The following is a 53,930-nucleotide window of genomic DNA, read 5'->3' on the forward strand; positions in this document are numbered from 1 at the left end:
ACGTCACCGGCCAGACCGCCTTCGACGACAAGACCTCGGGCAACAGCTTCGGCGCCCAGATCGAATGGTGGTTCTGATCCGAGCCTGATCCACTCGCGAGGGGCCGCCGCGTGCGGCCCCTTTTCTCTTGAAGTTCTTCAAGCCAACGATGACTGCTTCCGCTTCCTCCTTCATCGGCATCGACTGGGGTACCACGCACCGCCGCGCCAGCCTGCTGGGCGCGAATGGTGAGCAGCTCGCGCAGCAGCATGACGCGCAGGGCGCGCTGGCCAGCGCCGGCCGCTTTGGTGCCGCGCTGGATGAGTTGCTGGCCGCATGGCCCGACCTGGCCGTCGACACCCCCGTCGTCATGGCAGGCATGGTTGGCTCGGCGCTGGGCTGGCAGGAAGTGCCTTACCTGGACGCAGCCGAGCCGCTGCGTGAACTGCCCGCGCATGCGGTGCCGGTGCAGGGCGCCGCAGCAGGCCGCGACTGGCGCCTGGTGCCCGGCCTGCGCTGGCGCGGCGAGCGCGGCCAGGTTGACGTGATGCGCGGCGAAGAAACCCAGCTGCTGGGCGCCCTGCAACTGCTGGGGCCCGAGGCCGATGATGGCTGCTACGTGCTGCCCGGCACGCACAGCAAATGGGTGCAGCTGCAAGGCGGCCGCATCCGGTCGCTGCGCACCTGCATGAGCGGCGAGCTGTTTGCGCTGCTGCGCCAGCAAGGCACCTTGTCGGCCGCGATGCAGGCCGCTCCGGCCGATGCCGAGCCCGATCCACAAGCATTCGCCGCCGGCGTGGCCGATGCGGCGGAAGGCGTGCTCAGCCACACGCTGTTCGGCGCCCGCGCCCGCGTGGTCACCGGCGCGATGCCGGCCGCCGCCGCCGCGGCCTATGTCAGCGGCCTGTTGATCGGCGCCGAGTGGCACGACCAGGCCCGCCTGGGCGCGCTTTCCGGCGGCCCGGTGCGCGTGATCGGCGAGCCCGCGCTGGCGGTGCTGCACGAACGCGCCGCCACCCAGCTCGGCCACAGCGTCGAGTCACTTTCGGCCAAGGCCGTGCAACTCGCCGCCTGGCAAGCCTTCCAAGCCCATTCCGATTGAAGCCACGAGGACGCCCGTCATGAGCACCCCGACCAGCACCCCGACAAGCACTGCTGCGGCCTGGCCGCCCACGCCACCGCTGGTGGCCATCCTGCGCGGCCTGCAGCCTGAACGCGCCACCGCCGTTGGCCAGGTGCTGTTCGACGCCGGCTTCCGCGCCCTCGAAGTGCCGCTGAACCGCCCCGGTGCGCTGGAAGCCATCTCGCTGCTGCAGGCCATGAAGCCGGCCGGCACCTGCGTCGGCGCGGGCACCGTGACCACGGTGGCCCAGGTCGAAGCCGTGGCCGCCACCGGCGCCCGGCTGATGGTCTCGCCGCACTTCGACGCCGCAGTCGTGACCCGCGCCGTGGAACTGGGCTGCTACAGCGTGCCCGGCATCTTCACGGCCAGCGAGGCCTATGCCGCACTGCGCGCCGGTGCCCACGCACTGAAGATCTTCCCCGCTGAAGCCATGCCCCCCGCCGGCCTGCAGGCCATCGCCAGCATCCTGCCGCCCGGCACCGCACTCTGGCCAGTGGGCGGCATCACCCCCGAAAGCCTGGCCGGCTGGCGCAAGGCCGGCGCCACCGGTTTTGGCATCGGCGGCGCGCTGTTCAAGCCTGACACGTCGCTGGAGGCGATTGCCGCGTCGGCCAAGGCCTTCATCGAGGCCTGGGGCCGCTGAGCTCGGGCAGGGCGGTCAACACGGCGTGCAGGATCTCCTGCGAGCGCCGCTGGCCATAGCCGCGCCCGTAGGCGCTGGAGGCCACCGTCACCACCAGCGCCTGCTCAGGCAGCACGTAGACCTTGTTGCCGCCATTGCCCGAGGCGAACCACACCGGCAGCCGCCGCTCGCCCACAGGCATGGCCTTGAAGTACCAGAAGTAACCGTAGCCGTCGGCATACGGGTCGACCGTCGAGATGGCAACGCGCGGCTGCAGCATCTGCGCGATGGCGGCCTCGGTGACGACGCGCCGACCCTGGTACTCGCCCTTGTTGCGCACCAGCTCACCCAGCGCCGCCATGCCGCGGGCGGTCAGCCACAGGTTGCCCTGGCCCTTGGTGTGGCCCGCAACGTCGGCATCCCAGCGCCACTGCCGAATGCCCAGCGGCTCGAACAGGTTCAACCGCGCGAAGTCCCGCAAGGGCTGGCTGCCCGCCTGTTCGACGACCAGCCCTGCGACATACGCCGTCAAGGAGTTGTAGCGATAGACCGTGCCCGGCGGGTCCGCGCGCGGCACGCCCAGCGCGAAGGCCAGCGGATCGGCCGCATCGTCCAGCTTGTCCTCCTGGCCGGGCGAGGCCGGGTCCTCGTCAAAGGCCGCCAGGCCCGAGCGCATCGTCAGCACATCGCTCAGCGCCACGTCGCCAATCGCACTGCCCTTGGCCGCCGGCCAGTAGGCCTGTACCGGATCGGCCAGGCTGCGGATCTTCCCTTGGTCCACCGCCATCGTCACCAGCAGCGAGGTCACGCTCTTGCCGGCCGAGCGTACGTCATGCAGCGTCTCCGCCGTCTCGCCGTTGAAGTAGCGCTCGGCGACGATGCGGCCCTGGTGCATCACGACCACGCTGCGCAAATCGTGATGCGCTTCGTCGTCCCAGCGCTGAAGCACTTCGGTCAGCTGCTGCCCATCCTGCGACGCTGGCGCAACGCTGCCGCATCCCACCAAGCTGGGCGTCACCGACACCGTCGCAGCCACCATGATCCATCTTTTCCAGCGCATCGGTCACCTGTGTGTGCAAGCCTGAAAGCGGGTGCCATCTGGCCACCTGAACAGGCATCATCGCGTCTTTAGATGACGCCACCGCGCATACCCCTGGCAATGCAAAGTCGAATGGTATATATTTTATATATATCAAAGGAGTCGCCGATGCCTGTTTCCGCACCCAATCTGCTGCTCAAGTTCCGCGCCCGCGACACACAATTCGGCGTGACGCGGGAGACCGTCAAGTCCATGGCTGAGCACTTTGACCTCTCCGAGACGGAGGTCGTTCACATGGCGCTCTCCAGGCTTGCCAAAGAGGAGTTACCGGGTTACGAGCCTGACGACGGCCCGCTCAAGGCATCCGAGCTCAAGGCAGTACGCAAACTGGCCCAGGCCGCCTTGCCCACGGGCAAGATCGTGAACAAGCAGTCGCTGTTCTGACGTGGCGAATTGGCCGGCGCCCGTACCGGGCGATATCGTTTGGTGCCGATTTCCAGAGCTGCCGCGGCGCTCGCCGGGACCGAAGCCAAGGCCCGCGCTCGTCTGCGACGTTGAGGAACGCGAGGACGGCGTTGCTGTGACCGTGGCCTACGGCACGTCGCAGCAGGTCAATCGCCTGCATGCCGGCGAGTTTTCAATCACGAAGCTGAGCAACCCAGCCGCCTATGGCGCAGCAGGGTTGAGTTTCGACACGAAGTTCAACGTCGGTCAGACCGTCCAGTTGCCATGGGCAGAAGAATTCTTTGCTGTGCCACCCAGGGCGCCGATGGGTCAGAATCCGAAGCTCGGCAGCTTGCACGCGTCGATGTACCGCGCGGCGCAAGCCGCACACCGGGCGGCACAGGGCAAGGACTGATTCCACGAAGGCCGGATACCGCCTGCCGCCCGCCTCAAACCGGCCGCCACACCGACGACTCCGCAATGCTGACCTTGCGCGGCAGCACCTGAGCCTGCGTGAACGCGTCGGCGATGCGTTGTTGTTCGGCGAGGGATTCGGCGTCAACGGGCTGGACCTTGTAGCTGCGGCGAAGGTTGGCCGCCTTTACCGTGGCGGCGTTCCCCGCGCCCGAGATGCGCACCCTCACCAGCGCACGGCTCACGCTGGAACCGCAGACCGCCACTCACGCCGAGGCCATGTTCCTGGTCGCGTAGCCGTTGCGCTGAACCAGTGACAACAGGCAAAACGCACGTTGCACTCATGGCGGTTATTGCACTTATTTCACTTGATGGCATAGTGCTCATTGGATGTGGCGACCGCCGCGGCCTTGGAGAGCACCATGAGCACAAGCGAGAAAATTCTTGAGGCGCCCGTGTTGGGCGAAGCGGAACAGAAGATGGCCGCGGCGGCGCAGCGTTGCCTGATGGCCTCGCTGGACCATTCGCGCGCCGCAGCGATCACGGTTTCAGACGAAGCCGGCGTGGAAGCGAAGATCGAAGTCCCGCCGGGCGTGCTTCGGCTGCTGGCGAATGTGCTGGGGATGATGAGCGAAGGGCATTCCGTCAGCCTGGTGCCTGAAAACCGCGAGCTGTCCACCATCGAGGCGGCGGCATTCCTCAATGTCTCTCGTCCGTTCCTGGTGAAGGAGCTGGAGCAGGGCAAGATGCCGTTTCGCAAGGTGGGCTCCCACCGCAGGATCGAGTTTCGAGCCTTGATGGCCTATCGCGATGCCATGCGCAGCCAGCGCGAAGCGGCGCTGCAGCGCATGGCCGACGCGGAGCGCGAAATGGGGCTGGACTACTGAATGGCGGGCTTGCTGCGATACACCGCACTGCTTGACGCCTGCGTGCTGTTTCCGCTGGGGGTGTGTGATGCGCTGATGTCGGTGGGAAAGACCGAGTTGTTCGCGCCGAAATGGACCGCCCGCATCGACGACGAGTGGACGCGCAGCCTGGCAGCGCAATACAGCCGGCCAGTCGAAGACTTTCATGCCCGTCGCGAGGACATGCACCTGGCCTATCCTGATTGGGAAGTGCCAGAAGCGGCATGGTCGCCGATGGTGGCGGCCTTGGCATTGCCGGACGAAAACGACCGCCATGTGCTTGCCGCTGCGATTGCAGGACATGCCGACTGCATCGTCACGATGAACCTCAAGGACTTTCCGGCTAGCGCGCTGGGTGCCCACGGCATCGAGGCGGTGCATCCGGACGAATTCCTGATCCACCAGTTCGAACTGGACCAGGTACGGGTGCTCACGGCCTTCAAGCAAATGCGCATGCGCCGACGCAACCCCGCATTCACACCGCAGATGTTTGCGGACGCCATGGAGCGCAATCAACTGCTGGCGGTGGCCAGGCTGCTGCGCGATGCCGCAGACCTGATCTGACGGTTCTGGTTCAGCCAGGCTGGTGGGTACCGCCGGCCAGCTACCTCAAACCGGCCGCCACACCGGCGACTCCGCCATGCTGACCTTGCGCGGCAGCACCTGTGCCTGCGTGAACGCATCGGCGATGCGTTGTTGTTCGGCCAGGGATTCGGCGTCCACCGGCTGGACCTTGTAGCTGCGGCGGAGGTTGGCGGCCTCTACCGTGGCGGCGTCTAGGCCGATCAGCGGGCCCTGCCATTCGGCGGCTGGCTTGGGGTTCTGCTTGATCCAGTCGCCGGCGCGCTGCAGCTCGCGGTAAACGGCGGCGAGCACGTCGGGACGGCGCTGGGCGAAGGGCGTGGCGGCGAGGTAGAAGCGGCGGTAGCTGGAGAGCCTGGTGCCGTCGACCAGCACCTTGGCGCCGGACTGGCGCTGCACTGCGGCGAGGAACGGGTCCCACACGACCCAGGCGGCGACGCTGCCGTTTTCGAACGCGGCGCGGCCGTCGGCCGGGCTGAGGTAGGCCGGCGCTATGTCCTTGAACGTCAGGCCGGCCTGGGACAGGGCTTCGAGCAGCAGGAAGTGCGCGCCGGCGCCCTTGGCAAACGCCACCTTCTGGCCCTTCAACTGCGCCACGCTGGTCAGCGGTGAATCCTTCTTCACGACGATGGCCTGCGCGGTGGGCGAGGGCGTTTCGATCGCGTAGTAGGTCAGCTTCGCGCCGGCGGCCAGCGCGAACGGCGGCACCGCATCGGCCACATCCGCACTGAGGTCGATGGCGCCGACGTTCAGCGCTTCCAGCAGCGGCAGACCGGAGCTGAACTCGTGCCACGAGACCTGCACGTTCTGCGCGGCCAGCGCCTGCTCCAGCGTGTTGCGCGACTTCAGGAAGATCGTCAGCGTGGACGACTTCTGGTAGCCGATGCGCAGCTTCTCGGGCTCGGCTGCCCGCGCGGGCAATGCCGCCAGCGGCAGTGCCGCAAGCCCGGCGGCCTGCAGCAGTTGGCGACGGGACAGGGCAGGGAAATCGTGGGACATGGCACCTCGGCAACAGCAGGGAACAACAAACAGCGCGCCAGCCTATGTGCGCGCAGGCGGCGGCCGAACGAACCAATCGTCAGATCGATATGCCGCCACCGAGCGGACAGGGTGCAGCCACGAGGGAAGCGAGCCGGTGACCGCGCCGAAACGCATATCCAAGCGTCGCATCATCATTTCCAATCGGCATGATCATTCGTTAACTTCATGCACTGTTTAAAAGACCTGCAGGGAGAGCCCGTGAACCCAGTCGAACCCAAGCCCGGCCTTGTCACGCTGCCGCGCCGGCGCCTCATCAGCGGCGGCGCTGCAATGGCAACGGCCGCTTCGCTGGGGCTGCTGAGCCGCCGCGCCTGGAGCGCGCCGCGCAAGCTGACCTTCGCCTGGAATGCCAACGCCTTCTGCCTCTCGCCGGTGCTGGTGGCGCTGGAGCGCGGCTACTTCGAGCGCAACGGTCTGCAGGTGGAGCTGGTCAACTACACCGGCTCGACCGACCAGCTGCTGGAGTCGCTGGCCACCGGCAAGGCAGACGCCGCGGTCGGCATGATCCACCGCTGGCTGAAGCCGCTGGAGGCCGGTTTCGACGTGAAGATCGTCGGCAGCTCGCACGGCGGCTGCGTGCGCTTGATCGGCGCGAAGACCGCTGGCGTCACCGACCTGAAGAAGCTCAAGGGCAAGACCATCGGCGTGAGCGACCTGGCCAGCCCCGGCAAGAACTTCTTCGCCATCTTGCTGGCCAAGAACGGCATTGACGCCGAGCGCGACGTGAACTGGCGCCAGTACCCGGCCGACCTGCTGGGCGTGGCGGTGGACAAGGGCGAGATCCAGGCCATTGCCGACGGCGACCCCAACCTCTACCTGCTGGAAAAACGCACGCCCGGCATCTACACCGAGCTGGCCACCAACCTTTCTGGCGAATACGCCGACAAGACCTGCTGCATCATCGGCGCCCGCGGCGAGCTGGTGCGCAAGGAGAAGCCGGTGGTGGCCGGCCTGGTGCGGGCCATCGTGCAGGCCTCGGACTTCGTGGCCGACAACCCGAACGAGACCGCCGAGATCTTCCACAAGCACGCGCCCAACGTTGCCACCGAAGACTTGCGCAAGCTGCTGGGCACGCTGACGCACCGTCACCATCCGGTGGCGCAGGACCTGCAAAAGGAAATCGAGTTCTACGCCAACGATTTCCGCTCGGTGGGCGTGCTCAAGCAGAGCACCGACCCGGCGCGCTTCGCGCAGCACGTCTACTACAACGCACTGAGCTGAGCGCCATGGCACTGCTGCGCATGTTGGATCAGTTCTATGGCCTGCCGGGGCCTTCAGGCACTTCTTCGACGGCTGCTTCAGCCACACCCGCGAAGCCGGCCTCCCTGCCGGCCACCGAGCCGGCGCTGCCGGCAGCCGGACGCTGGCGCGTGGGCCTGCTCGCTGCGCTGGCCTGGGGCGGCCTGGCGGCGCTCACGCTGCTGTGGCCCAACCAGGTCAGCGGCTTTTCGGACTGGGCCTACACCCGCGAGTTCGGCTTCGTGGCCGCTGCGGTGGGCCTGCTGTTGCTGGCTGCCGTGGGCCTGAATCCGGCGAGGGCCAGCCGCTGGCGCGTGGCCGGGCCGTGGCTGGTCGCGTTGCCCTTGCTGCTGGGCCTGTGGCAGGTGTTGACGGCCAAGCTGGCCGTGCTGCCCACGCCGTTTTTCGCGCCGCCGCAAAGCCTGGCCGAGGTCTACATCGACGACTGGAAGCGCCTGGGCGAAAGCACCTGGCACTCTGCCCTGCTGCTGGTGCAGGGCGTGAGCATTGGCGCGGTGGTGGGCTTCCTGGTCGGCGTGTCCATCGGCTGGTCACGCCAGGTGGGCTACTGGGTGCACCCGGTGATCCGCTTTGTCGGGCCCATTCCGGCTTCGGCGCTGCTGCCGCTGGCATTTTTCTTCTTCCCGTCCAGCCACGCCGCGGCCGTGTTCCTGATCGCGCTGGCCACCGGTTTCCCGGTCGCGGTGCTGACCTGGTCGGGTGTGGCCAGCGTCAACAAGCAGTATTACGACGTTGCCCGCACGCTGGGTGCATCCGAATGGTTCCTGGTGCTGCGCGTGGCCATCCCGGCTGCGCTGCCGCAGGTCTTCGTCGGCCTGTTCATGGGTCTGGGCGCGTCGTTTTCCATCCTGGTCACGGCCGAGATGATGGGCGTGAAAGCCGGGCTGGGCTGGTACCTCAGTTGGGCCCAGGGCTGGGCGGCCTACACCAACATGTACGCCGCGCTGATCGTCATGGCGCTGCTGTGCTCCGGCCTCATCACGCTGCTGTTTGCGGTGCGGGACCGGGCGCTCTCCTGGCAGAAAGGCACCGTCAAATGGTGAACGCCGTGATCGACATTGCCCCCGTGGCCAACACATCGCCCGCGCGCGGCGCCCGCATCGGCATCGAGGGCGTCAGCCACCGCTTTCCTGGCCACGGCGGCAAGCCGGCGTTGCCGGTGCTGGACGGCATCGACCTCAGCGTGGCGCCTGGCGAGTTCGTCGCGCTGCTGGGCCCCAGCGGCTGCGGCAAGTCCACGCTGCTGCGCCTGGTCGCCGGGCTGGAGCCTGCGAGCATCGGCCGCTTGACCCAGGACGGCCAGCCCATCACGCGGCCGGACCCGTCGCGCATCGTCGTCTTCCAGGACCCCACGCTCTACCCCTGGCGCACCGTGTGGGACAACGTGGCGCTGGGCCTGCAGGCGCGCGGCGTGCTGCGCGCGCAGCGTGGCCGCGTGGACCAGGCGCTGGCGCTGGTGGGCCTGAGCGAGTTCGCAGGCGCGCACCCGCATGCGCTCTCGGGCGGCATGGCGCAGCGCGTGGCGCTGGCCCGCGCGCTGGTCAACGACCCCAGCCTGCTGGTGCTGGACGAACCGCTGGGCAAGCTGGATTCACTGACCCGGCTGACCATGCAGGGCGAGCTCTCCGAGCTGTGGCAACGCCAGCGCTTCTCGGTGCTGCTGGTCACGCACGACGTGGAAGAGGCGCTGTTCCTCGCGCAGCGCGTGGTGGTGCTGAGCCAGCGGCCGGCGCGGCAGGTGGCCGAGATCGCGGTGGACCTGCCGTACCCGCGCCACCGCGGCGACGCGCGCCTGGCCGCGCTGCGCCACCAGGCCCTCCGCGCACTGGGGCTGGACGCGACCTGGTGAGCCCTGGCAGCAGTGACTGGCTGCCCGCCTGGCTCGCGCTGCTGGAACAGGCGCAGCAAGCGCTGCTCGCGGCACTGCACACGCTGGGCCTGGCCGCCGAGCTGAACGGCCAGCCGGCCTGGCCTTTTGCGCAGCGGCTGGCGCTGGAAGTGCTGGCCATCGACCGCGGGCTGGCGCGTTCGCTGCTGCTCGCCGTGCTGGTACTGGCGCTCACCCTGTTGCCGGCCTTGGCGGGCTTGCTGTGGCGCCGCGCCCGGCGGCCCTTGTGGGCTGGCGCGCTGCTGGGCTTGGCAGCGGGCCTGGCGCTGTGGCCCTGGGGCCAGGCCTGGCTGCTGTGGGCGCCCGCCGTGCCCAGCAGCTTCCAGCAATCGCCCGGTGGCTTCAGTGCCGCCGCCATCGTGCAAGGCGCGCAGCTCTACCAACAGCGCTGCGTGGCCTGCCATGGCGCCAGTGGCAGCGGCGACGGCCCGCTGGCCGCGCAGCAGCCACTGTGGCCGCCCAACCTGAACCGCGGCCTGCTGGCGCGGCGGCGAGAGGGCGAGCTGTGGTGGCAGGTCCAGCACGGCATGCAGGACACCCAAGGCCGCCATACCATGCCCGGCTTTGCCTCCTCCGTGTCGCCTGGCGAAACCTGGCAACTGCTGGCCTACCTGCAGGCCCAGGCGGCCGGCCAAACGCTGCGCGAGGAGGGGCGCTGGCGGCTGCCGGTGGCCCTGCCCGAGATGGCGGTGCGCTGTGACAACGGCCCCACACGGCCGCTGCGCAGCTGGACCGGCCAACGCCTGCGCCTGGTGGCTGCAGGCCCGTCCCTGCGCGAAGACCCGCGCTTCATCACCATTGCCGTGCCGGCACCCGGCCAGCCCGCCAATGGGGCCAACTCGGCAGCCTGCCAGGCCCAGGACCCGGAGGCCTGGGCCGCGCTGGCCCGCATTGCCGGCGTGCCGCCCACCGAGCTGGCCGGCACCCAGTTCATCGCCGACCGTCAGGGCTGGCTGCGGGCGCGCAGCCAGCCGGGCGCAGCCGGCTGGCGGGCAGACGACCTCGTCTGCCGCGCCGAGGCTGATGGCGCCTCAAACCGCGGTGCGCCGGCCGACGCATTGGACCAACTCATCGCCCGCATGGACGCCGAGCCGGTCCGGGCCGTGGTGCCCGGCACGCCGCACCTGCCGTGATCGCTCACCGGGAAACACAGGGCCGCCCCAAACGTTCTCATCCCCGCCGGGGCTGTGCGCATGGCGATGAACTCGGCCGTGTCTTCTTTATGCAGCCGGCCGGGCTTCTCTCGCCTGTTGGCCTCCGATGAATGTCTGCTGCTCGCGGCGATGGACTCACGCTGTCGACCCGTTGCTGTCCTCCGACTCGCAAACTTCGGCGCCAGAAAGCAGTCGCTCGCCGTTGAAACTGAGCTGCGGACCGAGGCCTTCGAGGGCTGTCGGCTCGAACTATTGGCTACGCGGTTGCCTCATATGCGTGAGAGCAGGCGTCTTGCTTCTTCTCGTTCCGCCTCGCACAGCGAATCGTCAGCAAGAACAAGGCAGAGATAGCTCTTGGCGGTCTCCGACTCCTTCGGACTTACGACATACAGTTTCGCAAGTTCCAGGGCTGCGCTATTGTCGCCGGCACTTAAAGCCTTCTCGAAGCACCCTCTAGCCTCAAGAAGGTCTCCTTTCATTCGATATGTGATTCCGAGATTGAATTGCGCCATCGTGCTGCCAGCCTCGTAGGCTTTGGTTTCCCATTCGATGGCCTTGTCGTAGTCACAACAGTCAATTCCCTTCCCCAAGGTGTAAAGCAGCGCCAATCGAGTCATGCAAGAGGCATCTCCAGACTTGGCTCCGGCAGTGAACTCTTCGAACGCTTGCTCAAAGGAGCCTTGCTCTTCGAGTGCATCGCCTCGTTCGAAATGGGAATCAGCGGGTAAGTCCATGAGACACCAAACTTTGTAATCGGGCGACAAGACTGCTGCGTAGCCGACCCTGAAGTCGTCGGCCGCTCAGCGCCATCGCGATGCAGCCAGGTCCAGGATGAAGGATCGTGTGTTGATCGTCGAGATCTCGTCATCGCCCACTTGCGACAGCACCTCACCGCCAGTCACGACAATCTCGCCATTTCCAACCAGAACGGCACGGTGCCCATGAATCCAGCCCGGGCGCTCGCTCGCGACCGAAATGCGTTCAATGCGCCAGTCGTGAGTGCTCAGCGCGAACACCGGCGTCGTTCCATAGGCGCGGTCGCCCTGATAGCCCAACGAGCCGATCACGATGATGCGATCGCCCACGAGAGTCGCCGTATGGAAGTCAGTCGGTGGGAATAGAGATTCCGGATAGCCGAAGATCTCCAGGCGGCCATCGAGATGGTGGACGAAAATGTCGTTGTAGATGCAAAAGTCGGGATCGTAGCCATCCTCATGCTCGCCAGCGATTTGCACGACGCGGCCGTCCGGCAGCATTGTGAGTGACTGTCCCATCCGGTTTGCACACCAAACGGGCCTGGCGCTGTCAAATGTGTCCACGCCAAAGTGATTGGCGGCTTGGTAGCCAGTCAGCCCCGAGCGCACCATCGCGAGCCAGAAAGGCACTTGCATAGGCTGCGCATTGCACTGACCGAAACGACGCGTGCGATCGCGCTCGAAGTCGACCAAGCCCAGTCCTTCGAACGGATTGCTTGGGGTTCCAGCCGTTGCCTCCAGGAACAGGCGTTGCTGTTCGTGGCGCAAGGCGGAGGGATCGGCTCCAGCCTCCAGCAAGCGGATCGCCATCGCGCGAGATTCAACGCAGCCGAGCGCAGGAAAGCCGACCTGCTCGTGATTCGGATCGGCACCGACGGATAGCAACAGCTCCACCATCGCGTGGTCGTCCGCTTCCACCGCGTCGAGGAGCGAGGTGCTGCCGCCCTTGTCGGTCGCATCCACCTTCGCGCCTCGCTCGAGCAGCCAACGGACGACGTCCGTGCGCCCGGACATCACCGCATGAAAAATCGGAGGACGACCAACGTGATCGGTTGCCTGGCGTTCTGCTCCTGCCTCAAGGAGCGTTTCGGCTACGTCGAGTCGTCCCAATGCAAGTGCAAGCACATATGGCGTTCGCGACCACCGATCCCTTTCCTCCAGCTCATTCGGATAGAGCGACGCACGGGCTCCAACATCCTGAAGCGTGCCAAATGCAACTTCCCGGCACAGCGTTGTCCAAGCCAGCAGGCCCCCGGGTGCTCCGATCTCCAGCAAGGCACGAACTGCGTCAAAACGGCATTGCCGCGACAGGACGCTCAGGGCCGACTCGCCGTGCGAAGACTGGCCATCGAGACGCACACCGTGCGCAGCCAGCAAACGAAGGAGGTCTGGCATCTCGTCGTCGCGAGTCGCGCCCCATCCGAACGCCACTGTCTGCATCGCATCGTAGCCATGCTCGTCACGAAAGCTAGCCACGTCGGCGCCCGCACCTATCGCAGCTTGGATCTCGGCAAGCGTGCCGGCGCGAAGAAGTTCTCGCAGGGAAGAGCCTGCAATGGAAGGAGTCGGCAGATTCGACATTGCCTGGACGTCAGTGCTGATGCTCTTGAGCATACCGTTCGGAGACGTTCGACCAGGCTCACCGGAAGCGAACGCTCGACAACGTCAGCTCCTAAACAACTGCCGCCTCACGATGCCAAGCGTGATCGTCACGCTCTCGGCCCGATGCAGGAGTCAGCGCGAAGCATGGATGAGCGTCTACAGGTAGCACTCTGGATCATCCGCCACGCGCTCGAGCAGCAGTCCCTGTGTGCCGTCCTCATGGATGCGCCGCCAACCTCCTGGCACTGCGATGAACTTGGCCTTCGGCGGCTTGGCCATGAACTCCGGGACGAGGCCAATCCCGCACAGGTCGCAATACAGCCCTTGAATAAATTGCGCGGAAGCTCCCGATTCGGCGAACTCGGGCTTCAAGTCGGTCACAGAGAGGTCACCCGCGCACGAGCAACCGACTCGCCGCGCATCGCCTGCGCGAGCGGGATCGGGAGGATCGATCAGCACGAGCTTGGGCTTGACGCGATGCACCGATTTGCAGCGGGGACATGCCTCGACGGGATCGTTCCACGGTGCCATGGTTCAGGGAGTCGCCAGTGATGTTTCGAAAGCTCTCTACCGCGACCGCGCCGCTATCGGCCTACTAGAGCCGACCCTCTGCTGCGTGCTCGGCCAGTTTGAATTTGCCTACTCTCGTGCCGCACCAGAATTCCTGCTGAGCGACGAAGCTCACGATGGTGCTCGCGATCTTCATCCCGCCGTTTGCTGATGGTTCGATCGGATTGGCGAAGTCTGTCGGCAGGGTACAGACTGCTCTTAGATCAATGACGTCAAGACTGCGCGCCAGCGCAGCTTGCGAAATGACATCGTTGAAGACTGCGAGAGCGATTTGGGCGCGTCGATTGAAGTCTGCATCTGGAAAGTTGCCGCTGTAGACAGTGCAGACCGTCAAGGGAAGGTCAAGCCGAAGGCACGCATCCAGCGCGGAAGAATATTCCGCTTCGAATTGGTCCCTGATGTCGGCCATCAGCCGAAATGCCTCCGCTGTTGACGAGACCGGAGTGTCGAGAACTTCGGCGACCAAAAGCGCGTTGTTGCCGCCTACGCTGAGCACCAGGTGCGTAGCGTCCGACGGAACCGACGCCACTTGAGACTCAATATCGTTGGCAGTCGAACCGTCAATGGCGCGCAGGGAGGCGCGCCAGCCTGAGGGCAATTTGCTCCCGAGCTGCGTGGCAACGTCAGGGGCACCCTGCGTGTATGAGATGTTGTCGAAGACTGAGTCGCCGAGCAGAACGATGTGGGACATGGCGTCCTCGCGCGTTTTGAGGCACACATTGTCAATCTTCCGGCGACTGGCATTTCGAAAGCCGCCGTTCGCGACCAGCCGCTTCTGGCGTCGATCGAGTCGGTGAACTGCCGGGTCCGGTCATCAGGGCCCTTTCAACCGGCTGCCGGCAGCACCTTGAAGCCATGCGTGCCATCGCTCGCCAGCTGCGCCACCAGGCCGAACTCCCAGTCCAGGTAACCCTGCATCGCTTCGCGCGGGTTGTCGGTGCCTTCGTAGGGGCGGCGATAGCGGTCGGTGCGCGGGCTGGCCAGGCGCTGGGCGCCAGTTTCGGCCGGCTGGCCGGCGGTGAACCAGGCGGTGTTGCCGCCTTCGAGCACCAGCACCGGCGTGTCGGTCTCGCGCGCCAGGTCGGCCGCCGCAAAGCGTGCCAGCTCGCTGCTGCCGCAGGTCAGCACGATGCGGCTGGGTGGCTGCGGCAGCGCCGCGGCGATCTGCGGCAGCACGGCCGGCAGCTCGGCGCGCAGCGCCCACCAGGCGCCAGGAATGTGGCGCTGCACATGGCGCGCACTCGCCGTGAGGTCGATCACCACGGTGCGGCCTTCGGGCAGCGCCTCGGCCAGTTCGGCCACGCTGATGCTGGGCACCGCGGGCGAAGGTGTCTTCGGTGGCCAGGCGCTGCGGTGTTCGAAGCGAGCCCGGGCGACATCGGCCACGTAGGCCACGTCCCAGCCCATCTGGGCCAGCCAGTGCGCGGTCATCGGCGCGCGCACGCCGTCGTCGTCCACCAGCACGATGCGCGCGCCGCGCACCGGCGCGAACACGTCGGTCTCCTGCACCAGTTGGCCGCCCGGTGCGCTGCCGAAGCCGGGCAGGTGGCCGGCGGCGAATTCCTCGGGCGAGCGCACGTCGTAGCGGTAGACGGTGCGGCCCAGCGGGTCCGGCGCCAGCAGCGCAGCTTCGTCCAGCCGCTGCACGCCTGCGCGTGCGGCCAGTGCCTGTGCGGCCTCGCGGGCCGCGGCGCGGTTGCTGCGGTCCACCGGGCCGGCCTGCTTGGCTTCGCCGTGCGCCAGCTCGAAGCCGGCCAGGGTCCAGCCGATGGTGCCGTTGCGCAGGGCCGCCACCGGGTTGGGAATGCCGGCGTTGATCAGCGACTGGGTGCCGATCAGGCTGCGCGTGCGGCCGGCGCAGTTGACGATGACCTGCGTCGTTGGATCGGGCGCCAGCGTGCGCACCCGCAGCGCCAGTTCGGCGCCCGGCACGCTGATGCCGCTGGGAATGCTCATGGTCTGGTATTCATCGAAGCGGCGCGCGTCCAGCACCACCATGTTGGCGCCGCGGTCCAGCAAGGCCTTCACTTCTTCGGCCGCCAGCGAAGGCGTGTGCCGCTCGTGCTCCACCAGTTCGCCAAAGGACTTGCTGGGCACGTTCACGTCGCGGAACAGCTCGCCGCCGCTGCGCCGCCAGCCGTCCAGCCCGTCGGCCAGCAGCGAGACCTGGGTGTAGCCCAGGCCTTTGAGCTTCTCCGCCACCGGCAAGGCCAGGCTGCCGCCCTGGTCGTCATAAAGCACCACGGGCACCTCGCGGCGCGGCAGCCGCCACGGCGCATCCATCTCCACGCGAGACAGGCTCAGCTGCGCGGCAAACAGCGGGTGCGCCTGGGCGAACGGGTCTTCCTCGCGCACGTCGATCAACGCGATCTCGCGGCCGGCGCGCAGCGCTTCGCGCACGGCTTCGGGAGAGGTCAGGGGCAGGGCGTGGTCAGCGGGCATGCGGGGCTTTCGGGGCAGTTTTTGGATGGGATTCGGAAAGCATCAGTGTTCTTTGGACACGTCCCAGAGATTGGGCAGCCAGCCGTTGGAGTAGCCAGACACAAAGGGCTTGCGGCCGCCCTCGGCGGGGTAGACCGAGCGCCGCACCGAGCCGATGTTGGCGCCATAGACGTGGATGCTGATGGAGGTGCGGTCCGCGTGCAGGTTGCGCACGCGGTGCACGTCGCCCAGCGTGGGCGACACGGCCTCGACCTGGCCTGGGCTGAGCCGCACCGGCTCGCCGCTGGGGCGGGCGGTGCCAGCGTCGTCCAGCACGTAGCCTTGCGACTCCTCATCGCCGCGCAGCATGCCGATCAGGCCCCACACCGTGTGGTCATGCACCGGTGTGGCCTGGCCCGGGCCCCAGACGAAGCTGACGATGGAGAAGCGGTCCAGCGGGTCGGCGTAGAGCAGGAACTGGCGGTAGCGCACCGGGTCCGGCTCGGCCAGCTCGGGCGGCAGCCAGTTGTCGTGGCTGACCAGCCCGGCCAGCAGCGGCCTGGCCTCGGCCAGCATTGCAGGCTCGGGCAGGCGGCGCTCGGCCAGCCGCGTCAATGCGGCGATGAATTCGCGCAGCGGGCGCGGGTTCGGCAGCTCGGTGGAAGTCATTTTCAACGCTCCGTCTCGTTATGATGCAACGCCTCTTTCATGCTGATGCCACATGAAGTTAGAAGACCTCGAAGCCTTTGTTGCCGTGGTTCGCATGCAGTCGATCAGCGCGGCGGCCGAGTCGCTTCAGCTGACGCAACCCACCATCACCCGCCGGGTGCAGAACCTGGAAGAGGCGCTGGGCGTGGCACTGCTGGACCGCAACGTCAAGCCGCCGCGCGTCAATGCGATGGGCCGCGAGGTGCATGCGCAGTGCCGCGCCGTGTTGCGCGAAGTCACGGCGCTGCGCGCGCTGGTGGCGCTGGACACGCGGCCTTCCGGCAGCCTGCGCCTGGGGCTCACGCAGGGCCTGGGTGACCTGGTGCTGCCGGTCGCGTTGGCGCGGCTGCGCGAGGCCACGCCCGAGCTCACGGTGCAGGTTTCCGTCGGCTGGGCCGGGCAGATCGTGCAGCGCCTGGTGCATGCCGAGCTCGACGGTGCGGTGGTGCTGCTGCCCGAAGGCCACGCGCTGCCGCGGGATGTGCAGGGCGAGCCGCTGGGCGAGGCGGTGCGGCTGGTCGTCGTGGGCCCGCGTGGTGTGGCGCGCAAGTCCAGGCTGCGGCTGGCTGACGTGGCGCCGCAAGGCTGGGTGCTGAACCCTGACGGCTGCGGTTTTCGCGCCGGCCTGCAGCGCGCACTGGCCGCGCAGGGCGTGCCCATGGACATCCGGCTGGAAACCTTCGGCCGCGAGCTGCAGCTGCAAATGGTGGCCGAAGGCCTGGGGCTGGGCCTGGTGCCCGAGCCCTTGCTCACGGCCAGCGCCTGGCGCGAGCAGCTGGACGTGCTGCCGCTTTCCGACTTCCAGCCGCGCGTGGCGCTGTGGCTGCTGCACGCGCGGCTGCTGGGCAAGTTCGAGGCGCCGCTGCGGCGCTTCGCGGCCGACGTGGTCGAGGTGATGGGGCTGGGCACCAAGCCGGCGGTGCGCCGCCGGGCCTGAAACCAGGTTGCCGATCCGGTACTGCGGGGTCGGCATGGTTCAGCTGGCGGCCTGCAGCGCCGCGCGGCCAGCGGCGATGCAGGCGCTGTCTTCCTGCGGCGTGTGGATGCGGCCGCAGAGCACGTCGCGGTGGTAGCGCTCCAGCGGGTTGGCGCGCGCCATGCCGTGGTTGCCGCTGAGCTTCAGCGCGCGTTCCACCACCTCGATGGCGTTGCGCGTCACGGCGGTCTTCAGCAGCCCACTGTCGGCCGGCGACCAGGGGTGGCCGGCGTCGCCGTCGCGTGCGGCGGCGTCCAGCTGCAGCCGGTTGGCCTGCAGCAGCAGCTCGATCTCGCCCAGCGCCTCCTGCGCCCGTGGCAGCGTGGCCAGCGGCGCGCCCAGGCTGGCGGGGGCGCGGGTGCGCAGGAAGTGGATCAGCCAGTCGCGCGCGTTGAGCGCAATCGCGTCGTACAGCGCGCCCAGCAGCACGTGCATCCAGTGCTGCTGCTCGGCGTCCGGTGCGCGTGACCAGTCGGCCGGCTCGCGCAATTCGAGCGCATGCGAGGCGGGGATCAGCACCTGTTCCAGCAGCACGTCGTGGCTGCCGCTGGCGCGCTGGCCCAGGCTGTCCCAGGTCTTGACGATGCGCACGCCGGGTGCCTGGCGCGGCACCAGGAAGGCACCGGTGCGCACGGGGGTCTCGTCGCTGCGGCCCCAGACCACCAGCCAGCTCAGGCCTTCCACGCCGGTGCTGTAGAGCTTGTGGCCGGACACGCGCCAGCCTTCGGCGCAGCGCTGCGCCACCGTGGCCGGCAGCCCGCCGCGCGCGGGCGTGCCCAGCTCGGGCTCCACGCGCAGCGCGTTCAGCAGCGCGCCGTCGTGCACCACGCTGTGCAGCACCTGCTGGCGCAGCGCCTCGGGCCAGCCGTTGCCGGGGCGGGACAGCGCGCGCGTCTGCAGGTACTGCATGGTCAGCACCAGCGCGGTGGCCGGGTCGCCGCGCGAGACGGCGGCAATCACCTCGCGTGCCCGCTGCAGCCCGGCGCCGGCGCCGCCATCGGCCTCGGCCACGGTCAGCGCGAGCAGGCCGTGGCGCTGCAGCAGCGCGAAGTTGGCATGTGGGAAGCTGGCTTCGGCGTCGTGCACGGCACTGGTCGCGGCCAGCGTGGCGCTGAGCGCCTGCAGGTCGACCTCGGTGGCCCGGCTGGCGAGGGTTGCCGCCTTGGCGTGGGAGTCGGGCGCGAATTGGGCCGGTTCGGCGAGCAAGGTCATGGCGACTGCAGGGAAAACGAGTGACGCTGGCTGCGCAGGCTAGAGGCCTGCGCGAGGCGGGTCAAGCATGCGATATGAGCATGTTCATTCGAAATCATCATTTGATGTGCGCATGATCTAGGGCTAGCGTCCGGGTCCTGTCCAGACCCTTCTTCAGGAGACGCCATGTCGCTCGAGATCATCGGCATGATCAGCACGCAGCACCAGTCGGAGACGCACGCCCCGAGAGGCCCGGTGATTGACCGCGATTACACCCGCCGTTTCGCCCAGGCCCATGAGTCTGCCGGCTTCGACCGGGTGCTGGTGGCGCAGCACTCCACCGGCCCGGACGCCAGCCAGGTCATTGCCTACGCCGCGTCGGTCACCGACAAGCTGCAATTCCTGCTGGCGCACCGGCCCGGCTTCATCGGCCCTGCCTTCGCGGCCCGCCAGCTGGCCACGCTGGAAAACTTCACCGGCGGCCGGCTCGCGGTGCACGTGATCTCCGGCGGCTCGGATGCCGAGCAGCGCCGCGATGGCGACTTCCTCGACCACGACAGCCGCTACGCCCGCACCGATGAATACCTGCAGGTGCTGCGCCAGACCTGGACCTCGGACAAGCCCTTCAACCACGAAGGCGCGCTTTACCGCTACGAAGATGCGTTCTCCGAAATCAAGCCGCTGCAGCAGCCGCACATCCCGATCTTCTTCGGCGGCGCCAGCGAAGCCGCGCTGCGCGTGGCCGGCAAGCACGCGGACGCCTACGCGCTCTGGGGCGAGCCGCTGGCCGAGTCCGGCGAGCTGATCCGCCGGGTGCGCGGCGAGGCGGCGCGGCATGGCCGCAAGGTGCGCTTCTCGGTTTCGTTCCGCCCCATCATTGCCGACACCGAAGCCAAGGCCTGGGCCCGCGCCGACGCCATCCTGGCCGAGACCCGCCGCTTGCGCGCGGCCAGCGGCGCCGGCCAGGGTACGCCGCTGCAGAGCGAAGGCGCACGCCGGCTGCTCAGCGCGGCCGAGCGCGGCGACGTGGTCGACGAGCGGCTGTGGACGGCCATCGCCCGCGAGTCCGGCGGCCGCTCGAACTCGACCTCGCTGGTGGGCACGCCCGAGCAGGTCGCACAGGCGCTGGCGCGCTACATCGACCTGGGCGTGGGCACGCTGCTGATCCGCGGCTTCGACCCGCTGGAAGACGCACTCGACTACGGCCGCGAGCTGATCCCGCGTCTGCGAGAGCTGGCCGCGGAGCGCGAGGCGCGGGGGCAGGATTTGCACAAGGAGGCGGCATGAGTGCGCCCGCCCGGCCGCCCGAAGGGCGCGCTCGCGTCCCTCTCGGAGGGACCCGCGAAGCGGAGGGTGCTCCAGTGAGCCCCGCCCGGCCGCCCGAGGGGGCTCATCCCCGCTTGGCGGGGCCGACCGTAGGTCGTGGGGTGCGCCAATGAGCGCCGTACTGAACGAAGCGCCGGGGCTGCAGGTCGACTTTGACCCGCTCGAAGGCCTGGCCGTCAACACGCCGCCGCGCCAGCACTTCTGGTGGGATGAATCCGCCGTGCCCGCGCGCAACGTGGCGCAGGAGCGCCGCCACCGCCAGGAGAAGCTGGCCATCACCTTCCGGCTGTTCGCGCGCCAGGGTTTCGACGTCGGCCTGGCCGGCCACGTGACCGCCCGCGACCCTGCGCTGCCGGACCACTTCTGGGTCAACCCGTTTGGCCTGCACTTCAGCCGCATCCGCGTGTCGGACCTGCTGCTGGTCAATTCGCGAGGCGAGATCGTCGTCGGCCGCGGGCCGCTGAACCAGGCTGCCTTTGCGATCCATGCCGCGATCCACGAGGCGCACCCGCAGGTCATCGCCGCGGCCCACACCCATTCGCTGCACGGCAAGGCCTGGTCCACGCTGGGCCGGCTGCTGGACCCGCTGACGCAGGACGCCTGCGTGTTCTACAACGACCACGCGCTGTTCGACGACTTCACAGGCGTGGTGTTCGAAGAGGACGAGGGCCGGCGCATTGCCCAGGCCATCGGCACCCGCAAGGCGCTGATCCTGAAGAACCACGGCATCCTCACGGCGGGCCCCACGGTCGAGGCGGTGGCCTGGTGGTACATCGCACTCGAAAACGCCGCCCGCACCCAGTTGCTGGCCGAAGCCGCCGGCACGCCGCAGCTGATCTCGCCGGAGGTCGCCGAGCACACGCATGCGCAGATCGGCCGTGCCACCGGCGCCCGCCGCGCGTTCGACAGCCTGGCTGCCGTGCTGGTCGAGGACGAGCCGGAGGTGCTGACGTGAACGGTGACATTGGGCGCCGTGCTTTGCTGCAGGCGACGGGCGCCGGCGCCGCACTGCTGGCGGCGCCGGCCTTCGTGCGCGCCGCCGGCAAGCCGGTGCTGAAGGCGGGCGACCAGAAGGGCGGCCTGCGCGCGCTGCTGGAATGCGCCGACGAGCTGAAGAACCTGCCGTACGAGATCCAGTGGGCCGAGTTCCCGGCCGCCGCACCGCTGGCCGAAGCGCTGAACGCCGAGGCCGTCGAGCTGGGGCCGATTGGCGACGCGCCGCTGATCTTCGCGCTGGCGCAAGGCGTGCGCATCAAGGCTTTTGCCGTGAACCGCAGCGATGCCTATGGCACCGCGGTGCTGGTCAAGACCGACTCGAGCCTGCGCACCGGCGCGGATCTCAAAGGCAAGAGCGTCGCGACCAACCGCGGCTCCATCGGCCATTTCGTGACGCTGCGCACGCTCGCCGCCGCCGGCCTGCAGCCCGGCGACGTGCAGTTCCGCTTCCTCGCCCCGTCAGACGCCAAGCTCGCGCTGGTCGGCGGTTCGGTGGACGCCTGGGCCACCTGGGAGCCCTACACCGCAGTGGCCGAAACGGTGGACAAGCTGCGCGTGTTGAGCAATGGCCGCGGCCTGTGGTCCGGCCTCAGCTACATCGCCGCGACCGACACCGCGCTGCGCGACAAGCGCGAGATCCTGGTGGACTTCCGCGCCCGCACCGAACGCGCCCAGCGCTGGGCCAACGCCCACATCGGCGACTATGCGGACGCGCTGGCCCGCATCGTCGGCATCCCCGCACCGGCCGCCCGCCTGGCCTATGAACGCCGACAGACCCGCTACCTGCCGATCGACGCCGCGTTGATCGCCGAGCAGCAGAAAACGGCCGACGTCTACTTGGACGCCGGCCTGCTCGCCAAGCGGCTGGCGGTCAGCGAGACGTTTGTCAGCGTGTGAGGCGTCGGGCGCCTGCGTTCGAGATCGGCTTGAGCACCGCGTAGGTCTCCGAATCCTGGTTTTGGCGGGTGGTGTTGCGGACCTGCGCCAGGATGTCGCCCTGGTCGTTGATGGCCAGCGTGAGCTCCACCACCCAGCCGGCGGCCTGGGTGTCCGCGCTCAGCAGGCTGGTGAGCAGGGTCGGCACGCCGTCCTTCCAGATCACCGCCCTGCCGTCGCAGGAGCCAACCGGCAGGTCCAGGTTGTTGATCGCGCTGACGCTGCAGCCCTGGTACTGGGCCGTGGCCAGCAACTCCAGCTGGCCGGCCTTCCAGAGCATGGGCATTTCGGTGTCGCGGCCGAAGTCGATGTAAGAGCCGGCCGCCGTGCCGTGGTCGTTGATGTCATCGAAGATGGAACCGGTGAGACCGGCCAGTGCCGACATGTCCTGCAACTGGCCATCCTTCCAGACCATGGTGCTGTAGTATCCATCGCTGCCAAAGCCGAAGCCGATCACCCAGCCGTTGGCCGCCGTGCGATAGGCTTCCGGGAAGCTGACACCGGCAGGCGCGGGCAGCACGGTGGGTGGCAGTGCGGGGTCGGTCCACAGCACCGGCTGCTGCACGCCATTCTTGTACGCCAGGCCCACCGCGTGGCCCTGGCTGTCCACGTCCAGCGCCATGCAGCCACAAGGCTCGCCGGCCGGCGCGAAGGAGGCAAAAGGCGTGATCGAACCATCGGGCCGCCACAGCACGCTGATGCTGCGGTCGTACGCATAGGCCACCATGTAGTTGTTCTGCGCGCTGAGCCTGGCCATGTCGAACGACCATTGCTCGGGGTTCTTCAGCACCTTCGCGCGGCCGTTGGTCCACAGCACCGGGTAGTACATGGACTCGTTTTTCCTGCGGCCCGCGCCCGATGCCACGCCGGCCTCGTCGATGGCCTCCGGCCAGGCATAGGCCAGCTTGCCAAACGGCGCCAGCACTTGCAGCGTGTAGGTCTGCGCGCTGGCAGACTGCGGCGCGCCCAGCAGCGCAGCGGTGGCGGCAAAGCTGGCCAGAACGGTGTTCGAAAACAATGACATCGGGAACCTCCTTGATGTTTGAAAACAGAGGCTGCCGACGCTTGTACTACTGCGGTGCGTTGCCGGCAGCGGCGCGATCGTAGTTCGATCCAGCGCGCGGCCGACGGGGGCCCCCTAGAACCCGTGGCGGGTCGCGACAGGGCTTGATGGCGATGGCGGACGGGCCGGTGTCAGGCCGGCAGCCGCATCGGCATCTTCTTGTGGCATTGCGGGTAGCCGGTGCAGCCCCAGAACGGGCTGCCGTCGGTGCGGCGGGCGCGTTCGGTCATCTTCTTGCCGCAGCTCACGCAGGTCGGGCGCCAGTAGTCGTTTTCGAGCGCGAGGGTCAGCAGCAGTTGCTGCTCTTCGGGCGTGCGCTGGGTGATCAGCGCGAGCAGGCGTTCGCTGTCCAGCAGGTTGATGCGGTGCTCGCGGGCGAAGGCTTCGGCTTCGGGGGTGAAGCCTGAGGTGGTGGCGAACTGGCCGCGGCGCACGTCGCGGGCGGCCATGGTGCCGCTCAGCGCCTGCAGCCGGTCCACGCCAACGCGCCGGCCGTGCCAGTGCTTGCACTGCACCACGCTGACCGGGCGGCCGGGCTGGTGACGCGAGTACAGCCAGAGGTCCACGCCGTCGTCGTCGGCATGGGACTTGGACCGGGTCTCGAAACCGGCCTGCTGGAACAAGGCCTCGACCACGGCTTCGAAACGCCGCCATTCAATGGCCTCGAAGACGGCCACGCTCCAGGCAGTCGGCCGTTCGGGCACCAGGCTGGCGGTGGCGGGCAAGGTGCCGGCGACGCGGCGCGGGCTCAGCTGGTTGCGGGTGGAAACGCTGCCTGGCGTACGCGCAGGCGCGGGAGGGCGGGCCTGCTTGGGCGGCAAGACGGAAGCCGGGGCGGGTGGCAGGGTGGACGGCGGTTCCGCGTGCCGGCTCTCCACGCCGATGCCGGGGCCGGCTTCCTCGAACAGCGAAGGTTCGACCCGGTCGCCCTCGCCGCGTTTGCGCGAGCGGCGGGGCGCGCCGTCGCCCATGCGCTGGCCGTCCCATGGGCTGACGCTGGCGCGGTGCTGGTAGCGCAGCCACAGGAAGCCCGCAACGCCCAGCGCGAGCAGCCCCCAGCCGACGGGCGCTGCGCTGGCGAAGGTCGGTGCGTAGGCTGTCTTGCCCAGCAGCAGCGGCAGCAGCGTGAACAGCAGGCCCAGGCCGGCGACGACGATGGCGGTGTCCTGCTGCCGCCTGGCGCTTCTTGCCTGTTGTCGTTTCGACGAATGCTTGCTGGCCACTGGCTTGTCCTACTGCTGCTGCGCTTGCGTGTGCGCAGCCATGATAGGGGCAGCCACTGGCCGCTGGCAGCCCCCAAAGGACGGGCCAGCGACCGCCGGACCCCGCGGCCCGACCAGTCGTTCAGAAGATTTCGGGCACGATCATCTCGTCCGGCACCGGGTTGCGCGAGTAGTCCGCATGGCGAACACGCGCGGGCAATTCGACCGGCGGGTGCGGCACCTCGCTGTAGTCGAATTGCGACAGCAGGTGGGTCATGCAGTTCAGTCTGGCCTTCTTCTTGTCCACCGCCTGCACGATCCACCAGGGCGACTCGGGGATGTGGGTGCGCTCCAGCATGACTTCCTTGGCCCGCGTGTAGGCCTCCCAGCGGCGGCGCGACTCCAGGTCCATCGGGCTCAGCTTCCACTGCTTGAGCGGGTCGTGCATGCGGCCCAGGAAGCGCAGGTGCTGCTCGTCGTCGGTGATCGAGAACCAGTACTTGATCAGCTTGATGCCCGAGCGCATCAGCATGCGCTCGAATTCGGGTGCCGAGCGGAAGAACTCTTCGTACTCGTCGTCGCTGCAAAAGCCCATCACCCGCTCGACGCCGGCGCGGTTGTACCAGCTGCGGTCGAACAGCACCATTTCGCCGGCGGCCGGCAGGTGGGCGGCATAGCGCTGGAAGTACCACTGGGTGCGCTCGCGGTCGTTGGGCGCCGGCAGGGCGACCACGCGGCAGACGCGCGGATTCAGCCGCTGCGTGATGCGCTTGATCACGCCGCCCTTGCCAGCGGCGTCGCGGCCTTCGAACAGGATCACGACCTTCTGGCCGGTGCTGGCGACCCAGTCCTGCAGCTTGACCAGCTCGCCCTGCAGCTGGAACAGGGTGCGGAAGTACTGGCGGCGTTCGTCGCGGCTGGCGTCGGTGTCGGCGGGGCGGGTGCCGTCGACGTCCAGGCTGGTGAAGCTGTCTTCGGATTCGAGCTCGAAGGCTTCGTCCAGGCTGTCCAGCATGTCGGCTTCGATGCGGCGAATCAGCTCGCCATGGTCGGATAAAGGCAGGGCCATGGGCGCTCCGTGGGTAGGATGGGGACGGCCTGGCATGCTCGGCTGCATGCGTGTCGGCACTGTGACAGGCGGCCGGGCCGTCGCGCCAGTGTGACAGCCCGGTCCGCTCGGGCACCGGCCTCGCATCGGACCGGCACCATGCGAGGCCGCCAGCGCTGCTTTTACCGATCCCAGGATTCCCGATGAACCCTCGTTACGGACCCGACGAAAAAGGCCTGATCTGCGGCTATTTGTTCGCACCTGGCCAGCCCGGCCAGCCCATCGGGCCGGACCAGGCGCTGGTCTGGCTGACCGGCAGCGACCAGGCCAGCCGCGGCGAATTCGTCTGGCTGCACTTCAGCCTGGCCGACGCGGCGGCCGAGCCCTGGCTGCGCGAGAACCTGGACCTGCGCGACGAGTTTTTCGAGGCGCTGCACCAGGGCTCGCGTTCCACGCGGCTGGAAGACGTGCAGGACCAGCTGCTGGCCGTCATCAACGACGTGGCCTACGAATTTTCGTTCGACCCTTCTCAGATCGCCACGCTGTGGCTCAACGTCGACCGCCGGCTGCTGGTCAGCGCCCGGCTGCATCCGCTGCGCTCGATCGACCGGCTGCGCCAGGCCGTGCGCCAGGGCGAGCAGTTCGCGTCGCCCGTCGCCTTGCTGACGCATTTGCTGAACGACCAGGCCGACGTGCTGGCGCGCATCGTGCGCGACGCAGCGGTCAAGGTCGACGACATCGAGGACGGTCTGCTGCACGACCGCGTGCGCCACACCCGGCGCGAGCTGGGCCAGTTGCGCCGGGTGCTGGTGCGGCTGCAGCGCCTTCTGGCACCCGAGCCGGCGGCGCTGTTCCGCCTGCTGCGCCAGCCTCCGCGCTGGATCGCGCAGGACGACCTGGAGGAACTGCGCCAGTCGACGGAGGAGTTCTCGCTGGTGATCCGCGACGCGGCGGCGCTGCAGGAGCGCATCAAGCTTCTGCAGGAAGAAATGGCAGCGCTGGTCGACGAGCGCACCAGCCAGACGCTGTTCACGCTGACCATGGTCACGGTGCTGGCGCTGCCGATCAACATCACCACCGGCTTCTTCGGCATGAATGTTGGCGGCATGCCGCTGTCCGACAGCCCGCACGGCTTTGCGATCACGGTCACCGTGGTCACGGTCTGCACGCTGATCGCCGCGTGGATTGCGTTTCGGCGCAAGGATTGAGGTGCCTCATCAGGAGGCTTCGACAGGCTCAGCCCGAACGGGAGTTTGTGCTCGGGCTGAGCCCACACGCCGTTCGCCGTGAGCCCACGCTCCGTTCGCCCTGAGCTTGTCGAAGGGTCCATGACCCGTGCCAAAACCCTTCCGTTCGCCCTGAGCCTGTCGAAGGGCTTCGTGATCAATGCTCAGTTCATCCGAACTTCAGCATCCTTGCCCAGCTTCGGCTGCTCGCCAGTCACGGCCGCCTTGGCCATCTTGTAGAGCTGCACGATCTTGCTGTCGTCCACGTCCCAGTAGTGGGCATGCGAGATGCGCACTTCGATCAGGGCCACGTCCGGGTCGTCCACGCCGCCCTTGAAGTAGGCGTCGTTCAGCTTGGACCACAGTTCGCGCTTCTTGGCCTCGTCGGTGCTCACGCTGGCAACGCCGGAGACCGAGACGTAGCTGTCGTCGCTCGGGTTGGCATAGCCGATGTTGACCTGGGGATCGGCCAGCAGATCGCTGACCGAGTCGCCACTGCGCGACATGAAGAACCACAGCCGGTCGTCCTCGTCGATCTTCTTGTTCTGCGTGGTCATCGGCCGGCTATGCAGGTGGCCGTTGGCATGGCGGGTGGTGAACAGGCCGAACTTGGTGCCCTTGATCAGCGACCAGAGTTTTTCGCGCGGATGAGTGTCGGTGGTCATGGTTTTGCGTCCCTTGGCTTGGGCGCGCCCGGTGCGGGCACGCAAGACCGTCAGGGTGCCGTGCAAGGCTGGCCACGCGTATCGGTTCAGCAGCCTATGGCGCGTAGGCGCAGGCCTGCATGCCAGGCAGTTTGCCTTGCCGCGTGCTGCCTGCCCGGACGATGCCCGCAAGGCGCAAAGTGCGAGCGAGGGCCTGTTAACGCTACGGCAACGCGCCCCCAGGCCCTAGCGATAGTCGTGTTCGTGCTGGTCCTTGGCCGCGAGCAGCAGCACATCGAACTCGCGCACCGCGAACAGCACGACGCAGCCGCCGTGCCCGAACGGGATGATCAGTTCGCGGAATTCCCGGTGTTCGTCTGAGCGGCGACAGGTGTGCGGCGAGAACGCGAGGATGCCCATGGCCTGCTCCACCGCATCCCGGAATCGGAACAGGCACATTTCGTCAGGTGTGTGGCTGGCCAACTCTCGCAGGATGATGTGTTCTTCCAGGCGCTCGATGTCCTGCTGGAACGTGAGGCTTGGAACGAGCCGGTAGCGACCATTCACTCGGCGGCCTGTTGGTTTCTGGCCACCACTGCTTCACGGATGCGCTTCTGCGCCGCCTCGGCGCGCTGCTTCATGCCCGCGAGGAAGTCCTCAGCGCTAATCAGTTCTTCACCCTGGTCGGCCCGACGCAAGGCCCGCTTCGCGCGCGCGGCGGAAGCCTGCAACTCCGCGCGGAATTCGACCTCACGGCAGACCGCGTTCTCGATGAATTGGGTCAGCGTCTCGCCTTCTCGTAGCACAGCTTCCAGGCTGGCCTTGGTCTCGGGCTCGACTCGGATGGGGGGCAACGTGGCGGAGCGGCTCATAGACCAACTGTATAGCAGTTGATATACAGAAGCAATTTCAGCGGGCTGGGATCCCGAACAAAGCGGTACCGCAAATTCATACCTGCCCAGCTACTTGCCGGTCGGCTCGTTGTTGCCGAGTGCTCCGGCCCCACGGTTTCTGGATTGTCTTGTTGGCACTGAAGTGCTGCGATGTGTCAGCACTTGCTTGATGTAGAAATGGAAGACCCTAAAGCCCCTCTAAAGCCCCTCTTGCAAGCAAGAGGACTGCAGGATGGCATCGCCCGGCGAGCCAAGCCAGGCCAAACAGCCAAGACGAGGCTGAACCAGCGCAACCGGACCATCAACAAGACCCGGGCGCGGGTTGAGCACATCTTCGCCGGCCTGGCACAGCAAGGCGGCAAGTGCGTGCGGGCGATGACCCTGGCGCGCAACGCGCTGGCGATCACGATGCAATGCGGGGCGTACAACGCGCGCAGGCTGGTGTGGCTGTCAAGAGCGGAAGTCCGTCTGCACGGCCTGCTTGAGGGCTGAAATGCCCGTCGCGGGGCATGGCGACGGGTGGAAACGGGCTGCTGATGCCCGACAGTCGGTGTAACTGACTCGCCTCAGCCCGGACTCGGCAACTCCCGCGACTGCGCGAAGGGTTTCAGGAAGTGCCCAACAGCCTGCTAGACTCAATGCCACTCATAGTCCATCTTATTCAGCCCATGCTGGTACCTCGCTGGCTGGGGACTTACGATCATTAATTCTAAATCAGGGCATTCCAATGTTCATTCGAAAACTCTTCACCGGCCTTACCCTGGCCGTCACGTATGTCGGATCGGCATTTGCCGCTGCCTCGGTTATCGCGCCTCCACCTACTGGGCTCTATCTGTCCCCCATCGTTTACGACGGAACCTTGTATGGCCCCACCGATCCGTCAGCAGGCTGGAACGCCGGCCAATTCGGCAGCTGGGCGAATGCCAACCTCCCAGCGTTCTCCGGTGGGGTCAGCGGTAACGCGGCACAGCGCGTCGAGTACCGGGACACCTACTGGGTCATGGCCCAGAATGGTAGCGGACTCCCGTGCTACCCGGCCGCTAAGTCAGAGTTCGACGGATTCTTCGGTGTGAACCTCAAATCGGCCTACTACAACTCGGTGTATCCAGGGTATCCGCAGGTGGGGACGAGCAGCCCCCCACTGTCCCAGATCACCAAGTTGAACCACACGCTGGGTGTCAAGTGGAAGTACTACCAAACCTACGACACCACCTGCTCGGTCACGCGAGGCCAACTCATCACTTCGCTGACCCTGAAGAACATCGTGGACAACACGACGCTGTTCTACCAGGTCGTACTGGGTAAGTTCGATGGGACCCCGGCTGGTAGCGGGTACTTTTTCTCCGATGGGCCGGCGACATGGGGGTTTGCAGACGCAGCGACATATTTCGGTCAGGAGCCGTTCGTCTTCAATACTCACAAGGTATTTTCCTTCAACTTCGCTGCTCGCCTGAAGCAGATCCTCCGGCTTTGTAAGACGACGAATTCCGATGGAACCTGCGCTGTCTACCATTTTCCAGACCGAGACCCGGCGCATTGGATTGTGAATAACCACTACCACGGACAGGTTCTGTGGGGGCATATCAACGCGACTACTGAGTTCGACAACTTCAGCCTGACCTACGAGTAACTGCAGTCGCCGGACACTGACGACCAATCCGCACACTTGGGGAATCAAAGCGGAGCCCGTTTTCCGGGACGAAAAACAGATGCCTTGGAGCTTACAAAGCGCCGGGGCCGCCCTGTTTCGCGGCTGGAGGCTTGATCGGAAGCGACGGAATGTCTTAAATGCCCGCCGGCCAAGCCAGTTGCCAGTCGGCTCGCTGGGCAACCGCTTCAACCAACCGCGCATTCGGCTCATCATTGCCCAGCGCCCAGGCCCGTGCATCTTCAGCGCTGCGCCCATGGCGCTGGTGGCGGGCAATCAATTGCGCCAGCCGCTGTTCCTGTGGCACGGCGATGTGCCAGCACTCGTCCAGCAGCGGGCGCACGCCGGCCCAATGGCCGCTGTCCAGCAGCAGGTAGTTGCCTTCGACGATGAGCAGTGGCAACTCGGGTGGCACGGCGAGTGCGCCGGCAATGGGTTCTTCGATCTCGCGGCGGAATTCGGGCGCATAGACGGTTTCGCCGGCGGCCGGCGTGCGCAGGCGCTGCAGCAGCGAGACAAAACCTGCCGCGTCGAAGGTGTCCGGCGCGCCTTTGCGGCTGGCGCGGCCCAGGCGTTCCAGCTCGGCTTGGGCGAGGTGGAAACCGTCCATCGGCACGACCTGGGCTTGGTCGCCCAGTTCGGCGAGCAGCAGCGCGGCGACGGTGGACTTGCCGGCGCCCGGTGGGCCGGCCAGGCCCAACAGTTGCCGGCCGCCGCGGGCCAGCAGGGCACGGGCGCGTTGCAGGGCTTCGGCCGGGAGCTGCATGGTCAGCTCACCTCGTTGCGACGCGGCAGGTCGGCGCCGCGGCGTGAGCAGGTGATGGCCGCCGCGCGGGTGGCCAGTGCGAGGATGCGGGCGGTCTGCTCGGTGCTCAGGCCGCGCACGCCGTCTGGCGTCAGCAGGCCCATCTCGTTCAGCGCGGTCAGCAGCATGGCCTGGAAGGTGTCGCCAGCGCCCACGGTGTCGATCACGTCGACCTTCACCGGCGCGGCCTTCACATGGCCGGCGGCGGACCAGGCCTCGGCCCCCTCGCCGCCGCGGGTGATGACGACCAGCGCAGCGCCGGCCTGGAGCCAGCCTGCTGCCAACTCGGCCAGCGGCACGCCTGGGTAGAGCAGGCCCAGGTCCTCGTCGCTGACCTTCAGCAGATGCGTGCGCGGCACCATCCAGTCCAGCACCTCGCGCCAGCGCGCCAGATCCGGCTCGACATTGGCGCGCACGTTCGGGTCATAGGCAATGACGCTGCGCAGGTGTTCGCGCTCGACCAGCGCACGTTGCGTGCTGCCGGTGGGCTCGATGACCATTGCGTACGAGCCGAAGTGGTAGGCCTGGGCGGCGGGCTGCGCGGCGGCCACGCTGTCCAGCGCAGACAGTGGCAGCTGGTACTCGGCGGCGCCGTGGGAATAAAACGCGTAGTCCGGCACGCCGCTGGGGCGCACGCCGACCAGGCTCAGCGTGGTCGGCGCATCGGTGCGCTGCACGAGGCTGGTGTCCACGCTTTCAGCTTCCATCGCGGCCATCAGCCGCTCGCCGAGGAAGCCGCGCGAGATGCCGCCGAAAAAGCGCACCGGCTGGGCCAGCCGCGCGAGACCGATGGCGACGTTCAGCGGCGAGCCGCCAATGCGCGCGTCCAGCGTGTGACCGGTGGCGGTGCTGCCGAGGTCGAACACGTCCATCAGCGCTTCTCCGCTGACCACGATCATGGAAATCTTCCTTTGCTTGCTGGCCCGCGGGCCGGGTTGGGAACGAGGCGAATTGTGAAGACAGCCCGCGGGCCCGACACGGGGCACACGGGCCAACGATGACGGGGAAAACGCGGTGACCGCTGGCGGCGACCAGGCGTAGAACGGACAGCGCGACGGGACCGCCATGCCCGGGGCTCGGGGTCGGCCGGCGTGCCGCTGACGCGCCGGCACGGCAGGTCCGCAGCATGCCGCTCGCGTCGCGGCGGGATGCTAGTGGTTTTCCATTAATCAATCTACTTGATTTATTTATCGACTGTTTCCAGAATCCGCTCCACAACAAGCCGCGCCGCCATTCGGCGTTTTTGCCCCAGGAGACCCATCCCGATGTCCTGCTTCCGCTCCGCTCCCCTGACCACGCTGGCCGTTGCCGCCTGGCTGTCGCTGGCTGCCTCGCCTTCGCTGGCCGAAGACGCGCCGGTGATCGGCCTGATCACCAAGACCGAGACCAACCCGTTTTTCGTCAAGATGAAGGAAGGCGCGGCCGAAGCCGCCAAGGCCAAGGGCGCGAAGCTGCTGACCGGTGCCGGCAAGGCCGATGGCGACAACGCCGGCCAGGTCACCGCCATGGAGAACATGGTGGCCGCTGGCGCCAAGACGATCCTGATCGTGCCCAGCGACAGCAAGGCCATCGTGCCGTCCATCAAGAAGGCGCGCGACAAGGGCGTGCTGGTGATCGCGCTGGACAGCCCCACGGATCCGTCCGACGCCGTGGACGCGCTGTTCGCCACCAACAACTACCGGGCTGGCGAGCTGATCGGGCAATACGCCAAGGCCGCGCTGGCCGGCAAGCCGCCGGTGGTCGTCACCCTCGACCTGTTTCCCGGCCACCCGGTGGGGGCGCAACGCCACAACGGCTTCATGAAGGGCCTGGGCCTGGCGGCGCCGGAGGCCAAGAGCAACGAACTGGGCAAGGGCCCGGAAATCGTCTGCATGGCCGACAGTTATGGCGACCAGGCCAAGGGCCAGACCGCCATGGAGAACTGCCTGCAGAAGGCGCCCGGCGTGAACCTGGTCTACACCATCAACGAGCCCGCCGCGGCCGGTGCCTACAACGCGCTGAAGAAGGCCGGCAAGGAGAAGGGCGTGATCATCGTCTCGGTGGATGGCGGCTGCCAGGGCGTCAAGGACGTGGGCGCTGGCAAGATCGCCGCGACCAGCCAGCAGTACCCGCTGACCATGGCGTCCATGGGTGTCGAAGCCGGGGTGGACTTCGCCAAGACCGGCAAGAAGCCCAGCGGCTACACCGACACCGGGGTGGTCCTGATCGCGGCCAGTCCGCAAGCGGGCGTCAAGAGCATGGCGGTCGACAAGGGCCTGGAGCTCTGCTGGGGCAAGAAGTGAAGATGGCGCCCCCTGACCTGCCGCTTCGCGGCAGGCCCCCCGAGGGGGTCAAGAAAGCTTGGGAGCGGCCCTGCGCTTCCTTGAGATCGCGCCGCTGCGCGCAGGAGACCCCGCGATGAAACCCAACCCGACCGCCGCCGCAGCGGCGCCCGCCAATTCACCTGCCACCGGACCGACCCTGGTCACGACAGCCCCGGCCGCACCGGCAGGCACCATCGGCAGCCATCTGCCGCCCGGGCTGAACCTGGCCTCGCTGGGGCCGTTCATCGCGTTGCTGATCGCCTGCGTGTTCTTCGCCACGCAAAGCCCCATCTTCCTGACCGCCGGCAACTTCTCGCTGATCCTGCAGCAGGTCGCCGTGGTCGGCGTGATCGCCATCGGCCAGACGCTGGTGATCCTCACGGCCGGCATTGATCTGTCCTGCGGCATGGTGATGGCGCTGGGCGGCATCGTGATGAGCAAGCTGGCGGTGGACGCCGGCCTGCCGGCACCGCTGGCGCTGCTGGCCGGGCTGGTGGTGACCACGCTGTTCGGCCTGGTCAACGGGCTGCTGGTCACGCGGGTCAAGCTGCCTTCGTTCATCGTCACGCTGGGCACGATGAACATCGCGTTTGCGATCACGCAGCTGTATTCCAGCTCGCAGACCATCACCGACGTGCCGCCGCTGATGACGGCGCTGGGCAACACCTTTGCCATCGGCGGCACCGAGTTCGCGTGGGGCACGTTGCTGATGCTCGCGCTCTATGGCGTGGCCTGGTTCGTGTTGCGCGAGACGGCCGCCGGCCGGCATGTCTATGCCGTGGGCAACAACCCCGAGGCGACGCGCCTGGTCGGCATTCCGACCCAGCGCGTGCTGCTGGTGGTCTACGTGACGGCCGGCTTCTGCTATGGCCTGGCCTCGCTGCTCAGCGTGGCGCGCACGGGCGTGGGCGACCCGAATGCCGGCCAGACCGAGAACCTGGACGCCATCACCGCGGTGGTGCTGGGCGGCACCAGCCTGTTCGGCGGGCGCGGCGTGGTCATCGGCTCGCTGATCGGCGCGCTGGTGGTCGGCGTGTTCCGCAACGGGCTGACGCTGATGGGCGTGTCGTCCATCTACCAGGTGCTGGTCACCGGTGTGTTGGTGATCCTTGCGGTCGCTGCCGATCAACTTTCCCGCCGAGGCGCACGCTGATGTCCACGTTTTCGACCCCGACCAATTCGCACATCGCGCCCACGTCCAAAGCCAAGATCGTGATGCAGGCCACCGGCCTGGTGAAGCGCTATGGCCAGGTCACGGCACTGGACGGTGCCGACTTCGAGCTGCGTGCCGGCGAGATCCTCGCGGTGATCGGCGACAACGGCGCCGGCAAGTCCTCGCTGATCAAGGCGCTCTCCGGCGCCACGTTGCCGGACTCGGGCGAGATCCTGCTGGACGGCCAGCGCACGGTGTTCAAGAGCCCCATCGACGCACGCCGTGCCGGCATCGAGACGGTCTACCAGGACCTCGCGGTGGCGCCGGCGATGACGATTGCCGAGAACCTGTTCCTTGGCCGTGAGCTGCGCCGGCCTGGCCTGCCAGGCACGCTGCTGCGCATGCTGGACAAGCGCCGCATGCTGGCTGAGAGCGCGGCGCGGCTGGCGGAACTGAAGGTCGGCATCCGCTCGATGTCGCAGGCGCTGGAGACGCTTTCGGGCGGGCAGCGCCAGTGCGTGGCAGTGGCGCGTGCGGCGGCCTTTGCGCAGCACGTGGTCATCATGGACGAGCCGACCGCGGCGCTGGGCGTCAAGGAAGGCAACATGGTGCTGGAGCTGATCCGCCGCGTGCGCGACAAGGGCCTGCCGGTGGTGCTGATCTCGCACAACATGCCACACGTCTTCGAGGTGGCCGACCGCATTCATGTGGCGCGGCTGGGCAAGCGAGCGGCGGTGCTGAATCCGAAGAAAATCAGCATGAGCGACACTGTGGCGGTGATGACAGGCGCGCTGCGGCCGGATCAATTGCCCGCCGAAATGCTGGCAGCTTGAGTTCTGTTTTCCCCTTTTGTCTCGCCCCTGAAAGAGCCCCTTGCCTGCGTTGACCGCCGACCGCGAAAGCTTTGCTGAAGCCGATGCCGAAGCCGCGACGGCACGTGGCGGGGACACCCGCCTGTCCACCCGCGGCTCCAACCAGGGCGGGCTGCGCCAGTACAACGAGCGCGTGGTGTTGCAGGCGGTGCGCTTGCATGGCGCGATGCCGGGCGCGGACCTGGCGCGGCTGACGGGGCTGACGGCGCAGACCGTTTCGCTGATCAGCAAGCGGCTGCTGGACGAGGGCTACCTCGTGAAGGGTGCGCCGGTGCGCGGCAAGGTCGGCCAGCCTTCGGTGCCGCTGTCGCTGAACCCGCAGGGCGCGTACGCGGTGGGCATCAAGGTCGGCCGGCGGCAGATGGACACGCTGCTGGTGGACTTCACCGGCGCGGTGCAGGCCCGCTGGTCCTGGAACTACGACTTCCCCGATCCCGACGAACTGCTGGCCGAGATCGGCCGCCGGCTGGCCGGCATCCGCCGCAAGCTGGGGCCGGGCGCGCGGGAGCGGGTTTGCGGCGTGGGCATTGCCGCGCCGCTGGCGCTCGGCGGCTGGCAAAGCCTGCTGGGCGTGGCGCCCGAGCTGGCTGCGCGCTGGGCCGGGCTGGACCTGCGCGAGGCCGTGGCCCAGCGCTGCGAATGGCCGGTGCTGGCGATGAAGGACACCGCGGCCGCCTGCGTGGCCGAACTGGTGGCCGGCCGCGGCCGCAGCCTGCACAGCTTTCTCTACGTGTTCGTCGATACCTTCATTGGCGGTGGCCTGGTGATTGACAGCCACTTGCGCACCGGCGCCACCGGCAATGCCGGCGCGGTCGGCTCGATGCCGCTGGGCCCGGCTGGCAGCGGGCCGCAGGGCGCGGCCGGTCAACTGCTCAGCGTGGCTTCATTGAACACCTTGCAGCAAGCCTGGTCTGCCGCGGGATTGATGACTGCGCTGGGCGAGCAGTCGCTGCAGGCGCCGTGGCGCAGCGTGACGGAAGCCTGGCTGGCGCAGGCGGCACCGGCGCTGGCGCATGCGATCCAGAGCGCAGCGTGTTTGCTGGACCTGGACGGCGTGATCATCGATGGCGTGTTTGACCGCGCGCTGCTGGCCGCGCTGATGCGCGCCACCGAAGCAGCGATGCGCGCCCACAGCTGGGAAGGCGTGACGCTGCCGCCGCTGTTCGAAGGCGGGGTGGGTGCCGATGCCGGCGCGCTGGGCGGCGCCCTGCTGCCGCTGCACGCCAACTTCGCGCCCGACCGCGAGCTGTTCCTGAAGGAATTGACGGCCTGAATCAGGCCCTGGCCGCGGCGACCGCGCTGACCGCAGCCCGCAGCCCGAGCAGGTAGCTCTCGGCACCAAACCCTGCGATCTGGCCCTTGGCGATCTCGGCGAACACCGAGTGGTGGCGGAAGGCTTCGCGGGCATGGATGTTGGACATGTGCACCTCGATGATGGGCGCCTTCAGGATCGCCAGCGCGTCGCGGATGCCGTAGCTGTAGTGCGTCCACGCGCCGGCGTTGATGACGACGGCGTCCACCGCGTCCCGGAAGGCCTGGTGGATGCGCTCGACCATCTCGCCTTCGTGATTGGTCTGGAAGCTGGTGACCTCGGCGCCAAGTTCGCTGCCCAGTGCCTGGAGCTTGGTGTCGATCTCGGCCAGGGTGGCGCGGCCGTACTGGGCCGGGTCGCGCTGGCCGAACATGTTCAGGTTGATGCCGTGCAGGACAAGGATGTTCATGGGCGCAAGCCTACACGCTGCCGAGGCCTCGGGGTCTTCCCTTGATCAGCGCAGGAATTGCCGGTTACGGCGAAGTTACATCATGCAACGGTCTTGCCACTCACCGACACGAAAACCATACTGCGCCGGCGACAAGCAACGCCCGCGGCAGCGCGCTGACGGGCGACAACAACAGGAGACATTCGGACATGGCAGGCAAGGGCGTTTGGGGGCTCTGGTGGGCCGGCGCGTGGGCGCTGGCAGCCAGCGCGGTGGCGAGCACGGCGGCAGCGGCAGACCTCACGGTGCTGCAGGTGGCGCCGCTCACGGGCGTGAGTGGCGGGCTGGGCTGGCACATGCAGGTTGGCGCGCAGGTCGCGTTCGACTCGGTGAACGCCGGGGGTGGCATCAACGGCCAGCGCCTGCGGCTGGTCTCGGTGGACGAGGACCCGGGCCACGTGGCGAACCAGGTGCGTGCGCTGACCGAAAAGGAGAACCCGGTGGCGATGCTGGGCATGGTGCGCAGCGCCACGCTGGACGAGCTGCTCAAGCGCAACCTGCTGCAGAGCCTGCAACTGCCGGTGATCGGCGTGGGCTCGGGCGCACTCGCGGTGCACCGCCAGCGCGACCCGCTGGTCTACCTGACCCGCGCCAGCCATGGCGACGAGCTGGACACCGTGTTCCGCCAGATGGAGACCATGCAGACCAACCGCGTGGCATTGCTGACCACCGACGACAAGGATGGGCTGGAGCTGCAGGAGCTGGCCAAGGAGCTGGCGGCCAAGCACGGCATCAAGCTGGTCGCCATGGCCACGCACCCGGCTGACACGGCGATGGTCGAAGAGGCGGTGCGGGCCGTGCAGAAGGTGCCGCACCAGGCGGTGGTGCTGGCGTCCAACACGGCGGCCGTGGCCTACTTCTGCAAGCTCTACCGGCAGGACAAGGGCAGCGGCCAGCTGGTGGCGCTGTCATCTGCCGAGGCCACGCAGCTGGCCCAGGTGGTGGGCAAGGAAGCGGCGCATGGCGTGATGATTTCGCAGGTCGTGCCCAACCCGCGCAATGCGCGCGTCGAGCTGATGCGCGAGTTCGAGGCGGCCTACCGCAAATACGGGCCGCAGGACATCGAGCCGACGCTGACGATGACCGAGGCCTACGTCAATGCCCGCGTGCTGATTGCCGCGCTGCAGCGCATGCCCGGCACGCCCACACGCGCCGCGCTGGCCAAAGTGCTGGCCGCGGGCGACGTGATGGACCTCAGCGGCTACCGCATCGCGCTGCACCCGGAGCAAGGCCCGCGCCGCAGCACCTCGGTCTCGATGATCGACCGGGACGGCCGTGTCGTGTACTGAAAACAGGTGACGGCACCCCCAGTCTGACCCCTTGGGGCGCCGAGACGTGGCGCTCATACTCGCCCCCTTGGGGCGCTGTGGCTTCAGAAGCATGGACGCTCCACTGTTTGCGCTGGTTGGCAACGGGAGGAGACCCATGCTGTACACGATTCGAACGCTGGCCTTGGTGGGCGCGGCCTGGCTGCTGTCGCCCGCGGCCTTCGCCGGCACTGCGCGGCTGGACTGTGGCGGCAATGGTGGCCGCTACGACGCGGTCTACAGCGCCGACCGGCTCTATGACGCCAGCAACGGGTCTGGTGCCATTGGCGGCACCGCCAGCACGCCCTCGCTGCTGTACTACGGGCAGGTGATCGAGAACACCGCTTATTCGCCGCTGGTCAACAGCGTGCGCGAAGGCGCCAGCGAATACCGCTTCGACGTGGCCAACGGCAGCTACCTGCTGACGATGCAGTTCGTCGAGCTGCTGCAGAACGGGCCCAACCTGCGCAAGTTCTCGGTGCTGGCCGAAGGCGTGCCGCTGCTGCAGGATTTCGACCTCTACGCCCGCTTCGGCCGCAACTACGCGGTGACCTACCAGTTCGCCGTCACCGTGGCCGACGGCCAGCTCAACGTCACCTTCCCGGCCAGCATCGGCCAGTCCACCATCGCGGCGATCTCGGTCCAGTCCACCAAGGCCGACACCCGCGCGCCGAAGACGCCGGCCTCGGTCGCCGCGCTGGGTGGCTACTACCGCAACATCGTCACCTGGCCCGATTCGACCGAGGCCGACCTGGCCGGCTACCTGGTGAGCCGCGCGGCCTCGTCCGGCGGCCCGTACACCACGCTCACCGCCCAGCCGGTGCCGAGCAGCCGCTACTTCGACGACGCGCTCGCGCCGTTCACCGCCGGCTTCTACAAGGTGGCCGCGGTGGACGTGTCCGGCAACCAGAGCGCCTGGTCCGCGCCCGTCTCGGCTGCGCCGCTGGACCGCACGCAGAGCATGCTGCCGGCCTTCCAGCTGACGATCCCGGCAGACCAGTACGCCATCCTGCAGGCCAACCCGGACTCGGACTACGTCACGGCCGACTTCGCCGGCGACAACCTGCTGTTCCCCGGCATTGGCGTGAAGTTCCGCGGCGCCACCAGCCTGAACAACCAGAAGAAGTCCTGGAAGGTCAACTTCAAGAAGGGCGTGCCCTTCCAGGGCCGCGACAAGCTGATCCTCAAGGCCTCGGGGCTGGACACCACGCAACTGGCCGAGTGCCTGTCTGCCGCGCAACTCGCCGGCGTGTCCACGCTGTTCTCCAGCTGCAGCTTTGCGCACCTGGACGTGAACGGCGAGTACCTGGGCCTGTTCAGCCACCTCGAAGACGTGGACGACGACTTCTTCAACGCCCGCGCCATCAACCCCAAGGGCCAGCTGCTGGAAGCGCAGGACGTGGTCGCGTCCAACTTCCGCGTGCTGGACGACTACTCGACCGCCTGGGACGACCACAGCGACAACGACGACGGCTACCCCGCGCTGGCCGCGCTGGTGCAGACGGTCAACGTGACCTCCGACGCCGACTTCCCGGCCGTCATCTCGTCTGTCATCAACGTCGACAGCTACCTGGACTACCTGGCCGCCATGCAGCTCACCGGCGACTGGGACCACGTGGGCCACAACTACTACATGTACCGCAGCCCGGACAGCCCGGTGTGGGAGCTCATTCCCAAGGACTTCGACCAGGCCTTCTACCAGACCACGCTGTCGCTGCTCAAGGGCGTGAAGACCACGCCGCGGCAATCGATCAACACCTACAACGTGCTGACCTCGCGGCTGCTCACCGTGCCGCTGTTCCGCCAGCAGTACGTCAACAAGATCGCCGAACTGCTGGCCACGCAGTTCACGCCGGCCATCCTGAACCCGCGCATCAACAGCCAGCACCAGGCCGTGCTGGAAGACACGCACCGCGACGTCTACAAGCGCTTCCGCGAAGACAACGCCGGCTTCGACGCCTCGCCCGCCGCGCTGCAGGATTTCGTGACCCAGCGCATTGCCTACATCAACGCCAACCTGGCCAGCATCTCGCCCAACCTGGCGCAGCCACTGCTGCTCAACGAAGTGCTGCCCGACAACCGCACCGGCATCGTCACCGCCGCCGGCAACCACAGCCCCTGGGTCGAGCTCTACAACCCCGGAAGCCAGGCCTACAGCCTGACCGGCCACTACCTCACCCACAACCCCGCCCAGCCCACGCTCTGGCCGTTCCCGGCCGGCACCAGCGTGCCGGCCCACGGCTACCTGCTGGTCTGGCTGGACAACCTGCCCGCCGCCGGTGAACTGCACGCCAGCTTCACCGCCAACCCCAAGGGCCAGGCGCTGGCGCTGTACGCGCCATCGGGCAGCAGCGTCACGCTGCTGGACACCATCGCCTGGCGCGCCCAGCCGGCCGACACGTCCTACGGCCGCCGCGCCAGCGGCTCGTCACTGTGGGGGCGGCAAACCCAGGCCACGCCGCTGGGGGCGAACAGCGGGCCGTGAGCCGGTTCGCCGTTTGCGCCCGGTCATGACGCCGGCCGCGTGGCCGGCGGAAGATGCAAAGGAATCAGGGCAGGTTGATCAGGCCTGCGACTTCATTGCATCTCACCGGAGACCCCATGGCGAGTTTTCTTGCGTCGACCCCTTCCGCCACAGAACCGCAGTCGCCAGGCGCCCCGCGCCGCGACCCCAAGGACACGCAGGTCTGGCTGGTGGGCGGTGGCGTGGCCTCGATGGCTGCCGCGGTGTTCATGATCCGCGACGCGGGCGTGCCGCCGGCGCACATCCACATCCTCGAAGAGCTGGGCCTGGCGGGCGGTGCGCTGGATGGCGCGCACTCGCCGGTGCAGCCCGGCTATGTCACCCGCGGCGGGCGCATGCTGGAAGAAGAGGCGTACCAGACGCTGTGGAACCTGCTGGAGAGCATTCCGTCGCTGGACGACCCCACGATCAGCGCACGCCAGGACATCCTGGACTTCAATGCGCAGGTGCAGACCGAGGCCAAGGCGCGGCTGGTGGGCGAGGGCGCGAAGATCCTGGACGCCGCGGCGCTGGGCTTCAACCTGCGCGACCGCATGGAGCTGATGCGTTTGCTGGCCACCAGCGAGCGAGCGCTGGGCGCGCGCCGCATCGACGAGCTGTTTTCCGAGCACTTCTTCGAGACCCACTTCTGGCAGATGTGGCGTACCACCTTCGCCTTCCAGAACTGGCACAGCGCCACCGAGCTGAAGCGCTACTTCCTGCGCTTCGTGCAGGAGTTCCCGCGCATCCACACCCTCTCCGGCGTGCGCCGGACCCGCTACAACCAGTACGACTCCATCGCCAGGCCCTTGCAGCGCTGGCTGGTGGCGCAAGGCGTGGACGTGCGCTTCGCAACACGCGTCACCGACATCGATTTCGACCAGACCGACCCGGCGCGCCGTGTGGCCACGCTGCTGCACCTGCACACGCGCAACGGCGCCGAAGCCCAGATGCTGACGCCGCAGGACGTGTTGATGGTGACCCTGGGCTCCATCACCTCGGATGCGGGCTACGGCGGTAACGACAGCGTGCCCGAACTGATCCGCGACCGGCGTGACGGTGCCTGGCGGCTGTGGGAGCGCATTGCGCCCAAGGCCCGCGACTTCGGCCGGCCCAACACCTTTTGCGGCAATGTGGACGAGCACAAGTGGGAGTCGTTCACGCTCACCCTGAAGGGCCGCAAGCTGCTGGACCGCATCACCCACTTCTCGGGCAACGAGCCCGGCACCGGCGCGCTGGTCACCTTTGTCAACTCGGCCTGGCTGATGTCCATCGTCGTGCCGCACCAGCCGCACTTCGCCGACATGCCGCCGGACACCTTCACGCTCTGGGGCTACGGCCTGTTCATTGATGCGGACGGCAACCATGTGCGCAAGCCCATGACGGCCTGCACCGGCCGCGAGATCCTGACCGAGCTGGTGCATCACCTGGGCTTCCAGGACGAACTGGCGGCCATCCAGGCCAGCACCGACATCACCACCGTGATGCTGCCTTATGCCTCTGCATTGTTTGCGCGCCGCCTGCCGGAAGACCGGCCGCTGGTCTGCCCCGAAGGCGCGCACAACTTCGCCTTCCTCGGCCAGTTCGTCGAAATGCCGGAGGACGTGGTGTTCACCGTCGAGTATTCGGTGCACGGCGCGATGCAGGCGGTTTACCAGCTGTTCGGCGTGGACAAGCCGATTCCGCCGATCTACCACGGCCTGATGGACCCCAAGGTGGGCCTGGCGGCGCTGGAATCGGCTTTTCATTGAGGCCATTTCCCGCGGGGCTTGATTTGGCGCCGCGGCTCGCCACATGGGGGCTTGGAGGACATCCATGAACCCCACCGGGTCCGACCCCGCCAGCCTGCTGGCCATGAGTGCCGTGCTGCTGGCGACTGCCTTGTTCGTCGCCGGCCTGCTGCTGCAGCCGCGCTGGCAGGCCTGGCGCCGCGCCCGCGTGGCCAGGCAGCCGTTCCCGCAGGCCTGGCGGCGCGTGCTGCGCAAGCGTGTGCCGCTGGTCGCCAAGCTGCCGGCGGACCTGCAGCTCAAGCTCAAGCAGCGCATGCAGGTCTTCCTCGCCGAGACGGCCTTCATCGGCTGCGCCGGCCTGAAGGTGAACGACGAGATGCGCGTGACCGTCGCTGCCCAGGCCTGCCTGCTGCTGCTGGGCCGCCCCGAGGCCGCGTTCGACCGGCTGCGCCAGGTGCTGCTGTACCCCGGCGCGTTCATCGTGGACCGCGTGCACAGCGGCGCGGCTGGCGTGCAGCGCGAGGAGCGGCGCGTGCTGTCGGGTGAATCCTGGCAGCAAGGCCAGGTCATCCTGTCCTGGCAGGACGTGCTGGCGGGGGCGGTCGATGCCGGTGACGGCCATAACGTCGTGATCCACGAATTCGCCCACCAGCTGGACCAGGCCAACGGCCCGGCGAACGGCGCGCCCCTGCTGGGCACCCGCGCCCAGTCCCGCCGCTGGTCCCAGGTGATGCAGGCCGAATTCGATGCAATGCACGCCCGGCTGGCCCGCGCCCAGTGGGCCGAACCCGGTACGCCCGAAGCCTCACCCGGCCTGCTCAACCCCTACGGCGCCACCGACCCCGCCGAGTTCTTCGCCGTGACCAGCGAAGTCTTCTTCGAGCAGCCCCAGGCGCTGCTGGACCAGCATCCGGCGCTGTACCAGGTGCTCAGCGAGGCCTACGGCCAGCATCCGGCCAGCTGGTGAGCAGCCGGCTCGGCGCGCTCACTCGGGCGCTCGGCCAGAGGAGATGCGCCGCCATTCACGTCGGGTGTCCAGCAGACCCAATACCGTGACGGTTTGCGCCATGTGGTCCGGCACGTAGAGCACCGCAAAGCCACGGTGATGCGTCACCAGCAAGTCAGGCATGGTCGAGTCCATCGCCGTGCCGATCGCATGGTTGAGCCTCAGGATCTTGACGACCTGCTGCTGCAAGTCGTCGATGAAGGCCAGGGTCTCATGTTCCGTGAAATGCGGATGTGGCTGCGTCAACAGATCCAGGATGTCCTGTTCGACAGCCTCACCAAACAAGACCTCGTACTGCGGAATCAAGCGGCGCTCTTCGGGCTGGCATTGGGTGCTTTCAGGCGTGCACGCACGCGGCTCATCAACTCGTCGCTGCTGATGGTGGGCAGTGTTCCGCTCTTCAGGCGAGCGTAGCGTCCGGCGCCTTCGGATTGCAGCCAATTGGCGACGGTGGTGTCGCGGTCGTCCAGCGCGAGGATGGCGGCCTCCAGCACGGCATCTGCATTGGGGTACAGGCCTGCGTCGACCTTGTGTTGCACCGAGGCGATGGCCTCGTCGCCGAGATTGAAAGTGACAGTGCGGCTCATGGCGGCGTCCCCGGTGATGTGTGCTGATCCTAACGCAGCACATCTCCGGCCGCCCACCTTGCCACCTGCTGCGCCACCCAGGCGGCGTCGTCCAGCGGCAGGTCATGCCCGGCAAGCGAGTGGACCTTGAGCGGCAGTTTCCAGGCCTGAGCCAGACGCTGCGAGCACGCCGGGTTGACCAGCCGGTCGGCGGCGCCGTTGAGCACCAGCATCGGCACGGTGGGCGCCTGCAGCGGCGCCCGGTAGCGGGCGGCCGCCCAGAGCTGGCCAAGCGTGTTGGCGGCGCTGACCGGGTTGGCGCGGCGCAGGGCTTCCCAGTGGGTCAGCACGTCGCGGGCGCGCAGCGGTTGGCTGGCGGCGAGGGCGCTGGTGAGGCTCAGCAATTCGGCTTCCCAGGCGGGGCCGGAGAGGGCGCGGCCGCGGGCGCTGCGCAGGCGCCAGAGCCAGCGCAGCAAGGCCAGCGGCACGGCGGGCCGCAGCCGGTGGTGCAGCGGGCTGAAGGGGCGCAGGCTGGTGTTGATCAGCACGGCGCCGCGCAGCTCCTGCGGGTGCCGCGCGGCCCAGTCGCAGGCGACCATCGCACCCAATGACAGGGCCAGCACGTGCACTGGGCCGTCGTTCAGCACGGGCTGCAGCGTCTGGCGCAGCGCTTCGGTCATTGCGGGCACGCGGCTCGGGCTGGCTTCTCGGTGGCGCACGCCGTTGCCAGGCAGTTCGGGCAGCAGCAGGCGTGCGTTGGGCAGGGCTTGCTGCAGGCGGGCCGGAAAGTCCCCCCAGTGGCCGGCGCCGCGCGTCAGGCCGCGCAGCAGCACCCATGTCGACGACGCGTTACAGGCGTTCATGCGCGCGGCGTGCGGTACCAGCGGTTCAGCCCCAGTTCCAGCTGGGTGTGGCGCTCAGTGGGCGCGGGCAGCCAGTGGGCATGGCCCAGCGTGGCGCGGGCGATGAAGTCCAGCCAGGCGACGTGCCGGCGCAGCACGCGCTGGCGGCGGTGTTCGATCAGCGGGTTGAACGCGCCATGCCGGCTGAACAGCTGGCGCGGGTTTTTCTTGACCCATAGCCAGGAGCCCATCTCCAGTGTGAGCGGCAGGAAGATGCTGCCCGGGTGCTGGCGCTGGCCCTGGTTGTACAGGTGATCCCACAGGTCGCCATGGGTGCGGTACTGCCGGCTTTGCGGCTCGAACACATAGCGGTGGTGCAGCTGCGCGCGGTCGAACACCTCGCACAGTGCATGCAGCTCGGGCAGGTGCTCGACAGGGCGCGCGGTGTGCGCGTACGGGAACCAGATGCGGTCGTGCAGGCCGAAGCCGGAATGGCAGTCCACCGCGATGCTGAAACCGCGGCCCAGCAGCTGGCTTTCCACCAGCGCGCACAAGGCCTGGCTCTCGACCTCCATGGGCTGGCCGGCCCGGCCGCGGTACCAGGGCAGCACCGGGCTGATGCGCTGGCCCGAGACCAGCCAGGGCACGGGCGGCTGCGCGTCCACCGGCGCGTTGCGCATCAGGTCCACGCCCCGCGGGTTGGCGCGGCTGCCACGCCAGTAGCCGCCGGGGTTGACCAGCGGCATCAGCACCAGCCGCATGCCGGCCAGCAGGTGGTGCAGCGTGTCGTCCCAGGCCAGGCGTTCGACCAGGCTGCGCAGGAAGGCCATGGCCACCTCGGCCCCAATGCGCTCCAGCCCGTGCACACCGCCGAACACGCCAAGCGCCGGTGCTGCCGGGTCGCTGCTGCCCATGCTCACGGCCAGCAGCGGGAAGCGCTCGCCGTGGCCGGCATCGATCTCCCCCAGCGTGTGCAGCGTCAGGTAGGGCGCGCCGTTGTCGACCAGCCGGCGGATCGCGGTCAGTTCCGGCAGCAGGACGGGCATGACAACTTGGGTGGCGACCACAGCATCGGCAACGGCATCGCGCGAGGGTAGGCCGTTCGTGTGTCATGCGGGTGTCATGGCCCGCGGACCAGTTTGACGCGGGGGTTTCACCGGGACTTCACGGGCACGTCATGTGATCTGACGACCATCGCGGCATTCAAGCATTTCCTCAGGAGTTGACCATGAGCTTTTCCCGTTTTGTGCTGAGCGCCCTGGCGCTGGCCTCGCTGTGCGCCACGGCCCAGGCCGCCGAACTCGTCGGCTACGCCAGCATGCCGGCCGACACCTTTGCCAAGGGCCCGACCGCCGGCCAGTTCGTCTCTTCGGCCAATGGCCGCACGCTGCCGCTGGTCGACAAGCAGGCGGTGCAAGGCTTCTCCGCCGTGCTGCCCGGCCCGGTCGCCGGCACCTACCGCGTGATGCCGGACAACGGCTTCGGCAACAAGGCCAACTCGCCGGACGCGATGCTGCGCACCTACACGCTGCAGCCCAACTTCCGCACCTGGGACGGCGCGGCGCTGGTCGGTGAAGGCCACGTGGTGCCGGTCAACGAGAAGACCGGTGCCGTGGTCGCCGCTTTCACCGACGAGACCTTCACCGCGCTCAAGGACCCGGACGGGCTGATCGGGTTCACCAAGGTGGCCGACCGGGAGTTCTACCCGTACTCGGGCACTGGCCCGGGCGCGGCCAACATCCCCGTGCCGCAGAAGGTGCGCGACGGCGGCTACCTGACCGGCAGCGACCTGGACATCGAATCGATGCGTCGCGACAGGAACGGCCACTTCTGGTTCGGCGACGAATTCGGTCCGTTCCTGGTCAAGACCAGCAAGAACGGCAAAGTGCTGCGCGCTGCCATCCCGATGGCCGGCGTGCAGTCGCCTGACAACCCCTTCCTGAACGGCGCGCAGCCCACGCTGAACGGTTCCAATGGCTTCGAAGGCATGGCCATCAATGCGGCGGGCGACCACCTCTACACGCTGCTGGAAGGCAGCGTGGTGGGTGACACGCCCAAGACCCTGCGCATCAACGAGTTCAGCGTGGACGACGAGGCCTACACCGGCCGCCAGTGGCACTACAAGCTCGATGACGCCGGCACCAACATCGGCGACATGACGGCGGTCAACGCCCACCAGTTCATCGTGCTGGAACGCAATGGCACGCAGGACCCGCGCTTCAAGCGCGTGTTCCTGATCGACCTGAACGTGGTCGACGCCGACGGCAATGTGCAGAAGACCGAGATCGCCGACCTGATGAACCTGGCGGACCCGCACGACCTGAACCAGGACAGCAGCCAGACCTTCACCTTCCCATGGGTGACGATCGAGGACGTGCTGGTGCTGGACGCCAGCACGCTGCTGATCATCAACGACAACAACTACCCGGGCAGCAGCAAGACCGCCGGCGTGCCGGACATCACCGAGTTCCTGCAGGTCAAGCTGGACCAGAAGCTGGCGCTCAAGGACAAGACGCCGCTGAACTGAAGTCCTGTGAGCCCCCAGGACCGGGCTGTGCCCGGCCCGCCCCCCCGAGGGGGACAAGGAAACTTGGGGCGGCCCGGCGTTTCCTTGGCCCTTGAGGGGAGGACGCCCACGCCCATGAAAAAGGCCGGCCCCGCTGCGAAGCGGGCCGGCCTTTTTGTCGTTGATTCAGATGCTCAGTTGACGACTGGCGGCGCCTTGGTCACGCGCACCTTGCCGCCGGTGGTGACGATGACCACCGCATCGCCAGCCTGCAGGTTCTCGTTGCCCTTGGCCTGCACGATGGCGCGGCGGTCGCCGTTGCGCAACTGGATCAGCAACTCCACGCCCTCTTCCTTGGTGGAGGAGCGCTCGACGGCATTGCCGATGGCCGCACCGGCCACCGCACCGATCACGCCGACGATGGCCGATTCGCGCGAGCCGCCAACGCCAGAGCCGGCCACGCCACCCACGACGGCACCGGCGGCGCCGCCCAAGCCGCTTTGGCTGCCATCGATGGTCACCGGTCGCAGGCTGAGGATGGTGCCGTCCTGCACGGTGGACATGCGCTGCGCGTCGCCGCGCTGAACGACGTCAGGGCTGGAGGTGGCGCAGGCGGCCAGTGTGGCCACCATCGTGGCGAGGATCAGGCGGGAAGCAAGGCGTTGCATGATGTATCGAGTGTGTTGAGCGGAACAGAACGCCTGCGGCCGAGGCGGCGTTGACAGGACTTGTCCAGGGCAGCGAGGCCGCCTGGAGCCAATGCGAATTGTGCGCGCCACCAGTGTCCCCGGCTTGAGCGCGGACAAGCGCAGGCGGGCGAGAAGTCTTCAGCGCTGGACACCCGGCAATGCACGCTGCATTGCCGGCAGGTGAGCGGAAGTGAAGACCTGTCGTGGCGCGGCCAGCGCCGGGCCGCTCCCAAGCGGCCGCGCACCGCTTGGCGGGTGGTTCGCGGTATTCCCGCGAACCGGCTGCGCCATTCAGCCTGCCGGGTAGAGTGCGCCCAGCACTCGGGGGCCGCGGGCGCCGGTCACTTCGGCGCGGTTGCCGGGGCGGCGTTGCATGAAGGCGCGGGCCAGCCAGGCGAAGGCGGCGGCTTCGACCTGCAGCGGTGGCAGGCCGGCGTCGTCGCTGCTGTTGACCATGACACCGGGCAGCGCGGCGGACAGCCGGCGCATCAGGTCGTCGTTCAGCGCGCCGCCGCCGCAGACCAGCAGGTCGGCGCTGGCCGGAGCGTGCTGCAGCAGCGCCTGCGCGGTGCTTTGTGCGGTGAACTCGGCCAGCGTGGCCTGCACGTCCTGTGGCGCGGGCAGGGCCGCGGCGTTGCCCAGGCCGGCGAGCTGGCGCATCAGCCAGCTCGCGTTGAACAGGTCGCGGCCGGTGCTCTTGGGCGGCGGCGCGGCGAGGAAGGGTTCGGCCAGCAGCCTGGCCAGCAATTCGGGCTGGACCTGGCCACCAGCGCTCCAGCGGCCGGCTTCGTCATAGGCCTGGCCCAGGTGCATCTGGGCCCAGTGGTCCAGCAGCGCATTGCCGGGGCCGCAGTCGAAGCCGCGCACCGGCGTGGCCGGGCCGCGGCTGCCGGGCAGCAGCGTCAGGTTGGCAATGCCGCCCAGGTTCAGCACGGCACGCGGCCGTTCGGTGCCGCCGAAGACCATCGCGTGGAAGGCCGGCACCAGCGGCGCGCCCTGGCCACCGGCGGCCACGTCGCGGCTGCGGAAGTCGCAGACCACGTCAATGCCGCAGCGCTCGGCCAGCAGCGCGCCCTGGTTCAATTGCAGCGTGTAGCCCAGGCCGTCGAATTCGCCGGGGCGGTGGCGCACCGTCTGGCCATGCGAGCCGACGGCGGCGACCTGGTGCGCACGGCAGCCGTGCTGGCGCAGCAGCTGCTGCACCACGCCGGCCTGCAATGTGGCCAGCGCGTTGGCGGCGAGTGCGGCGCGGTGCAGTTCGTCCGCGCCGCGCTGGTTCAGCGCCAGCAGTTCCTCGCGCAGCACCGCGGGGAAGGGCGCATGGGCGTGGGCCAGCACCTGCATGGTCGCGCTCTCGCGCTCGAAGCCGGCGAGCACACCGTCAATGCCGTCCAGCGAAGTGCCCGACATCAGGCCGATGTAGAGATCGGCGTTGTCCATGTTCCTCAGCTCGTTGCTTGGCAGCGCGGCGTCATTCGACGCGAGCGGTCTGTTGGCCACGCGTGTCGTTGGCCACGGTCAGCTGGATCTTGGCGGCCTGTGCCAGCGCGGTGAAACGGGCGCGCTGCGATGGGTCGAGCTTGATGGTCTCGGAGGACTTGGCGATCTCCAACGGGTCCTTCTGCAGGCCGCCCACCTTGAACTCGAAGTGCAGGTGCGGCCCGGTGGCCCAGCCGGTCATGCCGACGGCGCCCAGGCGGTCGCCCTGGCTGACGTGCTGGCCTTTCCTCACGTCGATGTGGCTCATGTGGGCATACAGCGTCGTGCGGTCACCTGCATGGTGGACCTGCACCACGTTGCCGTAGCCGTTCTGCTGGCCGGCGAATTCGACGGTGCCGTCGCCGACGCTGCGGATCGGCGTGCCCATCGGTGCACCGTAGTCCACGCCCAGGTGGGCTTTCCAGATCTTCTGGATCGGGTGGAAGCGCATCGAGAACCCGGAGGTCACACGCGAGAACTCCATCGGGCTGGCCAGGAAGCTGCGACGCTTGCTCTCGCCGTTCAGGTCGAAGTAGCCGCCCTTGCCCTCGCCGAACCACACCGCCTGGTGCGGATGACCGTCATTGATGAACTCGGCGGCCAGCACGCGGCCGCTGCCCTGGTTCCAGGTGATGGGTTCGCCGTCGGCCGTCAGGTGCTCGTAGACGACGCTGAAGGTGTCGCCCTTGCGCAGTTCGCGGCGGAAGTCGATGTCGGTCGAGAACAGCTCGGCGATCTGGGTGGCGACCGCGTCCGGGATGTTGGATTCGTCGGTCGCGGCAAACAGCGAGCTGCGGATCGTGCCGCTGGCCAGGCGCTGGGTCGATTCCAGCGGCGCCTGTTCCAGATGCGATTGCCAACGGCCCTGCGCGTCGCGCTCGATGGTCAGCCGGCTGAAGCGGGCCTGGCCCTGGCTGTCGTCGTCGGTCGCGAAACGCGCGACCAGCGAGGCCAGCCGGCCGCTGCCACTCAGCGAGGCGGTGATCATCTTGCCAGGCCGGCCCTCGACCAGCTTGCGGCCGATCGGGTCCAGGCGCAGCCACTGGACCGCGGCCGCATCGGCCACGCCCAGGCGCTGCATCAGGCTGTCCAGCGTGTCGCTGGGGCGGGTGATGTCGCTGCGGTTGAGCTGCAGCTCGGCGTCGGCCAGGGCCTCGAGCTGAGGCGCCAGCGCTTCGGGGGTAACGGTTTGCACCACCAGGCGCTTGGGCAGGTCGGCTGCGTCAGGCGCCATTGGCGCGATGCCGAAGGCGGTCACGCCAGTGCCGGCCAGCAAGGCCAGGATGGCGGCGGAAAAACCGCGGGGATGCAAGTGGATGAACTGTGCTGCGGGCGCCAGGGCGCGCTGCAGGGCGGAAAGAGAGGGTGTGCCCGACGACTTCAATCTTCAGCGGAGCTGCATGCTCCGTCCTGTGTGCGGCGTGCACGCCAAAGCGTGCACCATGTGCCAAGACGGCAAAACCGGGCGCCATGCGCCTGCCGTCATCCACCATCCTGCAGCCCCGTAGAATCGCGGTCCTTGCTCGGAAGCAAGGACTCCTTCTCCACTCGTTTCCACCCGCTTTTTGTCCGTTGTTCGTGCGGTGCTGCCGGCTCGAAAAAAGAATCGGCGGAGTATACCTGTGACACTTCCGCCAAAAGGCGCGCCCGAACCGGGCAAACACCTGCTATTTACACCGATGTCCGAATCCGCTGCCATGCCGGCGCCCGTTGGCGCCAACCCGTCTGACAGCGCAGCTGCTGCGGCCGTTTCCCTGAGCGACGGCGTGCGCGAAGCGCTGGCCATCAGCCAGCGCGGCTGTGCCGAGCTGCTGCCGCAGGCGGACTGGGTGAAGAAGCTCCAGCGTTCCGAAGCCTCCGGCCAGCCCTTGCGCATCAAGCTGGGGCTGGACCCCACTGCGCCTGACATCCATATCGGCCACACAGTGGTGCTGAACAAGATGCGCCAGCTGCAAAACCTGGGGCACACGGTCATATTTCTCATCGGCGACTTCACGTCGATGATCGGCGACCCGTCCGGCCGCAACGCCACCCGCCCGCCGCTGACGCGAGAACAGATCGAGGCCAATGCCAAGACCTACTACCAGCAGGCCTCGATGGTGCTGGATCCTGCCCGCACCGAGATCCGCTACAACAGCGAATGGAGCGACCCGCTGGGTGCCCGCGGCATGATCGAGCTGGCCGCCAAGTACACGGTGGCCCGCATGCTGGAGCGCGACGACTTCACCAAGCGCTTCCAGTCCAACACCCCCATCTCGCTGCACGAGCTGCTGTACCCGCTGATGCAGGGCTACGATTCGGTGGCGCTGAAGAGCGACCTGGAACTGGGCGGCACCGACCAGAAGTTCAACCTGCTGGTGGGCCGCGCACTGCAGGCCGAATACGGCCAGGAGCCGCAGTGCATCCTGACCATGCCGCTGCTCGAAGGCCTGGACGGCGTCGAGAAGATGTCCAAGTCCAAGAACAACTACATCGGCATCACCGAGCCGGCCAACAGCATGTTCGCCAAGACGCTGTCGATCAGCGACGAGCAGATGTGGAAGTGGTTCACGCTGCTGTCCTTCCGCTCCGAAGCCGAGATCGCGCAGCTCAGGACCGAGGTTGAAGGCGGGCGCAACCCCAAGGACGCCAAGGTCATGCTGGCCAAGGAAATCACCGCGCGCTTCCACAGCGCTGCAGCGGCCGACGCTGCCGAGGCCGATTTCCAGAACCGCGCCAAGGGCGGCATTCCGGACGACATTCCCGAACTGACGCTGAGCGGCGCGCCGATGGGCATTGGCGCGCTGCTGAAGGCGGCCAACCTGGTGGCCAGCAACGGCGAAGGCCTGCGCATGGTCGAGCAGGCTGGCGTGCGCATTGACGGCACCGTCATCAGCGACAAGGGCCTGAAAGTCCAGCCCGGCACTTTTGTCGTGCAAGTCGGCAAGCGCAAGTTCGCACGTGTCACTTTGAGCTGAAACAACATGCAGCCCGGGTAAGCTCGCGGCTCCTCCGGCCGAGCCGGAATTTTTCAGGACCGACGAGATGACCCGTTCCCTGCGTTCTTCGCTGACCCTTGCCGCCCTGGCGGCCCTGATCTCTGCCGGCGTGCAGGCCGCCGATGCGCCTGCCGCCGCCCCCGTGACCACGGCCTCCGGCCTGGTCTACACCCCGCTCAAGGAGGGCACAGGCGCCAGCCCGTCGGCCACCGACAAGGTCAAGGTGCACTACCGCGGCACGCTGATGGACGGCAAGGAGTTCGACAGCTCCTACAGCCGCAACGAGCCGGCAGAGTTCCCGCTGAACCGCGTGATCCCTTGCTGGACCGAAGGCCTGCAGCGCATGAAGGTTGGCGGCAAGGCGAAGCTGACCTGCCCGCCGGGCATCGCCTACGGCAGCAAGGGCGCTGGCGGTGGACTGATTCCGCCGAACGCCACACTGAACTTCGAAGTCGAGCTGCTGGGCATCAACGGCAACTGAGCAGGAAGTTTCATGGGTTGACCTGGCGCAGCGTTTCGCCCACCGCTTCGGCCCAGGCGGGCTCGGCCTGCTCGGCGCGGCGCCAGGCCTGCTGCGCCGCCTGCCTTGCGGCTTCGGGCTGGCCCAGTTCCCAGCGCACATGGGCCAGGTTGTTCCAGGTCGCGGCGCTGTCCAGTCGCGCAGCCAGTGCCTCGAACTGGCTTGCCGCCTCGGCCTTGTCTCCGCGGGCATACAGGCTGTTGCCAAGTCCCATGCCCAGCACCAGGTCTTGCGGCCACCGCGCCGCGGCAGCGCGCCAGGCCGGCAGGCTGGCTGCGGTACCTTGCACGCGCTGCAACGCCAGCACCGCTTCTCGCGAGGCCGGCAGTTCGGCGGTGGCTGGCAGCCGACTGGGCGGTGTGACGGCCATCGCCCAATGCCCGCTGCGGGCCCAGGTGTGTTCGAAGGTGGCCATGGGCCAGCTGGCATAGCCGTCCATGCCCGAGTGCAGCCGCAACTCGCCGCGGCCCAGGTCGTAACCCACCAGCACGGCGTAGTGCCAGCGCGGCCAGAACGGCAGCGCCAGATTGACCAGCACCAGCACCGGCGTGCCCGCGGCGAGTTCGCGCAGCAAGGCCAGCAGTTCGGGCGCCATCCGCGTGGCCAACGCGCCGTGCCGCGCGGCGGCAGCCAGCATCTCGGGCTGCAGGCTGCCTTCGCGGGCTGGCAGGTAGACCTGCGGCGCGAGCTCGGCCGGCGTGGCTGCGAAGCCGGCAGCCTGCAACACGCTGGCCAGCGTGGCGGGACCGCACAGCGTGCTGTCGTCGGCAAAAAAAGGCACCCCGGCTAGCTCGACGCGCGAGGGCAGGCCTGCCGGCGCCTGGGCCTGCAAGGCAGCCGTCATGGGCGGCGTCAGGCTGGTGCAGCCCGCCAGAGAGGCGATGCACGGTGCCGCCAGCGCGTGGAGCAGCCGTCGCCGCCCCTGGGCGTGGCTCATCGCAGCGGCTTCAGCGCACCGAGCGTGTGAACGGGAAGACCTTGGTCAGGCCCAGCACGTCGGTGATCAGCAGCAGCACGAAGATGAAGACCAGCGCACCGAGGATGTCGCCGGCGCCGGCGGGGGCCTGGTCCACCTGGGCGGCCAGCCACTGCGCCTGTTCGTCGCTGAGGGCTGCCACCCGGGCTTTGGCTTCGTCGGCGCTGAGACCGCGCTGCTGCAATGCAGCAACCACATCCTCGCGCTGCAGGGCTTGCGTCAGGAAGGTTCGGCCATCTGCCTGGTTGCCACCGGCCTGTTCCGCCGCCTGTACTGCGG

The 53,930-nt window shown here is 67.9% G+C and carries 56 protein-coding genes (1 of these 56 running past the window's edge); 28 read left to right on the forward strand and 28 right to left on the reverse strand.

Translation table 11 applies throughout. The features are described 5' to 3' along the window. Positions 1-148 precede the first annotated feature (148 nt). Both AC3WR5_RS26930 and AC3WR5_RS26935 read left to right on the forward strand, forming a co-directional pair. Positions 149-1,081, forward strand: a complete 933-nt coding sequence (locus tag AC3WR5_RS26930) for a 2-dehydro-3-deoxygalactonokinase (protein WP_492488505.1) — start codon at positions 149-151, stop codon at positions 1,079-1,081. A 19-nt stretch (positions 1,082-1,100) separates the two neighbouring features. Further along, positions 1,101-1,745 carry a 2-dehydro-3-deoxy-6-phosphogalactonate aldolase gene (locus tag AC3WR5_RS26935; RefSeq protein ID WP_492488507.1) on the forward strand — a complete coding sequence of 215 codons (645 nt, stop codon included), beginning with the start codon at positions 1,101-1,103 and terminating at the stop codon, positions 1,743-1,745. Here the strand turns inward: AC3WR5_RS26935 and AC3WR5_RS26940 are convergent. Then, entirely contained in the window at positions 1,723-2,763 is a 1,041-nt protein-coding gene (locus AC3WR5_RS26940; RefSeq protein ID WP_492488508.1) for a serine hydrolase domain-containing protein, read from the reverse strand. The genes AC3WR5_RS26935 and AC3WR5_RS26940 overlap by 23 nt on opposite strands. Before the next feature lie 168 nt (positions 2,764-2,931). Here AC3WR5_RS26940 and AC3WR5_RS26945 point away from each other — a divergent pair, with 168 nt between their 5' ends. Together AC3WR5_RS26945 and AC3WR5_RS26950 are read left to right on the forward strand one after the other, a co-directional pair. Beyond that, positions 2,932-3,207 (forward strand): ribbon-helix-helix domain-containing protein, encoded by a 276-nt coding sequence (locus AC3WR5_RS26945; protein ID WP_492488510.1) that lies wholly within the window; start codon positions 2,932-2,934, stop codon positions 3,205-3,207. A 136-nt stretch (positions 3,208-3,343) separates the two neighbouring features. Next, positions 3,344-3,622: a hypothetical protein gene (locus tag AC3WR5_RS26950; protein ID WP_492488512.1), complete on the forward strand. Its 279-nt coding sequence runs from the start codon at positions 3,344-3,346 to the stop codon at positions 3,620-3,622. Positions 3,623-3,656: 34 nt separating this feature from the next. Here the strand turns inward: AC3WR5_RS26950 and AC3WR5_RS26955 are convergent, their stop codons facing one another. Then, entirely contained in the window at positions 3,657-3,866 is a 210-nt protein-coding gene (locus tag AC3WR5_RS26955; RefSeq protein ID WP_492488514.1) for a hypothetical protein, read from the reverse strand. A gap of 147 nt (positions 3,867-4,013) precedes the next feature. Here AC3WR5_RS26955 and AC3WR5_RS26960 point away from each other — a divergent pair, with 147 nt between their 5' ends. Then, positions 4,014-4,508, forward strand: a complete 495-nt coding sequence (locus AC3WR5_RS26960) for an excisionase family DNA-binding protein (RefSeq protein ID WP_492488730.1) — start codon at positions 4,014-4,016, stop codon at positions 4,506-4,508. Further along, positions 4,509-5,090: a VapC50 family PIN domain-containing toxin gene (locus AC3WR5_RS26965; protein ID WP_492488515.1), complete on the forward strand. Its 582-nt coding sequence runs from the start codon at positions 4,509-4,511 to the stop codon at positions 5,088-5,090. Positions 5,091-5,135: 45 nt separating this feature from the next. On the opposite strand, the gene AC3WR5_RS26970 is transcribed toward AC3WR5_RS26965, so the two are convergent. Beyond that, entirely contained in the window at positions 5,136-6,107 is a 972-nt protein-coding gene (locus AC3WR5_RS26970; protein ID WP_492488517.1) for an aliphatic sulfonate ABC transporter substrate-binding protein, read from the reverse strand. A gap of 312 nt (positions 6,108-6,419) precedes the next feature. Between AC3WR5_RS26970 and AC3WR5_RS26975 the strand changes: the two genes are divergently transcribed. From AC3WR5_RS26975 to AC3WR5_RS26990, 4 genes are read left to right on the forward strand one after another with little or no spacing between them, the layout of a single operon-like run. Beyond that, positions 6,420-7,370 (forward strand): ABC transporter substrate-binding protein, encoded by a 951-nt coding sequence (locus AC3WR5_RS26975; RefSeq protein ID WP_492488732.1) that lies wholly within the window; start codon positions 6,420-6,422, stop codon positions 7,368-7,370. A 20-nt stretch (positions 7,371-7,390) separates the two neighbouring features. Further along, positions 7,391-8,452, forward strand: coding sequence for an ABC transporter permease (locus tag AC3WR5_RS26980; RefSeq protein WP_492488734.1), 1,062 nt, complete (start codon positions 7,391-7,393; stop codon positions 8,450-8,452). Continuing rightward, positions 8,446-9,258: an ABC transporter ATP-binding protein gene (locus tag AC3WR5_RS26985; RefSeq protein ID WP_492488518.1), complete on the forward strand. Its 813-nt coding sequence runs from the start codon at positions 8,446-8,448 to the stop codon at positions 9,256-9,258. The genes AC3WR5_RS26980 and AC3WR5_RS26985 overlap by 7 nt, the downstream gene beginning before the upstream one ends. Further along, on the forward strand, positions 9,255-10,430 hold the full coding sequence (locus AC3WR5_RS26990; RefSeq protein WP_492488520.1) for a c-type cytochrome: 1,176 nt from the start codon (positions 9,255-9,257) through the stop codon (positions 10,428-10,430). Before AC3WR5_RS26985 ends, AC3WR5_RS26990 begins: the two co-directional genes overlap by 4 nt. 290 nt (positions 10,431-10,720) lie before the next feature. Here AC3WR5_RS26990 and AC3WR5_RS26995 read toward each other — a convergent pair whose 3' ends face one another. From AC3WR5_RS26995 to AC3WR5_RS27020, 6 genes are all read right to left on the reverse strand, one after another. Beyond that, entirely contained in the window at positions 10,721-11,185 is a 465-nt protein-coding gene (locus tag AC3WR5_RS26995; protein WP_492488521.1) for a tetratricopeptide repeat protein, read from the reverse strand. Positions 11,186-11,251: 66 nt separating this feature from the next. Then, positions 11,252-12,820 (reverse strand): ankyrin repeat domain-containing protein, encoded by a 1,569-nt coding sequence (locus AC3WR5_RS27000; protein WP_492488523.1) that lies wholly within the window; start codon positions 12,818-12,820, stop codon positions 11,252-11,254. A 144-nt stretch (positions 12,821-12,964) separates the two neighbouring features. Continuing rightward, positions 12,965-13,339, reverse strand: coding sequence for a hypothetical protein (locus AC3WR5_RS27005; protein ID WP_492488525.1), 375 nt, complete (start codon positions 13,337-13,339; stop codon positions 12,965-12,967). A gap of 64 nt (positions 13,340-13,403) precedes the next feature. Further along, complete coding sequence (locus AC3WR5_RS27010; RefSeq protein ID WP_492488527.1) at positions 13,404-14,069, reverse strand: GDSL-type esterase/lipase family protein; 666 nt, start codon at positions 14,067-14,069, stop codon at positions 13,404-13,406. A 134-nt stretch (positions 14,070-14,203) separates the two neighbouring features. Further along, positions 14,204-15,820 carry a rhodanese homology domain-containing protein gene (locus AC3WR5_RS27015; protein ID WP_492488529.1) on the reverse strand — a complete coding sequence of 539 codons (1,617 nt, stop codon included), beginning with the start codon at positions 15,818-15,820 and terminating at the stop codon, positions 14,204-14,206. A 42-nt stretch (positions 15,821-15,862) separates the two neighbouring features. Beyond that, positions 15,863-16,468 (reverse strand): cysteine dioxygenase family protein, encoded by a 606-nt coding sequence (locus AC3WR5_RS27020; protein WP_492488531.1) that lies wholly within the window; start codon positions 16,466-16,468, stop codon positions 15,863-15,865. A 52-nt stretch (positions 16,469-16,520) separates the two neighbouring features. Between AC3WR5_RS27020 and AC3WR5_RS27025 the strand changes: the two genes are divergently transcribed. After that, positions 16,521-17,444: a LysR family transcriptional regulator gene (locus tag AC3WR5_RS27025; protein WP_492488533.1), complete on the forward strand. Its 924-nt coding sequence runs from the start codon at positions 16,521-16,523 to the stop codon at positions 17,442-17,444. Between the two features lie 39 nt (positions 17,445-17,483). Here AC3WR5_RS27025 and AC3WR5_RS27030 read toward each other — a convergent pair whose 3' ends face one another. Further along, entirely contained in the window at positions 17,484-18,695 is a 1,212-nt protein-coding gene (locus AC3WR5_RS27030) for an acyl-CoA dehydrogenase family protein (protein WP_492488534.1), read from the reverse strand. 165 nt (positions 18,696-18,860) lie between these two features. Between AC3WR5_RS27030 and AC3WR5_RS27035 the strand changes: the two genes are divergently transcribed. The 3 genes from AC3WR5_RS27035 (at position 18,861) to AC3WR5_RS27045 (ending at position 21,893) form a co-directional block, all read left to right on the forward strand. Continuing rightward, positions 18,861-19,961 (forward strand): LLM class flavin-dependent oxidoreductase, encoded by a 1,101-nt coding sequence (locus tag AC3WR5_RS27035; protein WP_231012504.1) that lies wholly within the window; start codon positions 18,861-18,863, stop codon positions 19,959-19,961. A gap of 148 nt (positions 19,962-20,109) precedes the next feature. Then, on the forward strand, positions 20,110-20,955 hold the full coding sequence (locus AC3WR5_RS27040) for a class II aldolase/adducin family protein (protein ID WP_492488536.1): 846 nt from the start codon (positions 20,110-20,112) through the stop codon (positions 20,953-20,955). Continuing rightward, positions 20,952-21,893, forward strand: coding sequence for an ABC transporter substrate-binding protein (locus AC3WR5_RS27045; protein ID WP_492488538.1), 942 nt, complete (start codon positions 20,952-20,954; stop codon positions 21,891-21,893). The genes AC3WR5_RS27040 and AC3WR5_RS27045 overlap by 4 nt, the downstream gene beginning before the upstream one ends. Here AC3WR5_RS27045 and AC3WR5_RS27050 read toward each other — a convergent pair. From AC3WR5_RS27050 to ppk2, 3 genes are all read right to left on the reverse strand, one after another. Next, positions 21,883-22,956, reverse strand: coding sequence for a hypothetical protein (locus AC3WR5_RS27050; RefSeq protein ID WP_492488540.1), 1,074 nt, complete (start codon positions 22,954-22,956; stop codon positions 21,883-21,885). The genes AC3WR5_RS27045 and AC3WR5_RS27050 overlap by 11 nt on opposite strands. 170 nt (positions 22,957-23,126) lie before the next feature. After that, on the reverse strand, positions 23,127-24,218 hold the full coding sequence (locus AC3WR5_RS27055) for a restriction endonuclease (RefSeq protein ID WP_492488542.1): 1,092 nt from the start codon (positions 24,216-24,218) through the stop codon (positions 23,127-23,129). Between the two features lie 121 nt (positions 24,219-24,339). Then, a complete protein-coding gene (gene ppk2 / locus AC3WR5_RS27060; protein WP_141291454.1) occupies positions 24,340-25,266 on the reverse strand; it encodes a polyphosphate kinase 2 in 927 nt (308 codons plus the stop codon). Positions 25,267-25,448: 182 nt separating this feature from the next. On the opposite strand from ppk2, the gene AC3WR5_RS27065 reads away from it, so the two are divergent. Further along, on the forward strand, positions 25,449-26,453 hold the full coding sequence (locus tag AC3WR5_RS27065; RefSeq protein ID WP_231012521.1) for a transporter: 1,005 nt from the start codon (positions 25,449-25,451) through the stop codon (positions 26,451-26,453). 182 nt (positions 26,454-26,635) lie between these two features. Here AC3WR5_RS27065 and AC3WR5_RS27070 read toward each other — a convergent pair whose 3' ends face one another. The 3 genes from AC3WR5_RS27070 to AC3WR5_RS27080 form a co-directional block, all read right to left on the reverse strand. Then, positions 26,636-27,136 (reverse strand): pyridoxamine 5'-phosphate oxidase family protein, encoded by a 501-nt coding sequence (locus tag AC3WR5_RS27070; protein ID WP_492488545.1) that lies wholly within the window; start codon positions 27,134-27,136, stop codon positions 26,636-26,638. A 225-nt stretch (positions 27,137-27,361) separates the two neighbouring features. Beyond that, on the reverse strand, positions 27,362-27,682 hold the full coding sequence (locus AC3WR5_RS27075) for a type II toxin-antitoxin system RelE/ParE family toxin (RefSeq protein WP_492488547.1): 321 nt from the start codon (positions 27,680-27,682) through the stop codon (positions 27,362-27,364). Next, positions 27,679-27,987, reverse strand: coding sequence for a YlcI/YnfO family protein (locus AC3WR5_RS27080; protein WP_492488549.1), 309 nt, complete (start codon positions 27,985-27,987; stop codon positions 27,679-27,681). Before AC3WR5_RS27080 ends, AC3WR5_RS27075 begins: the two co-directional genes overlap by 4 nt. 198 nt (positions 27,988-28,185) lie before the next feature. Between AC3WR5_RS27080 and AC3WR5_RS27085 the strand changes: the two genes are divergently transcribed. Then, positions 28,186-28,500: a transposase gene (locus AC3WR5_RS27085; RefSeq protein ID WP_492488551.1), complete on the forward strand. Its 315-nt coding sequence runs from the start codon at positions 28,186-28,188 to the stop codon at positions 28,498-28,500. A gap of 235 nt (positions 28,501-28,735) precedes the next feature. Continuing rightward, on the forward strand, positions 28,736-29,638 hold the full coding sequence (locus AC3WR5_RS27090; RefSeq protein ID WP_492488553.1) for a hypothetical protein: 903 nt from the start codon (positions 28,736-28,738) through the stop codon (positions 29,636-29,638). Positions 29,639-29,792: 154 nt separating this feature from the next. Here the strand turns inward: AC3WR5_RS27090 and AC3WR5_RS27095 are convergent, their stop codons facing one another. Both AC3WR5_RS27095 and AC3WR5_RS27100 read right to left on the reverse strand, forming a co-directional pair. After that, complete coding sequence (locus tag AC3WR5_RS27095; RefSeq protein ID WP_492488736.1) at positions 29,793-30,428, reverse strand: nucleoside/nucleotide kinase family protein; 636 nt, start codon at positions 30,426-30,428, stop codon at positions 29,793-29,795. After that, positions 30,425-31,360 carry a carbohydrate kinase family protein gene (locus tag AC3WR5_RS27100; RefSeq protein WP_492488555.1) on the reverse strand — a complete coding sequence of 312 codons (936 nt, stop codon included), beginning with the start codon at positions 31,358-31,360 and terminating at the stop codon, positions 30,425-30,427. Before AC3WR5_RS27100 ends, AC3WR5_RS27095 begins: the two co-directional genes overlap by 4 nt. Positions 31,361-31,726: 366 nt before the next feature. On the opposite strand from AC3WR5_RS27100, the gene AC3WR5_RS27105 reads away from it, so the two are divergent. The 4 genes from AC3WR5_RS27105 to AC3WR5_RS27120 all read left to right on the forward strand — a co-directional run bounded on the left by AC3WR5_RS27105 (position 31,727) and on the right by AC3WR5_RS27120 (position 36,062). Beyond that, on the forward strand, positions 31,727-32,743 hold the full coding sequence (locus tag AC3WR5_RS27105; RefSeq protein WP_492488557.1) for a sugar ABC transporter substrate-binding protein: 1,017 nt from the start codon (positions 31,727-31,729) through the stop codon (positions 32,741-32,743). A 115-nt stretch (positions 32,744-32,858) separates the two neighbouring features. Then, a complete protein-coding gene (locus AC3WR5_RS27110; RefSeq protein WP_492488559.1) occupies positions 32,859-33,917 on the forward strand; it encodes an ABC transporter permease in 1,059 nt (352 codons plus the stop codon). Next, positions 33,917-34,750 (forward strand): ATP-binding cassette domain-containing protein, encoded by an 834-nt coding sequence (locus AC3WR5_RS27115; RefSeq protein ID WP_141290256.1) that lies wholly within the window; start codon positions 33,917-33,919, stop codon positions 34,748-34,750. Before AC3WR5_RS27110 ends, AC3WR5_RS27115 begins: the two co-directional genes overlap by 1 nt. Positions 34,751-34,790: 40 nt before the next feature. Next, positions 34,791-36,062, forward strand: coding sequence for an ROK family transcriptional regulator (locus tag AC3WR5_RS27120; protein WP_492488561.1), 1,272 nt, complete (start codon positions 34,791-34,793; stop codon positions 36,060-36,062). Position 36,063: 1 nt separating this feature from the next. Here the strand turns inward: AC3WR5_RS27120 and aroQ are convergent, their stop codons facing one another. Continuing rightward, complete coding sequence (gene aroQ / locus AC3WR5_RS27125) at positions 36,064-36,510, reverse strand: type II 3-dehydroquinate dehydratase (RefSeq protein WP_492488563.1); 447 nt, start codon at positions 36,508-36,510, stop codon at positions 36,064-36,066. 188 nt (positions 36,511-36,698) lie between these two features. Between aroQ and AC3WR5_RS27130 the strand changes: the two genes are divergently transcribed. The 4 genes from AC3WR5_RS27130 to AC3WR5_RS27145 all read left to right on the forward strand — a co-directional run bounded on the left by AC3WR5_RS27130 (position 36,699) and on the right by AC3WR5_RS27145 (position 43,056). Further along, positions 36,699-37,838 carry an ABC transporter substrate-binding protein gene (locus AC3WR5_RS27130; RefSeq protein ID WP_492488565.1) on the forward strand — a complete coding sequence of 380 codons (1,140 nt, stop codon included), beginning with the start codon at positions 36,699-36,701 and terminating at the stop codon, positions 37,836-37,838. A gap of 136 nt (positions 37,839-37,974) precedes the next feature. Beyond that, entirely contained in the window at positions 37,975-40,341 is a 2,367-nt protein-coding gene (locus AC3WR5_RS27135) for a CotH kinase family protein (RefSeq protein WP_492488567.1), read from the forward strand. A gap of 116 nt (positions 40,342-40,457) precedes the next feature. Then, complete coding sequence (locus tag AC3WR5_RS27140; protein WP_492488568.1) at positions 40,458-42,110, forward strand: oleate hydratase; 1,653 nt, start codon at positions 40,458-40,460, stop codon at positions 42,108-42,110. Between the two features lie 64 nt (positions 42,111-42,174). Beyond that, positions 42,175-43,056: a M90 family metallopeptidase gene (locus tag AC3WR5_RS27145; RefSeq protein WP_492488570.1), complete on the forward strand. Its 882-nt coding sequence runs from the start codon at positions 42,175-42,177 to the stop codon at positions 43,054-43,056. Between the two features lie 18 nt (positions 43,057-43,074). Here AC3WR5_RS27145 and AC3WR5_RS27150 read toward each other — a convergent pair whose 3' ends face one another. From AC3WR5_RS27150 to AC3WR5_RS27165, 4 genes are read right to left on the reverse strand one after another with little or no spacing between them, the layout of a single operon-like run. Further along, a complete protein-coding gene (locus AC3WR5_RS27150; RefSeq protein WP_492488572.1) occupies positions 43,075-43,401 on the reverse strand; it encodes a hypothetical protein in 327 nt (108 codons plus the stop codon). Next, entirely contained in the window at positions 43,398-43,682 is a 285-nt protein-coding gene (locus AC3WR5_RS27155) for a ribbon-helix-helix domain-containing protein (protein WP_492488573.1), read from the reverse strand. The genes AC3WR5_RS27150 and AC3WR5_RS27155 overlap by 4 nt, the downstream gene beginning before the upstream one ends. A gap of 29 nt (positions 43,683-43,711) precedes the next feature. Then, positions 43,712-44,524: an alpha/beta fold hydrolase gene (locus AC3WR5_RS27160; RefSeq protein ID WP_492488575.1), complete on the reverse strand. Its 813-nt coding sequence runs from the start codon at positions 44,522-44,524 to the stop codon at positions 43,712-43,714. Further along, positions 44,521-45,549, reverse strand: a complete 1,029-nt coding sequence (locus AC3WR5_RS27165) for a M14 family zinc carboxypeptidase (RefSeq protein ID WP_492488577.1) — start codon at positions 45,547-45,549, stop codon at positions 44,521-44,523. The genes AC3WR5_RS27160 and AC3WR5_RS27165 overlap by 4 nt, the downstream gene beginning before the upstream one ends. A 182-nt stretch (positions 45,550-45,731) precedes the next feature. Here AC3WR5_RS27165 and AC3WR5_RS27170 point away from each other — a divergent pair, with 182 nt between their 5' ends. After that, entirely contained in the window at positions 45,732-47,030 is a 1,299-nt protein-coding gene (locus AC3WR5_RS27170) for an esterase-like activity of phytase family protein (RefSeq protein WP_492488578.1), read from the forward strand. A gap of 173 nt (positions 47,031-47,203) precedes the next feature. On the opposite strand, the gene AC3WR5_RS27175 is transcribed toward AC3WR5_RS27170, so the two are convergent. From AC3WR5_RS27175 to AC3WR5_RS27185, 3 genes are all read right to left on the reverse strand, one after another. Then, positions 47,204-47,677, reverse strand: a complete 474-nt coding sequence (locus tag AC3WR5_RS27175) for an outer membrane lipoprotein (RefSeq protein WP_141290969.1) — start codon at positions 47,675-47,677, stop codon at positions 47,204-47,206. A gap of 312 nt (positions 47,678-47,989) precedes the next feature. Then, complete coding sequence (locus tag AC3WR5_RS27180; protein ID WP_492488580.1) at positions 47,990-49,138, reverse strand: anhydro-N-acetylmuramic acid kinase; 1,149 nt, start codon at positions 49,136-49,138, stop codon at positions 47,990-47,992. Positions 49,139-49,169: 31 nt separating this feature from the next. Then, positions 49,170-50,489, reverse strand: a complete 1,320-nt coding sequence (locus AC3WR5_RS27185) for a M23 family metallopeptidase (RefSeq protein WP_492488582.1) — start codon at positions 50,487-50,489, stop codon at positions 49,170-49,172. Between the two features lie 385 nt (positions 50,490-50,874). On the opposite strand from AC3WR5_RS27185, the gene tyrS reads away from it, so the two are divergent. Both tyrS and AC3WR5_RS27195 read left to right on the forward strand, forming a co-directional pair. Next, entirely contained in the window at positions 50,875-52,134 is a 1,260-nt protein-coding gene (gene tyrS, locus AC3WR5_RS27190) for a tyrosine--tRNA ligase (RefSeq protein ID WP_492488738.1), read from the forward strand. Positions 52,135-52,201: 67 nt separating this feature from the next. Continuing rightward, positions 52,202-52,636 carry an FKBP-type peptidyl-prolyl cis-trans isomerase gene (locus AC3WR5_RS27195; protein WP_492488583.1) on the forward strand — a complete coding sequence of 145 codons (435 nt, stop codon included), beginning with the start codon at positions 52,202-52,204 and terminating at the stop codon, positions 52,634-52,636. 10 nt (positions 52,637-52,646) lie between these two features. On the opposite strand, the gene AC3WR5_RS27200 is transcribed toward AC3WR5_RS27195, so the two are convergent. Together AC3WR5_RS27200 and AC3WR5_RS27205 are read right to left on the reverse strand one after the other, a co-directional pair. Further along, positions 52,647-53,612 (reverse strand): PA2778 family cysteine peptidase, encoded by a 966-nt coding sequence (locus AC3WR5_RS27200; protein WP_492488584.1) that lies wholly within the window; start codon positions 53,610-53,612, stop codon positions 52,647-52,649. A gap of 10 nt (positions 53,613-53,622) precedes the next feature. Beyond that, positions 53,623-53,930, reverse strand: partial view of a PA2779 family protein gene (locus tag AC3WR5_RS27205; protein WP_492488585.1) — the 3' portion only. Its footprint extends 115 nt past the window's final position; the window shows 308 of its 423 coding nt (coding positions 116-423); its start codon lies beyond the right edge, outside the window — the gene reads right to left on this strand; its stop codon occupies positions 53,623-53,625.

The organism is Ideonella sp. FW305-24 (genome assembly GCF_058788035.1).

Bases quoted from the DNA above. Each gene is read 5' to 3' on its own strand.
- AC3WR5_RS26930 (WP_492488505.1), top strand. From the start codon at position 149: ATGACTGCTTCCGCTTCCTCCTTCATCGGCATCGACTGGGGTACCACG.
- AC3WR5_RS26935 (WP_492488507.1), top strand. From the start codon at position 1,101: ATGAGCACCCCGACCAGCACCCCGACAAGCACTGCTGCGGCCTGGCCG.
- AC3WR5_RS26940 (WP_492488508.1), bottom strand. From the start codon at position 2,763: ATGGTGGCTGCGACGGTGTCGGTGACGCCCAGCTTGGTGGGATGCGGC.
- AC3WR5_RS26945 (WP_492488510.1), top strand. From the start codon at position 2,932: ATGCCTGTTTCCGCACCCAATCTGCTGCTCAAGTTCCGCGCCCGCGAC.
- AC3WR5_RS26965 (WP_492488515.1), top strand. From the start codon at position 4,509: ATGGCGGGCTTGCTGCGATACACCGCACTGCTTGACGCCTGCGTGCTG.
- AC3WR5_RS26970 (WP_492488517.1), bottom strand. From the start codon at position 6,107: ATGTCCCACGATTTCCCTGCCCTGTCCCGTCGCCAACTGCTGCAGGCC.
- AC3WR5_RS26975 (WP_492488732.1), top strand. From the start codon at position 6,420: ATGGCAACGGCCGCTTCGCTGGGGCTGCTGAGCCGCCGCGCCTGGAGC.
- AC3WR5_RS26980 (WP_492488734.1), top strand. From the start codon at position 7,391: ATGTTGGATCAGTTCTATGGCCTGCCGGGGCCTTCAGGCACTTCTTCG.
- AC3WR5_RS26985 (WP_492488518.1), top strand. From the start codon at position 8,446: ATGGTGAACGCCGTGATCGACATTGCCCCCGTGGCCAACACATCGCCC.
- AC3WR5_RS26995 (WP_492488521.1), bottom strand. From the start codon at position 11,185: ATGGACTTACCCGCTGATTCCCATTTCGAACGAGGCGATGCACTCGAA.
- AC3WR5_RS27000 (WP_492488523.1), bottom strand. From the start codon at position 12,820: ATGCTCAAGAGCATCAGCACTGACGTCCAGGCAATGTCGAATCTGCCG.
- AC3WR5_RS27005 (WP_492488525.1), bottom strand. From the start codon at position 13,339: ATGGCACCGTGGAACGATCCCGTCGAGGCATGTCCCCGCTGCAAATCG.
- AC3WR5_RS27010 (WP_492488527.1), bottom strand. From the start codon at position 14,069: ATGTCCCACATCGTTCTGCTCGGCGACTCAGTCTTCGACAACATCTCA.
- AC3WR5_RS27015 (WP_492488529.1), bottom strand. From the start codon at position 15,820: ATGCCCGCTGACCACGCCCTGCCCCTGACCTCTCCCGAAGCCGTGCGC.
- AC3WR5_RS27020 (WP_492488531.1), bottom strand. From the start codon at position 16,468: ATGACTTCCACCGAGCTGCCGAACCCGCGCCCGCTGCGCGAATTCATC.
- AC3WR5_RS27025 (WP_492488533.1), top strand. From the start codon at position 16,521: ATGAAGTTAGAAGACCTCGAAGCCTTTGTTGCCGTGGTTCGCATGCAG.
- AC3WR5_RS27030 (WP_492488534.1), bottom strand. From the start codon at position 18,695: ATGACCTTGCTCGCCGAACCGGCCCAATTCGCGCCCGACTCCCACGCC.
- AC3WR5_RS27035 (WP_231012504.1), top strand. From the start codon at position 18,861: ATGTCGCTCGAGATCATCGGCATGATCAGCACGCAGCACCAGTCGGAG.
- AC3WR5_RS27040 (WP_492488536.1), top strand. From the start codon at position 20,110: ATGAGCGCCGTACTGAACGAAGCGCCGGGGCTGCAGGTCGACTTTGAC.
- AC3WR5_RS27050 (WP_492488540.1), bottom strand. From the start codon at position 22,956: ATGTCATTGTTTTCGAACACCGTTCTGGCCAGCTTTGCCGCCACCGCT.
- ppk2 (WP_141291454.1), bottom strand. From the start codon at position 25,266: ATGGCCCTGCCTTTATCCGACCATGGCGAGCTGATTCGCCGCATCGAA.
- AC3WR5_RS27065 (WP_231012521.1), top strand. From the start codon at position 25,449: ATGAACCCTCGTTACGGACCCGACGAAAAAGGCCTGATCTGCGGCTAT.
- AC3WR5_RS27070 (WP_492488545.1), bottom strand. From the start codon at position 27,136: ATGACCACCGACACTCATCCGCGCGAAAAACTCTGGTCGCTGATCAAG.
- AC3WR5_RS27080 (WP_492488549.1), bottom strand. From the start codon at position 27,987: ATGAGCCGCTCCGCCACGTTGCCCCCCATCCGAGTCGAGCCCGAGACC.
- AC3WR5_RS27085 (WP_492488551.1), top strand. From the start codon at position 28,186: ATGGAAGACCCTAAAGCCCCTCTAAAGCCCCTCTTGCAAGCAAGAGGA.
- AC3WR5_RS27090 (WP_492488553.1), top strand. From the start codon at position 28,736: ATGTTCATTCGAAAACTCTTCACCGGCCTTACCCTGGCCGTCACGTAT.
- AC3WR5_RS27100 (WP_492488555.1), bottom strand. From the start codon at position 31,360: ATGATCGTGGTCAGCGGAGAAGCGCTGATGGACGTGTTCGACCTCGGC.
- AC3WR5_RS27105 (WP_492488557.1), top strand. From the start codon at position 31,727: ATGTCCTGCTTCCGCTCCGCTCCCCTGACCACGCTGGCCGTTGCCGCC.
- AC3WR5_RS27110 (WP_492488559.1), top strand. From the start codon at position 32,859: ATGAAACCCAACCCGACCGCCGCCGCAGCGGCGCCCGCCAATTCACCT.
- AC3WR5_RS27115 (WP_141290256.1), top strand. From the start codon at position 33,917: ATGTCCACGTTTTCGACCCCGACCAATTCGCACATCGCGCCCACGTCC.
- aroQ (WP_492488563.1), bottom strand. From the start codon at position 36,510: ATGAACATCCTTGTCCTGCACGGCATCAACCTGAACATGTTCGGCCAG.
- AC3WR5_RS27130 (WP_492488565.1), top strand. From the start codon at position 36,699: ATGGCAGGCAAGGGCGTTTGGGGGCTCTGGTGGGCCGGCGCGTGGGCG.
- AC3WR5_RS27135 (WP_492488567.1), top strand. From the start codon at position 37,975: ATGCTGTACACGATTCGAACGCTGGCCTTGGTGGGCGCGGCCTGGCTG.
- AC3WR5_RS27140 (WP_492488568.1), top strand. From the start codon at position 40,458: ATGGCGAGTTTTCTTGCGTCGACCCCTTCCGCCACAGAACCGCAGTCG.
- AC3WR5_RS27145 (WP_492488570.1), top strand. From the start codon at position 42,175: ATGAACCCCACCGGGTCCGACCCCGCCAGCCTGCTGGCCATGAGTGCC.
- AC3WR5_RS27155 (WP_492488573.1), bottom strand. From the start codon at position 43,682: ATGAGCCGCACTGTCACTTTCAATCTCGGCGACGAGGCCATCGCCTCG.
- AC3WR5_RS27160 (WP_492488575.1), bottom strand. From the start codon at position 44,524: ATGAACGCCTGTAACGCGTCGTCGACATGGGTGCTGCTGCGCGGCCTG.
- AC3WR5_RS27165 (WP_492488577.1), bottom strand. From the start codon at position 45,549: ATGCCCGTCCTGCTGCCGGAACTGACCGCGATCCGCCGGCTGGTCGAC.
- AC3WR5_RS27170 (WP_492488578.1), top strand. From the start codon at position 45,732: ATGAGCTTTTCCCGTTTTGTGCTGAGCGCCCTGGCGCTGGCCTCGCTG.
- AC3WR5_RS27175 (WP_141290969.1), bottom strand. From the start codon at position 47,677: ATGCAACGCCTTGCTTCCCGCCTGATCCTCGCCACGATGGTGGCCACA.
- AC3WR5_RS27180 (WP_492488580.1), bottom strand. From the start codon at position 49,138: ATGGACAACGCCGATCTCTACATCGGCCTGATGTCGGGCACTTCGCTG.
- tyrS (WP_492488738.1), top strand. From the start codon at position 50,875: ATGCCGGCGCCCGTTGGCGCCAACCCGTCTGACAGCGCAGCTGCTGCG.
- AC3WR5_RS27195 (WP_492488583.1), top strand. From the start codon at position 52,202: ATGACCCGTTCCCTGCGTTCTTCGCTGACCCTTGCCGCCCTGGCGGCC.
- AC3WR5_RS27200 (WP_492488584.1), bottom strand. From the start codon at position 53,612: ATGAGCCACGCCCAGGGGCGGCGACGGCTGCTCCACGCGCTGGCGGCA.